General features: G+C 65.2%; 50 protein-coding genes (2 of these 50 running past the window's edge). 16 read left to right on the plus strand and 34 right to left on the minus strand.

The window, feature by feature from the left end:
• On the plus strand, positions 1-348 hold the final stretch of the coding sequence (locus GCT19_RS02830; protein WP_152850972.1) for a DMT family transporter. Its footprint begins 639 nt before the window's first position; only the last 348 of its 987 coding nucleotides appear in the window; the start codon falls outside the window, past its left edge; it ends in the stop codon at positions 346-348.
• Between the two features lie 65 nt (positions 349-413).
• Here the strand turns inward: GCT19_RS02830 and GCT19_RS02835 are convergent, their stop codons facing one another.
• Both GCT19_RS02835 and GCT19_RS02840 read right to left on the minus strand, forming a co-directional pair.
• Positions 414-746 carry an RnfH family protein gene (locus tag GCT19_RS02835; protein ID WP_152850973.1) on the minus strand — a complete coding sequence of 111 codons (333 nt, stop codon included), beginning with the start codon at positions 744-746 and terminating at the stop codon, positions 414-416.
• Positions 743-1,180, minus strand: a complete 438-nt coding sequence (locus GCT19_RS02840; RefSeq protein ID WP_013089685.1) for a type II toxin-antitoxin system RatA family toxin — start codon at positions 1,178-1,180, stop codon at positions 743-745. The genes GCT19_RS02835 and GCT19_RS02840 overlap by 4 nt, the downstream gene beginning before the upstream one ends.
• A 100-nt stretch (positions 1,181-1,280) precedes the next feature.
• Between GCT19_RS02840 and smpB the strand changes: the two genes are divergently transcribed.
• Positions 1,281-1,727, plus strand: coding sequence for an SsrA-binding protein SmpB (smpB, locus tag GCT19_RS02845; RefSeq protein WP_013089686.1), 447 nt, complete (start codon positions 1,281-1,283; stop codon positions 1,725-1,727).
• A 100-nt stretch (positions 1,728-1,827) separates the two neighbouring features.
• Here the strand turns inward: smpB and GCT19_RS02850 are convergent, their stop codons facing one another.
• From GCT19_RS02850 to ppsA, 3 genes are all read right to left on the minus strand, one after another.
• Positions 1,828-2,775 carry an SPFH domain-containing protein gene (locus GCT19_RS02850; RefSeq protein ID WP_018435532.1) on the minus strand — a complete coding sequence of 316 codons (948 nt, stop codon included), beginning with the start codon at positions 2,773-2,775 and terminating at the stop codon, positions 1,828-1,830.
• Between the two features lie 147 nt (positions 2,776-2,922).
• Positions 2,923-3,378 (minus strand): NfeD family protein, encoded by a 456-nt coding sequence (locus GCT19_RS02855; RefSeq protein WP_018435531.1) that lies wholly within the window; start codon positions 3,376-3,378, stop codon positions 2,923-2,925.
• Positions 3,379-3,494: 116 nt separating this feature from the next.
• The gene (gene ppsA / locus GCT19_RS02860; protein WP_013089689.1) at positions 3,495-5,897 is read right to left on the minus strand and encodes a phosphoenolpyruvate synthase; all 2,403 of its coding nucleotides are present in this window, start codon (positions 5,895-5,897) and stop codon (positions 3,495-3,497) included.
• 469 nt (positions 5,898-6,366) lie between these two features.
• Between ppsA and ppsR the strand changes: the two genes are divergently transcribed.
• On the plus strand, positions 6,367-7,182 hold the full coding sequence (gene ppsR / locus GCT19_RS02865; protein WP_013089690.1) for a posphoenolpyruvate synthetase regulatory kinase/phosphorylase PpsR: 816 nt from the start codon (positions 6,367-6,369) through the stop codon (positions 7,180-7,182).
• A gap of 58 nt (positions 7,183-7,240) precedes the next feature.
• Here the strand turns inward: ppsR and GCT19_RS02870 are convergent, their stop codons facing one another.
• The 16 genes from GCT19_RS02870 to rpsB form a co-directional block, all read right to left on the minus strand.
• Positions 7,241-8,029: a TrmH family RNA methyltransferase gene (locus GCT19_RS02870; RefSeq protein ID WP_018435528.1), complete on the minus strand. Its 789-nt coding sequence runs from the start codon at positions 8,027-8,029 to the stop codon at positions 7,241-7,243.
• Positions 8,030-8,123: 94 nt separating this feature from the next.
• On the minus strand, positions 8,124-8,873 hold the full coding sequence (gene rnhB, locus GCT19_RS02875) for a ribonuclease HII (protein ID WP_018435527.1): 750 nt from the start codon (positions 8,871-8,873) through the stop codon (positions 8,124-8,126).
• Positions 8,870-10,039 carry a lipid-A-disaccharide synthase gene (gene lpxB, locus GCT19_RS02880; RefSeq protein WP_152850975.1) on the minus strand — a complete coding sequence of 390 codons (1,170 nt, stop codon included), beginning with the start codon at positions 10,037-10,039 and terminating at the stop codon, positions 8,870-8,872. The genes rnhB and lpxB overlap by 4 nt, the downstream gene beginning before the upstream one ends.
• 3 nt (positions 10,040-10,042) lie before the next feature.
• Positions 10,043-10,831, minus strand: coding sequence for an acyl-ACP--UDP-N-acetylglucosamine O-acyltransferase (gene lpxA, locus GCT19_RS02885; protein WP_018435525.1), 789 nt, complete (start codon positions 10,829-10,831; stop codon positions 10,043-10,045).
• A gap of 100 nt (positions 10,832-10,931) precedes the next feature.
• Positions 10,932-11,396, minus strand: a complete 465-nt coding sequence (gene fabZ / locus GCT19_RS02890; protein ID WP_006048683.1) for a 3-hydroxyacyl-ACP dehydratase FabZ — start codon at positions 11,394-11,396, stop codon at positions 10,932-10,934.
• Positions 11,397-11,581: 185 nt separating this feature from the next.
• Positions 11,582-12,694 (minus strand): UDP-3-O-(3-hydroxymyristoyl)glucosamine N-acyltransferase, encoded by a 1,113-nt coding sequence (gene lpxD, locus GCT19_RS02895; RefSeq protein ID WP_018435524.1) that lies wholly within the window; start codon positions 12,692-12,694, stop codon positions 11,582-11,584.
• Between the two features lie 76 nt (positions 12,695-12,770).
• Entirely contained in the window at positions 12,771-13,292 is a 522-nt protein-coding gene (locus GCT19_RS02900; protein ID WP_026225318.1) for an OmpH family outer membrane protein, read from the minus strand.
• Between the two features lie 118 nt (positions 13,293-13,410).
• Entirely contained in the window at positions 13,411-15,723 is a 2,313-nt protein-coding gene (bamA, locus tag GCT19_RS02905; RefSeq protein WP_152850976.1) for an outer membrane protein assembly factor BamA, read from the minus strand.
• Positions 15,724-15,791: 68 nt separating this feature from the next.
• The gene (rseP, locus tag GCT19_RS02910) at positions 15,792-17,186 is read right to left on the minus strand and encodes an RIP metalloprotease RseP (protein ID WP_152850977.1); all 1,395 of its coding nucleotides are present in this window, start codon (positions 17,184-17,186) and stop codon (positions 15,792-15,794) included.
• 7 nt (positions 17,187-17,193) lie between these two features.
• A complete protein-coding gene (locus GCT19_RS02915) occupies positions 17,194-18,399 on the minus strand; it encodes a 1-deoxy-D-xylulose-5-phosphate reductoisomerase (RefSeq protein ID WP_152850978.1) in 1,206 nt (401 codons plus the stop codon).
• A gap of 10 nt (positions 18,400-18,409) precedes the next feature.
• On the minus strand, positions 18,410-19,231 hold the full coding sequence (locus GCT19_RS02920; protein ID WP_018435520.1) for a phosphatidate cytidylyltransferase: 822 nt from the start codon (positions 19,229-19,231) through the stop codon (positions 18,410-18,412).
• Positions 19,225-20,007, minus strand: a complete 783-nt coding sequence (uppS, locus tag GCT19_RS02925; RefSeq protein ID WP_013089701.1) for a polyprenyl diphosphate synthase — start codon at positions 20,005-20,007, stop codon at positions 19,225-19,227. The genes GCT19_RS02920 and uppS overlap by 7 nt, the downstream gene beginning before the upstream one ends.
• Positions 20,008-20,068: 61 nt before the next feature.
• Positions 20,069-20,629, minus strand: a complete 561-nt coding sequence (gene frr / locus GCT19_RS02930) for a ribosome recycling factor (protein WP_013089702.1) — start codon at positions 20,627-20,629, stop codon at positions 20,069-20,071.
• Between the two features lie 97 nt (positions 20,630-20,726).
• Positions 20,727-21,440, minus strand: coding sequence for a UMP kinase (pyrH, locus tag GCT19_RS02935; RefSeq protein ID WP_013089703.1), 714 nt, complete (start codon positions 21,438-21,440; stop codon positions 20,727-20,729).
• Between the two features lie 222 nt (positions 21,441-21,662).
• Positions 21,663-22,544 (minus strand): translation elongation factor Ts, encoded by an 882-nt coding sequence (gene tsf, locus GCT19_RS02940; RefSeq protein ID WP_152850979.1) that lies wholly within the window; start codon positions 22,542-22,544, stop codon positions 21,663-21,665.
• A gap of 217 nt (positions 22,545-22,761) precedes the next feature.
• On the minus strand, positions 22,762-23,514 hold the full coding sequence (gene rpsB, locus GCT19_RS02945; protein ID WP_013089705.1) for a 30S ribosomal protein S2: 753 nt from the start codon (positions 23,512-23,514) through the stop codon (positions 22,762-22,764).
• A 557-nt stretch (positions 23,515-24,071) separates the two neighbouring features.
• On the opposite strand from rpsB, the gene map reads away from it, so the two are divergent.
• The 3 genes from map to GCT19_RS44780 are packed head-to-tail and all read left to right on the plus strand — an operon-like array spanning position 24,072 to position 29,587.
• Positions 24,072-24,881 carry a type I methionyl aminopeptidase gene (gene map, locus GCT19_RS02950; protein ID WP_152850980.1) on the plus strand — a complete coding sequence of 270 codons (810 nt, stop codon included), beginning with the start codon at positions 24,072-24,074 and terminating at the stop codon, positions 24,879-24,881.
• A gap of 29 nt (positions 24,882-24,910) precedes the next feature.
• Positions 24,911-27,490: a [protein-PII] uridylyltransferase gene (locus tag GCT19_RS02955; RefSeq protein ID WP_152850981.1), complete on the plus strand. Its 2,580-nt coding sequence runs from the start codon at positions 24,911-24,913 to the stop codon at positions 27,488-27,490.
• 6 nt (positions 27,491-27,496) lie between these two features.
• Positions 27,497-29,587, plus strand: a complete 2,091-nt coding sequence (locus GCT19_RS44780) for a pseudouridine synthase (protein WP_152850982.1) — start codon at positions 27,497-27,499, stop codon at positions 29,585-29,587.
• A 96-nt stretch (positions 29,588-29,683) separates the two neighbouring features.
• Here GCT19_RS44780 and def read toward each other — a convergent pair whose 3' ends face one another.
• From def to GCT19_RS02985, 5 genes are all read right to left on the minus strand, one after another.
• Positions 29,684-30,217: a peptide deformylase gene (def, locus tag GCT19_RS02965; protein ID WP_013089708.1), complete on the minus strand. Its 534-nt coding sequence runs from the start codon at positions 30,215-30,217 to the stop codon at positions 29,684-29,686.
• The gene (gene ligA / locus GCT19_RS02970; RefSeq protein WP_152850983.1) at positions 30,217-32,280 is read right to left on the minus strand and encodes an NAD-dependent DNA ligase LigA; all 2,064 of its coding nucleotides are present in this window, start codon (positions 32,278-32,280) and stop codon (positions 30,217-30,219) included. Before ligA ends, def begins: the two co-directional genes overlap by 1 nt.
• Positions 32,281-32,447: 167 nt before the next feature.
• Positions 32,448-33,764 (minus strand): cell division protein ZipA C-terminal FtsZ-binding domain-containing protein, encoded by a 1,317-nt coding sequence (locus GCT19_RS02975; RefSeq protein ID WP_152850984.1) that lies wholly within the window; start codon positions 33,762-33,764, stop codon positions 32,448-32,450.
• Positions 33,765-33,877: 113 nt separating this feature from the next.
• Entirely contained in the window at positions 33,878-37,396 is a 3,519-nt protein-coding gene (gene smc / locus GCT19_RS02980; RefSeq protein WP_321576743.1) for a chromosome segregation protein SMC, read from the minus strand.
• A gap of 180 nt (positions 37,397-37,576) precedes the next feature.
• A complete protein-coding gene (locus tag GCT19_RS02985) occupies positions 37,577-38,626 on the minus strand; it encodes a DMT family transporter (protein ID WP_152850985.1) in 1,050 nt (349 codons plus the stop codon).
• Positions 38,627-38,999: 373 nt separating this feature from the next.
• On the opposite strand from GCT19_RS02985, the gene dapC reads away from it, so the two are divergent.
• From dapC to cls, 6 genes are all read left to right on the plus strand, one after another.
• Entirely contained in the window at positions 39,000-40,220 is a 1,221-nt protein-coding gene (dapC, locus tag GCT19_RS02990) for a succinyldiaminopimelate transaminase (RefSeq protein WP_176136191.1), read from the plus strand.
• A 62-nt stretch (positions 40,221-40,282) separates the two neighbouring features.
• Positions 40,283-41,110 (plus strand): 2,3,4,5-tetrahydropyridine-2,6-dicarboxylate N-succinyltransferase, encoded by an 828-nt coding sequence (gene dapD / locus GCT19_RS02995; RefSeq protein WP_008923562.1) that lies wholly within the window; start codon positions 40,283-40,285, stop codon positions 41,108-41,110.
• Positions 41,110-41,475 carry an ArsC family reductase gene (locus tag GCT19_RS03000; protein ID WP_018435509.1) on the plus strand — a complete coding sequence of 122 codons (366 nt, stop codon included), beginning with the start codon at positions 41,110-41,112 and terminating at the stop codon, positions 41,473-41,475. The genes dapD and GCT19_RS03000 overlap by 1 nt, the downstream gene beginning before the upstream one ends.
• Before the next feature lie 151 nt (positions 41,476-41,626).
• On the plus strand, positions 41,627-42,766 hold the full coding sequence (dapE, locus tag GCT19_RS03005) for a succinyl-diaminopimelate desuccinylase (RefSeq protein WP_018435508.1): 1,140 nt from the start codon (positions 41,627-41,629) through the stop codon (positions 42,764-42,766).
• A 14-nt stretch (positions 42,767-42,780) separates the two neighbouring features.
• Positions 42,781-43,665: a 50S ribosomal protein L3 N(5)-glutamine methyltransferase gene (prmB, locus tag GCT19_RS03010; RefSeq protein WP_018435507.1), complete on the plus strand. Its 885-nt coding sequence runs from the start codon at positions 42,781-42,783 to the stop codon at positions 43,663-43,665.
• A 301-nt stretch (positions 43,666-43,966) separates the two neighbouring features.
• Positions 43,967-45,454, plus strand: coding sequence for a cardiolipin synthase (cls, locus tag GCT19_RS03015; RefSeq protein ID WP_152850986.1), 1,488 nt, complete (start codon positions 43,967-43,969; stop codon positions 45,452-45,454).
• Between the two features lie 12 nt (positions 45,455-45,466).
• Here the strand turns inward: cls and GCT19_RS03020 are convergent, their stop codons facing one another.
• Positions 45,467-45,946 (minus strand): glutathione peroxidase, encoded by a 480-nt coding sequence (locus GCT19_RS03020; RefSeq protein ID WP_013089718.1) that lies wholly within the window; start codon positions 45,944-45,946, stop codon positions 45,467-45,469.
• Positions 45,947-46,112: 166 nt separating this feature from the next.
• Between GCT19_RS03020 and GCT19_RS03025 the strand changes: the two genes are divergently transcribed.
• Positions 46,113-48,068 carry an ATP-binding cassette domain-containing protein gene (locus GCT19_RS03025; RefSeq protein ID WP_176136193.1) on the plus strand — a complete coding sequence of 652 codons (1,956 nt, stop codon included), beginning with the start codon at positions 46,113-46,115 and terminating at the stop codon, positions 48,066-48,068.
• A 124-nt stretch (positions 48,069-48,192) separates the two neighbouring features.
• The gene (locus tag GCT19_RS03030) at positions 48,193-49,248 is read left to right on the plus strand and encodes a CaiB/BaiF CoA transferase family protein (protein ID WP_018435505.1); all 1,056 of its coding nucleotides are present in this window, start codon (positions 48,193-48,195) and stop codon (positions 49,246-49,248) included.
• A 10-nt stretch (positions 49,249-49,258) separates the two neighbouring features.
• Here the strand turns inward: GCT19_RS03030 and GCT19_RS03035 are convergent, their stop codons facing one another.
• The 3 genes from GCT19_RS03035 to alr all read right to left on the minus strand — a co-directional run bounded on the left by GCT19_RS03035 (position 49,259) and on the right by alr (position 52,141).
• Positions 49,259-49,537 (minus strand): DUF2866 domain-containing protein, encoded by a 279-nt coding sequence (locus tag GCT19_RS03035; protein WP_013089721.1) that lies wholly within the window; start codon positions 49,535-49,537, stop codon positions 49,259-49,261.
• 153 nt (positions 49,538-49,690) lie between these two features.
• Complete coding sequence (radA, locus tag GCT19_RS03040; protein WP_013089722.1) at positions 49,691-51,067, minus strand: DNA repair protein RadA; 1,377 nt, start codon at positions 51,065-51,067, stop codon at positions 49,691-49,693.
• A 3-nt stretch (positions 51,068-51,070) separates the two neighbouring features.
• Positions 51,071-52,141: an alanine racemase gene (gene alr, locus GCT19_RS03045; protein WP_018435503.1), complete on the minus strand. Its 1,071-nt coding sequence runs from the start codon at positions 52,139-52,141 to the stop codon at positions 51,071-51,073.
• A gap of 218 nt (positions 52,142-52,359) precedes the next feature.
• On the opposite strand from alr, the gene lplT reads away from it, so the two are divergent.
• Together lplT and thiD are read left to right on the plus strand one after the other, a co-directional pair.
• Positions 52,360-53,667 carry a lysophospholipid transporter LplT gene (gene lplT, locus GCT19_RS03050; RefSeq protein ID WP_018435502.1) on the plus strand — a complete coding sequence of 436 codons (1,308 nt, stop codon included), beginning with the start codon at positions 52,360-52,362 and terminating at the stop codon, positions 53,665-53,667.
• 61 nt (positions 53,668-53,728) lie between these two features.
• Positions 53,729-54,535 (plus strand): bifunctional hydroxymethylpyrimidine kinase/phosphomethylpyrimidine kinase, encoded by an 807-nt coding sequence (gene thiD, locus GCT19_RS03055; protein WP_018435501.1) that lies wholly within the window; start codon positions 53,729-53,731, stop codon positions 54,533-54,535.
• A 6-nt stretch (positions 54,536-54,541) separates the two neighbouring features.
• Here the strand turns inward: thiD and GCT19_RS03060 are convergent, their stop codons facing one another.
• The 4 genes in view from GCT19_RS03060 to tsaB are tightly spaced (each overlapping or abutting the next) and all read right to left on the minus strand, a layout consistent with a single transcriptional unit that may run on beyond the window.
• The gene (locus GCT19_RS03060; RefSeq protein WP_321576744.1) at positions 54,542-55,573 is read right to left on the minus strand and encodes a DUF1853 family protein; all 1,032 of its coding nucleotides are present in this window, start codon (positions 55,571-55,573) and stop codon (positions 54,542-54,544) included.
• Positions 55,570-56,568: a uracil-DNA glycosylase gene (locus tag GCT19_RS03065; protein WP_152850987.1), complete on the minus strand. Its 999-nt coding sequence runs from the start codon at positions 56,566-56,568 to the stop codon at positions 55,570-55,572. The genes GCT19_RS03060 and GCT19_RS03065 overlap by 4 nt, the downstream gene beginning before the upstream one ends.
• Positions 56,555-57,049, minus strand: a complete 495-nt coding sequence (rimI, locus tag GCT19_RS03070; RefSeq protein WP_013089728.1) for a ribosomal protein S18-alanine N-acetyltransferase — start codon at positions 57,047-57,049, stop codon at positions 56,555-56,557. Before rimI ends, GCT19_RS03065 begins: the two co-directional genes overlap by 14 nt.
• On the minus strand, positions 57,046-57,671 hold the 3' portion of the coding sequence (tsaB, locus tag GCT19_RS03075) for a tRNA (adenosine(37)-N6)-threonylcarbamoyltransferase complex dimerization subunit type 1 TsaB (protein ID WP_152850988.1). The gene runs 211 nt beyond the window's last position; 626 of the gene's 837 nt are visible here — the last part of the coding sequence; the start codon falls outside the window, past its right edge; the stop codon is at positions 57,046-57,048. Before tsaB ends, rimI begins: the two co-directional genes overlap by 4 nt.

Genomic DNA, 57,671 nt, shown 5'->3' on the forward strand with positions numbered 1-57,671 from the left:
TCCGGCGGCCCGCAGGGCGAGCTGGCCGACGCGCGCTGGCACACGTTCTGGCTGCTCAACGTGGTGCTCGCGATCGGTGCGTCCTGGCTCGGCAACGGCCTGTGGAATGCCGCGGCAAAACGGCTGCCGCTGACGCTGTCCGGCCAGATGATCGTATTCGAGACGCTGTTCGCGCTGCTTTACGCGTTCATTTACGACGAGCGCCTGCCGCGCCCGCTCGAACTCGCGGCGATCCTGCTGCTGGTGGCGGGGGTCTGGTGGTCGGTGCGCCGGCATTCGGACGACGATTCGTCGGGTGCGGCGCGCATCGAGGGCATGGACGAAAAGGCGCAAACAGCGGCGCCTTGAGGTGACGTGATGATGTGACACGGGCGGCGGCCGAAAAAGTTCACCGCCACACCAGCTCGCGCCGCCTAGCGCGAATCCTTGTTCAACCAGCGCCGCCCCTCGATCGACCCCGCCTTGCGCGTCTTTTCGACGCGGCGTTGGCGCGACACCTTCGGATCGACCAATAAAGGCCGGTTAATCTCGACCCGATCATGGTCGGCCAGCACCGTATCGAGCGGCTTGAGCTTGCCGAACACGCCGACCTTTTGCGTGTTCAGATCGATCGATGGAAAACGCTGCAGAATCCCGCTGGCGTCGATCGCCTGCTGCAGCGTCGCGCCCGCGGGCAACTCGAGCGCGATCAATGCCTGCTCGCCGCCGAGCGCATAGCAGACCTCAACCGTTAGCCGCGCGCTCATGCCTGACCATAGCGCTGATTGGCGCGCTTCACGAAAGATTCGACGAAGGTATTGGCGATGTGATTGAACACCGGCCCGATGATCTTCTCGAGCAGGATGCTGGTGAACTCGTAGTGCAGCGCGAATTCGATCTTGCACGCGTCCGCCCGCAGCGGCGTGAAGCGCCAGAAACCGGTGAACTTGCGAAACGGACCGTCGGCGAATTCCATATCGATGCGCGTGGGGCGCTCCATCGAGTTGCGCGTGGCGAAATGCTGCTTGATGCCCTTGAAGTTGATATCGATCCGCGCCTCCATGCTGGTGTCGTCCCGGTGACGAATTTCGATGCCGCCGCACCATGGCAGGAAGTTGGGGTAATCGTCGACGTCGGTGACGAGGTCGAACATCTGTTCCGCCGAATGGCGAATCAACACGGTTTTCTGGACATCTGCCATAAATTGAACAGCGCGCGGCAAGGGTGGACGAGCGCGGCGGGCTTTCCTTGTCCCGCTTTGCTAAAATCGTAATTTTAAACGAGTTGGGCACTTTCCATTCATGAGCATCATCGACAACAGAAAAGCCTTCTACGACTATTCGGTCGAGGAACGCTATGAGGCAGGCCTCGTGCTCGAAGGATGGGAGGTCAAGGCGTTGCGCGCGGGGCGCGGCCAGATCAAGGAAGGCTACGTGGTGATCCGCAATGGCGAGCTGTTCCTGATCGGCACGCACATCAGCCCGCTGCCCGAAGCGTCGACGCACATCCATCCGGACCCGGTGCGCACGCGCAAGCTGCTGCTGCATAGCGAGGAAATCAGCAAGCTGATCGGCAAGGTCGAGCAGCGCGGCTACACGCTCGTGCCGCTGAATTTTCACTACAAAAACGGTCGCGTCAAATGCGAGATCGGTCTCGCGAAGGGCAAGAAAATGCACGACAAGCGCGAGACCGAGAAGAAGCGCGACTGGGAACGCGAGAAGGCGCGACTGATGCGCTCGCCGACGTAAGCGCGTTTCCTTTCCCACTCATGCAAAAATGGCCCGCACATCGATGTGCGGGCCATTTGCTTTTTGTCACGCGCTCATTGCGCGCTGATTGCCTGGTTCGTCAGCGCAGGTCGCTTCGCGGTGGCTCCGCTGCCGCCCTGCCCTTGTTCACGATCGTCAGCGCCGACGCGATCATCGAACTCATGTTCGACATGTCTCCCGGCACGATCAGCGTCGTGCCCTGCTTCGCGAGATTCGAAAACGCGTTCACGTACTGTTCGGCGACCTTCAGATTCACTGCGTCCATGCCGCCGTTCAGTTGGATCGCCGCGGCGATCTTCTGGATCGCCTGCGCGTTCGCCTCGGCCACCGCCAGAATCGCCGCGGCCTGGCCCTGCGCCTGGTTGATCGCCGCCTGCCGCTCGCCTTCGGACGTCTGGATCGCCGCCTCGCGGCCGCCCGACGCGATATTGATCTGCTCCTGCTTGCGCCCTTCCGAGGCCGCGATCAGCGCGCGCTTCTCGCGCTCGGCGGTAATCTGCGCTTGCATCGCGTGAAGGATTTCCTTCGGTGGCGTCAGGTCCTTGATCTCGTAGCGCAGCACTTTTACGCCCCAGTTCGCGGCCGCCTCGTCGAGTGCGGACACGATGCTGTGATTGATGAAATCGCGCTCCTCGAAGGTCCGGTCGAGCTCCAGCTTGCCGATGACCGAGCGCAGCGTGGTCTGCGACAACTGCGTGATCGCGAACACGAAGTTGCTCGATCCGTACGATGCCTTCATCGGATCGGTGACCTGGAAATACAGCACGCCGTCGACCTGCAGCTGCGTGTTGTCGCGTGTGATACAGACCTGACTCGGCACCTCGAGAGGAATTTCCTTCAGCACATGCTTGTACGCGACCCGGTCGACGAACGGGAACGCGAAGCTCAGACCCGGCGTCAGCGTCGCGTGATAACGGCCGAGGCGCTCGAGCACCCACGCATGCTGTTGCGGCACGATCTTGATGGTCTGCGACGCGAGCACGATCACGACGATCAGCAGCACTGCCCCGACGATGGTTGAATCCATATCGCTACCCTCCGATTCTGCTTCGAATTGTTATGCGCAGGTTGGTCGGGCCTGCGTGTTCAGATTAGGCTCTGGTGCTTCGCTTTGTGAAGGGATATCGATGAGCGCGTATGGCGAACACCGCACCCAACATGCGGGTTCGGATCGTCAGGTCGTGCTCGCGCGCGCCTTCGGCTGCCGGCTCGCGACGACGACGAGACAACTGCCGCGCAGCTCCCTGATCTCGTAGACCTGCGCGTCTTCGGGTTCGCCCGCGGCCAGCTCGACATCCCAAGCCGCGCCACGATAGGTCGCACGCGCTTTGCGCCCCTGCCAGGCCGGCACGTTCAGCGTCTGCCCGATGTCCAGATTGACATCGGGATTGCGCGACGCCTGCTCGCGCCTGCGACGGGCAAAGCGCGAGCGTCTGAGCACCACGACCGCCGCAAGCGCGACCAGCGCCGCCACCACGAACTGCAGATCGGGCCCGGCGCCGGCAATGCGCGCAAGCGCGGCCGCGACGAAGCCGAACGCGATCATCAACAGATAGAAGGTGCCGCTCATCAGTTCCAGCACGACAAGCACACCCGCCCCGATCCACCAGAACAGTCCACCAGGCGCCACGTCGACCTCCACAAAGCAAAACACCCCGGATCTACCGGGGTGTTTATAGCACGAAGCGACGTGCCATTAACGCGTGCTGAATGCCGCCTGCGAAGCGGCATTCGATACCTCGCGAGTTACGCCTTTGCCTTTGCCAGCTGCTGCCACGTATCGATGATCGTGTCGGGGTTCAGCGAAATCGACTTGATGCCTTCGTCCGTCAGCCATTGCGCGAAGTCCGGGTGATCCGACGGCCCCTGGCCGCAGATACCGACGTACTTGTCCAGACGCAGACAGGTTTCGATTGCGCGCTTCAACATGAACTTGACCGCCGGATCGCGCTCGTCGAAATCGACGGCGAGCAGTTCCATGCCGGAGTCGCGGTCGAGGCCGAGCGTGAGCTGCGTCAGGTCGTTCGAGCCGATCGAGAAACCGTCGAAGTACTGCAGGAACTCTTCGGCGAGGATCGCGTTCGACGGCACTTCGCACATCATGATCAGGCGCAGGCCCTTCTCGCCGCGCTTCAGGCCGAACTTCGCGAGCAGCCCGACCACCCGCTCCGCCTGCTTCAGCGTACGCACGAACGGCACCATGATCTCGACGTTGTCGAGGCCCATCTCTTCACGCACCTTCTTCAGCGCGACACATTCCATCTGGAACGCTTCGGCGAAGTCTTCCGCGATATAGCGCGACGCGCCGCGGAAGCCGAGCATCGGGTTTTCCTCGTCCGGCTCGTAGCGCGAACCGCCGATCAGCTTCTTGTACTCGTTCGACTTGAAGTCCGACATACGCACGATGACGGGCTTCGGATAGAACGCCGCCGCGATCGTCGCGATACCTTCGGTCAGCTTGTCGACGTAGAACGCGCGCGGCGACGCGTGACCGCGCGCAACGCTTTCGACCGCCTTCTTCAGGTCCTGATCGACGTTCGGGTACTCGAGGATCGCCTTCGGGTGCACACCGATGTTGTTGTTGATGATGAACTCGAGACGCGCGAGACCCACACCTGCGTTCGGCAGTTGCGAGAAGTCGAACGCGAGCTGCGGATTGCCGACGTTCATCATGATCTTCACCGGAATCGGCGGCAGTTCGCCGCGCTGCACTTCGGTGACTTCGGTTTCGAGCAGGCCGTCGTAGATCTTGCCTTCGTCGCCTTCCGCGCACGACACCGTGACGAGCGCGCCGTCCTTCAGTACGTCGGTCGCGTCGCCGCAGCCGACCACCGCCGGCACGCCCAGCTCACGCGCGATGATCGCCGCGTGGCAGGTGCGCCCGCCGCGGTTCGTGACGATCGCCGACGCACGCTTCATGACCGGCTCCCAGTTCGGGTCGGTCATGTCGGCGACGAGCACGTCGCCCGGCTGCACACGGTCCATCTCCGACGGATCGTGAATCACGCGCACCGGACCCGCGCCGATCTTCTGACCGATCGCGCGGCCGGTGGCCAGCACGTTCGACTGGCCCTTCAGCTTGAAGCGCTGCTCGGCCTTGCCGCCGCCCTGGCTCTTCACCGTTTCCGGGCGCGCCTGCAGGATGAAGATCTTGCCGTCGCGGCCGTCCTTGCCCCACTCGATGTCCATCGGACGCTGGTAGTGCTTCTCGATGATGACCGCGTACTTCGCGAGTTCGATCACGTCTTCGTCGGTGATCGAGAAGCGGTTGCGCTGCTCGTGCGCGACGTCGACGGTCTTCACGCGGCCCGGCTCGCCCGGCTTCGTGAACTCCATCTTGATCAGCTTCGAGCCGATCGAGCGGCGGATGATCGGGTACTTGCCCTGCGCGAGCGTGGTCTTGAAGACGTAGAACTCGTCCGGATTCACCGCGCCCTGCACGACGGTTTCGCCGAGGCCATAGCTCGACGTGATGAAGACGGCGTCCTTGAAGCCCGATTCGGTATCCAGCGTGAACATCACGCCCGCGGCGCCGACGTCCGAGCGCACCATGCGCTGCACGCCCGCCGACAACGCGACTTCAGCATGCGTGAAGCCCTTGTGGACGCGATAGGAGATAGCGCGGTCGTTGTACAGCGACGCGAACACGTGCTTCATGCGATCGAGCACGTCGTCGATGCCGACCACGTTCAGATAGCTTTCCTGCTGACCGGCGAACGATGCGTCGGGCAGGTCTTCCGCGGTCGCGGACGAACGCACGGCAAACGACAGCTCTTCGGGCGAGCTCTTTTGCAGCGTGTCGAACCCTGCGCGAATGTCAGCCTCGAGCTGCGGCTGCAGCGGCGCGTCGACGATCCATTGACGGATCTCCTTGCCCGCTTCGGCGAGCGCCTTCACGTCGTCGACGTCGAGCGTCTCGAGACGTTTGGCGATGCGTTCGGTCAGATTGTTGTGCTGCAGGAAGTCACGGAATGCGAGCGCGGTGGTCGCGAAACCGGTCGGCACGCGCACACCGGCTTCCGCGAGCTGGCTGATCATCTCGCCCAGCGACGCGTTCTTGCCGCCGACGATTTCCACGTCGGTCATCCGCAACTGCTCGAACGGAACTACATACGCCTTGTCCTTTGCGACGGAAACTGCGTTAGTCATACAAGCCCCTAAGTGTGAAAGAAATTCACGACTGTGCAAGTGGGCTTGAACACGGGCAGCCCATTGGAAGCTCGACCCCGTGTCTTGCACAACCTGTTAGATAAGCAATCGCCGTTAAGGCGGAGATGCGTTTGGCATGGAGACGGCGGCGAAGAACGCCAATTGGCGCACTTACCGCTCGATCTCTTGCGTTCAACGCATATTGACGCCAGATGACGTGAGGTTGAACGACCGTTCGCAGTAATTTAGCGGCCAATCGCCTGCAATTGCTTATCCAACAGGTTGCCGCTATTCTACCGTGCCGACTCCCCAAATGTGGCAGTCGGTCGAGAATTGCGTCTCGAATCGCGCCCCGGCCCAGCCAGCGGGCTTTTGCGAGGCCGGCCGCGCCGCTGCGCGGATTGATCCAGACGCGTTTTGGCGCCGCACTTTGCCGGCTCGTTTGCCTTTCACGTTCACAGCTCCACTGATGCCGCCCACCGTATTCATCGTCTCAGACGGTACCGGGATCACTGCCGAAACCTTCGCGCATTCGATCCTCTCCCAGTTCGACCAGAAATTCCGCCTGGTCCGCGTGCCATTCGTCGACTCGACCGAGAAGGCCTACGCAACGCTCGAAAAAATCAACGAAGCGGTCGTGCAGGACGGCCGTCGTCCGATCGTGTTCACCACGCTCGTCGATAGCTCGTCGAATCAGATCGTGAAGGATTCGAACGCACTCGTGCTCGACATGTTCCAGACCTTCGTCGAGCCGCTCGAGCAGGAACTCGAGCTGAAGTCGAGCCACGCGATGGGCCGCGGTCACCAGAACGCGGACACCGAGGAGTACAAGAACCGGATCGAGGCCATCAATTTCTCGCTCGCGCACGACGACGGTCAATCGAACCGCAATCTCGCGGACGCCGACGTGATCCTCGTCGGCGTGTCGCGCAGCGGCAAGACGCCGACGAGCCTTTATCTGGCGATGCAGTACGGCGTGAAAGCAGCGAACTATCCGCTGATTCCCGAAGATTTCGAACGCGGCAAGCTGCCCACGCCGCTGCTCGAGCATCGGCAGAAGATGTTCGGGCTGTCGATCGATCCGCAGCGTCTGTCGGAGATCCGCAACGAGCGGCGGCCGGGCAGCAAGTACGCGGCGCTGGAAAACTGCCGCTATGAGATCAACGAAGCGGAAGCGATGATGCGGCGTGAAGGGATCAAGTGGCTGTCGTCGACGCACAAGTCGATCGAGGAGATCGCGACGACGATCCTGCAGGAGATCAAGCTGGATCGGCCGTCGTATTGACGGACTGCCGAGCAGGCGTTGCGATGCCGGGCCAGCGCCCGCGCAACGCCGCTCACATCTACTTTCTGCGCCCGCGCTGCTGGCGGCATTGCTCGAACACGCAGACCGCCGCCGCGGCCGCCACGTTCAGCGATTCCATGCCGCCAGGCTGCGGAATCGTCACCCGCAACGACACGGCATCTCGCCACACCTGCGACACGCCCGCGCCTTCGTTGCCGAACACCCATGCAAGCGGCCTGCTCAGGTCGCAGTCATAAATCGCTTCGGCGCCGTGCGAATCGGTGATGGCGATCGGGACCGCGAGACGTTCGATCAGTGCACTCGCGTCGACATCCTCATGAATCTGCAACAGGAAGTGGGCGCCCATGCCGGAGCGCAGCACCTTCGACGACCACGCGTACGCGGTGCCCGGCGCGCAGAACACGTGTTCGATACCCGCGGCCGCCGCGCTGCGCAGAATCGAACCGACGTTGCCCGCGTCCTGCACGCCGTCGAGCACCAGACAGTTTTGCTCGACGCGCTCGGGCAGCGGCGCATCGAGCTTCTCGACGAGCAGCAGAATTCCAACCCCATGCACGACGTTCGACAACTGTCCGAATAACGCATCCGGCAGCGTCACGAGCCGATGCTCGTCGATGCGCGACACGATCGCCTGCGCTTCTTCGTGACGCAACGCGCCGTCGGTGACGACGCACAGCTCCGGCTGACCGGCGACGTCGAGATACGCGCTCGCGAGATGGAAGCCCTCGAGCAGCGCATGGCCGCTGCGGCGCTGTTGATGCGTCGAGCCGGCCAGTGCCTTCAGGCGCTTGTAGAGCGGATTGTCCCGCGAGGTGATGGCTTTCACAGACAGCGAAGGCGGTGAGAAATGGAAAAGGAATCAGCGGCGACTCAGTGGCAACTCAGCGGCGCTCGAGCGCGAACCGCGCTGATGGGGTCGGTCACGCGAGCCCGGCGTCGCCGAACGCATCGTCGTCGAGCAGCAGCGCGTCGGCCACGATGACGGCGTCCGCCGATGGCAACGGCACGCCTGTGCCGAACCGCAGATGCGCTTCGCGCACTGGCGCGAACGAGCGCCGATGATGCTCGCACGGCCCATGCTCGCGCAGCGCCGCGAGATGCTGTGGCGTGCCGTAACCCGCATGCGCGTCAAAGCCGTACATCGGATACGCGTGGTGCAGTTCCACCAGCATGCGGTCGCGCGTGACCTTCGCGAGAATCGACGCGGCCGAAATGCTCTTTACGAGCGCGTCGCCGCCGATCACCGCTTCGCTGCGGATGCTGAGCGTCGGGCAACGATTGCCGTCGACCTTCACGAGCGTCGGCACGACCGACAGGCCCTCGACCGCGCGCTTCATCGCGAGCATCGTGGCGTGCAGGATGTTCAGCGAATCGATTTCTTCGACCGTCGCCGATGCGACGCAGTAAGCGAGCGCGCGATCGACGATCTTGTCGTATAGCGCTTCACGCTTGAGTGCGGTGAGCGCCTTCGAATCGTCGAGGCCGCGGATCATCGGTCTGGTGGGATCGAAAATCACCGCCGCCGCGACGACCGGTCCGGCCAGCGGTCCGCGCCCTGCTTCGTCGACGCCGCAGACGATGTCGTCGGCGCTTTCGAAGTTCAGGCCGGCTTGCGCGACCACCCGAACGGCGGCCGCGGTCTTGCGGCGAGGCGCGCGCGGCGGGGTCATGGCCGCCCCGCCCGTTGCTCGACGACGCTCGCCACGACTTCGGCCGCGCGCTGCGCGGTGTTCTGCTTCAGCACGTGGTGCATCTCCGTGAAGATTTCCTTCAGCGTGCGCCGGTTCGCTTCGTCGCGCAACTGTTTCAGCGTCGCCTCGGCGAGCGCCTGCGGCGTCGCGAAGTGCTGCAGGATCTCCGGCACCACGAAACGCCCGGCCAGAATGTTCGGCAGGCCCACGTACGGCAGATAGCCCTGGCGGCGCATGATCTGGCCGGTCAGCCAGGGCACCTTGTACGAAATCACCATCGGCTTTTTCAGCAGCGCGGCCTCGAGCGTGACGGTGCCGCTCTTCACGAGAATTGCGTCGGCGGCGGTCATTGCGAGTTGCGACTGGCCGTCGATGATGGTCAGCGCGAGGCCCGGGTGCGCGTCGACGAGCGGCTGCAGCAGCGCGCGCAACGCGGGCGTCGCCGCCGGCATCACGAAGCGCACGCTGGGCTCCTGGTGCTGCATCATCTCCATCGCCGCGAAGAATGTCGGGCCGATCAGGTCAATCTCGGAGCGCCGGCTGCCCGGCAGCACCGCGATCACCGGCCCGCTTTCCGCCAGACCGAGCGTGCGGCGCGCGCCGAGCGTGTCGGGTTCGAGCGGGATCTGATCGGCCAGCGGATGCCCGACGTACGACGCCGCGACGCCGGCCTTTTCGAGCAGCGCGGTTTCGAACGGGAACACGCACAGCATGTGGTCGACCGCCTTCGCGATCTTCTTGATGCGCCCGCCACGCCACGCCCAGATGGACGGGCAGACGAAGTGCACGGTCGGAATGCCGGCGTCGCGCAGCGCGTGCTCGAGCCCGAAATTGAAATCGGGCGCGTCGACGCCGACGAACACGGACGGCGGCTCGGCAAGCAGTTGACGCTTGAGCTCGTTGCGGATACCGAGGATTTCGGGGATGTGACGAAGCGCTTCGACATAGCCGCGCACCGTCAGCTTTTCCATCGGCCAGTGGGCGTCGAAGCCCGTGGCGATCATGCGCGGACCACCGATGCCGTAGTACTGCGTGGCGGCGGGCAGCCGGCTGGCGAGACCGTCGAGCAGCGACGCGGCGAGCAGGTCGCCGGACGGCTCGCCGGCCACCATTGCGACGCGCAGCGGACTGGGTTGCAACGTCATCGGTTAGCGGATGATGCCGCGCTGCGACGCTTCGACGAACGCGAGCAGCGTCTGCACCGGGGCGTCGCCGTCACCACCCGCCGAACCGAGTTCCTTCAATTGCACCTTCGCTTCTTCGAGCGACAGGCCGTTCTTGTACAGCACGCGATATGCGGAGCGCAGCACCGAGATCGCGTCCGCCGAGAAACCACGGCGGCGCAGCCCTTCGACGTTGATGCCGTGCGGCTCGGCCTTATTGCCCGCGGCGATTACATAGGGCGGCACGTCCTGCACGAGCGCCGACGCGCCGCCGAGCATCGCATGCGCGCCGATACGCACGAACTGATGCACGCCCGACATGCCGCCGATGATCGCGTGGTCGCCGATCGTCACGTGGCCGGCCATCTGCGCGTTGCTCGACAGGATCACGTTGCTGCCGACGTGGCAGTCGTGTCCGATGTGCACGTAGGCCATGATCCAGTTGTCGTCGCCGAGCGTGGTGACGCCCGCGTCCTGCACCGTGCCGGTGTGGATCGTCGTGAATTCGCGGATCGTGTTGCGGTTGCCGATCACGAGCCTGGTCGGCTCGTCCCGGTACTTCATGTCTTGCGGACGGCCGCCGACCGATGCGTAATGGCCGATGCGGTTGTCTTCGCCGATCGTGGTATAGCCTTCGATCACGCTGTGCGAGCCGACCGCGCTGCGCGCACCGATCGTCACGTGTGCGCCGATCACCGCATAGGGCCCGACTTCGACGGATTCGTCGATTTGCGCGCCCGCTTCGATGATCGCGGTGGGATGGATCCTGCTCATGCGTCCTCGCTTCTGATTCTGTTGCGTTGTGTGGATGGCCTTGACGCCGGAGTCGCCGCGCGCGTGCCGTGCCGCGCCGCGACCTGCCGGGACGCCGGCATTACGCGTCTTTGTCCGTGTGGCGCACCGCGCACATCAGATCGGCTTCAGCCGCGACGACGCCATCCACTTCGGCGCGCGCCTTGAACTTCCAGATGCCGCGCATGTGGCGCTCGAACGTGCAGTTCAGGATCAGCTGATCGCCCGGTTCCACCACGCGCTTGAAGCGCGCGTTGTCGATGCCGACGAACAGGTAGAGCGTGTTCGACGGATCGCTCGGCTCTTCCGAGAACGTCAGCAGCGCCGCGGTCTGCGCGAGCGCTTCGAGGATCAGCACGCCTGGCATCACCGGCCGCGTCGGGAAATGTCCCTGGAAATACGGCTCATTGATCGACACGTTCTTCAACGCTTTGATGCTCTTGTGCGGTTCGAGTTCGAGCACCCGGTCGACCAGCAGGATCGGATAACGATGCGGCAGCAGCGTGAGAATCTTATGAATGTCGAGATTGATTTTTTCGGTGCTCATGGTGTTTCTGCTCACGCATTGACTGCGCGATGATGACTGCGGATGCTGGTGCAGGTGGGTTGAAAACGCGCGCGACCGGCGCCTCGGATGACCGGTGGCCGTGCCACCCGGTCACGGCCACCGGCTTTGCTTCACGATGCTCGACCACTATTTTACGCGGTGCCGGTGGGTCGCCGGGATAACTATCAGATCTTGTTGCCTGCGGGTTGACCTGCGGCGCCGTCGGTGGCATTGCCGGCCTTGTCGGCGGCGGCGTTCTCCAGCGCCTTGATGCGATCGCGAAGCTTGTCGATATTGCGCAGCAGCGCGGCGCTCTTGTTCCAGTCCGCGTGGTTCACGGCGGGGAACGCACTCGTGTACATGCCGGGCTTCAGCAGCGACTTCGACACGCCCGACTTCGCGGTGACGATCACGTGATCGGCGAGCGTCACGTGTCCGGCAATGCCGACCGCGCCGCCGATCATGCAGTGACGCCCGATGGTCGTGCTGCCCGCGATGCCCGCGCAGCCCGCGATCACCGTGTAGGCGCCGACCTTGCAGTTGTGGCCGATCTGCACGAGGTTGTCGATCTTCACGCACTCCTCGATGATCGTGTCGGCCATCGCGCCGCGGTCGATCGTAGTGTTCGCACCGATTTCGACGTCGTTCGCGATCGACACGCCGCCGACCTGCGGAATCTTCACCCAGCTGCCGGTGCGCGCATCGCCCTCGCCGACGAAGTCGGGCGCGAAACCGAAGCCGTCCGAGCCGATCACCGCGCCCGCATGCACGGTCACGCGCTCGCCGAGCTTGCAGCCGTGGTACACGGTCACGTTCGGATACAGATGCGTGTGCGCGCCGACACGCGTGCCGCGGCCGATCACGACATTGGCGTCGAGCCGCGCATGTTCGCCGATCACCGCGCCCGCTTCCACGGTGACACGCGGGCCGATCACCGCGCTCGCGGCGACCTGCGCGGAAGGATCGATGGTTGCGCTCGGATGCACGCCGGGGACCGCCTTCGGCGCGGCGAGGTCGATGAAGGTTTGCGCGATGCGCGCAAAGTAAGCGTAGGGATTCGGCGTGACGATGAAGTTTCGACCTTCGCGTGAAGCGAGCTTCTCGAGGTCGCCGGCATTGATGAGCACCGCGCCGGCGCGGGTCGTTTCGACTTGCGACAGATATTTCGGATTGGCGAGGAACGCCAACTGGTCCGGGCCTGCCTGGTCGAGCGGCGCGAGACTGCTCACGCGCTGCGACCCGTTACCGACTACCTCACCGCCGAACCGCTGGACGATGTCCTCGAGCGTAAATGCCATGCCTATCCTGTCTCCAACCTATTCAATCATTGCGAGGGCGCGCGCGGGCGCGACCGTGCGCCGCCCTCGGTTGCCCTTAGTTGCCCGATGCCGCCAGTGCCTTGAGCACCTGGTCGGTGATATCGATGCGCGGGCTCACGTACACCGCTTCCTGCACGATCAGATCGTAGTGCTGCGTTTCGGCGATCTGCTTGATGACCTTGTTCGCACGATCGAGCACCGCCGCGAGTTCCTCGTTGCGGCGCTGGTTCAGGTCTTCGCGGAACTCACGCTGCTTGCGCTGGAAGTCCGAGTCGAGCTGCGACAGGTCGCGCTGCTTCTGCGCGCGATCGGTTGCCGACATTGTCGCGCCATTCTTGTCGAGTGCATCGGACATCGACTTGAGCTTTTGCGCCATGTCGGCGAGATCCTTGTCCCGCTTCGCGAATTCGGCCTCGAGCTTCAGCTGGGCGGCTTTCGCCGCCGCCGATTCGCGCAGGATGCGGTCGGAATTCACCGCGGCGATTCTCGCCTCCTGCGCGTGCGCCATGCCGACCCCGAGGGTCATTGCCAGCGCCAATGCGCACGCTACACGTTTCGAAAACATACCGGTTAGCAAAGTCATCCTCTCGATACTGTAGTTTGGCCGGGCTCGCCGCCGGGAGCATCCGCCGCCGCAGCCGGCCGCCGGGAGCGCCCGCCGCCGCAGCCGGCCGCCGGGAGCGCCCGCCGCCCAATCAGAACGCGGTCCCGATCTGGAACTGGAACTTCTGATACTGGTCGCCCGTGTGCTTCGTGAGCGGGAAGCCAAGGCTCAACTTGAGCGGGCCGATCGGCGAGATCCACGCGAGACCCACACCGTAGCCGTAACGCAGGCCGTTCGCGCCAGTCGCCGTCGCTGCAGTGCTCGCGTCCGCCCAGACGTTACCAGCGTCCAGGAAGGTGAACACACGCAGCGTGCGGTCATAACCGGTGCCTGGCAGCGGGAACGTCAACTCGATATTGCCCACCAGCAGCTTCGAGCCGCCGATCGGGTCGCCGGTCGTTTTGTCACGCGGACCCAGTGAGCTCGGCTCGTAACCACGCACCGAACCGATACCGCCCGCGTAATAGTTCTTGAAGATAGGGTAAGGCTTGCCGGAAAGGCCGTTACCATAGCCGCCCTGGAAGTTGAAGCCCAGCACAAAGCCGCGCGCAAACGAGTAATAGTACTGCGCGTTGATGTCGGCCTTGTAGTACTGGGTGCCGCCGATCGGCGTCCCGTATTCTGCGTTCGCCTGCGCGAAGTAGCCGCGGCTTGGCACCAGCGCGCTGTCGCGCGCATCACGCGACCAGCCAACCGTAAGCGGCACGTTGTTCGAGACCCGGCCGAAGTCATTCACATATTGCCGGTATGAAGCCGGGGTATTTGCGTCGACGTCCAGCTGGTTCTGTTCGAAGCCCGCGCCGAAGTACACGGTATCGACTTCGGAGAACGGAATGCCGAACTTCAGGTCGCCGCCCATCGTGACGATCTTGAAGCTCGAATCGGTCGAGTAGTACAGCGGCTGATACGTACGGTAGTAGACGTCGGTGATCCGCTTGATGCCGTCCACCGTGAAGTACGGGTCGACCTGCGTGACCGTCAGCGTACGATACGTCTTCGCGGTATTGATGTTCACCGCGAGGCTCGTACCTGAGCCGAACACGTTGTCCTGCGAGATACCGGCAGACAGCACCACCTTGTCCGTCGACGAGAAACCCGCACCGAGCGTAATCGCGCCGGTCGGCTTTTCGGCGACCTTCACGTCGATGTCGACCTGGTCGGGCGTGCCTTCGACGGGCACCGTGGTCACGTCGACGTCGGTGAAGTAGCCGAGACGATTGATACGGTCCTTCGACAGCGACAGGCGGTTCGAATCGAACCACGAGCTTTCGAGCTGGCGCATTTCGCGGCGCACCACTTCGTCGCGCGTGCGCGTGTTGCCGACCACGTTGATGCGGCGTACGTAGACGCGACGGCTCGGGTCGACCTGCAGCGTCAGGTCGACGGTGTGGTTGTTCTGGTCGATATTCGGCTGTGCATTGACGGTCGCGAACGCGTAACCGTATTCGCCGAGCTTGTCGACGATCGCCTTCGTGGTGGCCTGCAGCTTTTCGGCCGAGAAGCGGTCGCCCGGCTTGATCTTGATGAGCTTTTTAAGCTCCGCTTCGCGATCGAGCAGATTGCCGGCGAGGCGGATGTTCGAAATCGTGTACGGCTGGCCTTCGTGCAGCGTGATGGTCAGGTACATGTCCTTCTTGTCCGGCGAGATCGACACCTGGGTCGACTCGATGCTGAACTCGAGGAAGCCGCGATTCAGGTAGAACGAGCGAAGGTTCTCGAGGTCGCCGGTGAGCTTGTCTTTCGCGTACAGGTCGTTCTTGGTGTACCACGAGAACCAGTTCGGCGTGGACAACTGCATTTCGTCGCGCAGCGTGCCGGTGCTGAATGTCTTGTTGCCGATGAAGTTGATCTGGCGGATCTTCGCGCTCGGACCTTCGGCCACCGAGAACAGAATACCGACGCGGTTACGGTCGATCGGCGTGATCGTCGTGGTGACTTCGGCCGCGTAAAAACCGCGTGTCAGGTACTGGCGCTTCAGTTCCTGCTCGGCTTTGTCAACCAGCGCCTTGTCGAAGTACCGGCCCTGCGACAGCCCGACCGCGCGCAGCGCCTTGATCAGGTTGTCCTTTTCGAACTCGTGGATGCCGGCGAAGTCGATCGTGCCAATGGCCGGGCGCTCCTGCACCTGCACCACCACCACGTTGCCTTCGGTGGCGATCTTGACGTCGTTGAAGAAGCCCGTCGCGTACAGCGCGCGAATCGCTTCAGAGGCCTTGTCGTCGGAAAAGGTATCGCCTTGTTTGATGGGCAGGTACGCGAACACCGTACCCGGTTCGACGCGTTGCAATCCCTCAATGCGAATGTCTTGCACCACGAAGGGCGTCGTTGCATGAGCAACCAGCCCATGCGCGGCGAACGCCGCGGCTATAACCGTCTTTGGACCAAAGCGATGAGGTTTGAACAACGTGCTTCCCCAGTGTTGTATAGCTGCATCAGGCCAGGCGGCCGCCCTCGAGAACGCCGCCGGACACTTTAAAAATGGATTAAACGAGCCAGATCGTTGAACAGCGCAATCGCCGATAACGCGACGATGCAGGCAAGACCCGCCCTCTGAAAAACGAGTTGCCAGCGATCAGAGACAACTTTACCGGTCACAGCTTCAACCAAATAATATAACAGATGACCCCCGTCCAATACCGGAATTGGTAGCAGGTTCAGCACGCCGAGGCTAATGCTGACAAGGGCCAGGAACGACAAAAACGCGGAAGGACCCAGACGTGCGCTCTTTCCCGCGTAGTCGGCGATCGTCACCGGACCGGACAGGTTCTTCAGCGATGCCTCGCCGACGATCATCCGGCCAAACATCCGCACGGAGTACACCGCGAGGTCCCACGTGCGGCGCGCGCCGAGGCGCAGGCTGTCGAGCGGGCCGTAGCGCACGTCGATCGACGGCACCTGGGTCGCCAGCTCCGCGCCGATGCGGCCGATCTGCTGCCCGCTCGCCGCATCGCGCTGCAGTTGCGGCACGATCGTGATCTCTTCGAGCACGCCCGCCGTATGTCCGCCGCGGCCGCCGCGCTCCACCCGCAGCGTGACCGGCATGCCGGCGTGCGATTTTACATAGGTGATGAAGGCCGCGGCATTGTCGGTCGGCGTACCGTTGATCGCGCGCAGCCGGTCGCCCGCGACGAGCCCCGCCTTCTGCGCGGCGCTGCCCGCCTGCACGCCGGCCACCGTCAGCTTGCCGCCACCTGGCTCGAAGCCGAGGCGCGACATCAGATCGTCGTCGACGTCTTTCTCGCCGATGCCGCGCAGGTCCATCGGAAAATCGGAGGTGCCGTGTGGGTCTTTCGCACTGAGCACGATGCGCTGCTGGTCGAATGCGGCGCCGAGCAGCTTCCAGCGCAGATCCGACCACGAGCGCACCGGCTCGGTCTCGTCGCTATGGCCGGTGCGCACGCCAACGATCGTCTCGCCGCCCTCGAACCCCGCCAGCGCGGCGGGTGTGTTCGGCGCGGGCGTCGCGATCACGGCCGCCGGTTCGGTCACGCCCGTCGCGAACACGAGCGCGAACAGCACGATGGCAAGCAGGAAATTCGCGACTGGACCGGCCGCGACGATCGCGAAGCGCCGCCACACCGACTGGCGATTGAACGCATGCGGCAGATCCGCATCGGGAACCGAGCCGGGGCCGGCTTCGCGCTCGTCGAGCATCTTCACGTAGCCGCCTAGTGGCAGCGCGGCAATCGTCCACTCGGTGCCGGTCTTCTGACTGACCCACTGAACCAGCGGCTTGCCGAAGCCGATCGAAAAACGCAGCACCTTCACGCCGCACAGGCGCGCGACGCTGTAGTGCCCGTACTCGTGAACCACCACGAGTACGCCAATCGCAACCGCGAAGGCGAGCAGTTCGATCAGCAGATTCATAAGCGCCTCACTGGACGGCGCGTTCCGTGCGACGGGCGCCGTCGGGCAGACGCGCGATGAATTCGGTAGCAGCGCGGCGCGCGGCGGCGTCGGCTTCGATGACGTCGTCGAGCGCGTGCGCGCTGCGGTTCGGCAATGCGTTCAGCACCGAGTCGACGACCTGGGCAATCGCCATGAAGCCGATGCGGCGCGCGAGGAACGCCTCCACCGCGATCTCGTTCGCGGCATTCAACGCCGCGCTCGCAACGCCGCCTTCGGCAAGCGCCTTCATCGCGAGGGCGAGGCACGGGAAGCGCGCGTAGTCGGGCTTTTCGAACGACAGCGACGCGATCTCCGCGAGATCGAGCTGTGCGACGCCGGAATCGACACGATCCGGGAACGCGAGCGCGTGCGCGATCGGCGTACGCATGTCGGGGTTGCCGAGCTGCGCGAGCACCGAACCGTCCGCGTACGAGACCAGTGAATGGATCACGCTCTGCGGATGGATCAGCACGTCGATACGTTCGCCGGGCAGGTCGAACAGCCAATGTGCCTCGATCACTTCGAGGCCCTTGTTCATCATCGTCGCCGAGTCGACCGAGATCTTGCGGCCCATTACCCAGTTCGGATGCTTGCAGGCTTCGTCAGGCGTCACGTCGACGAGCGTGGCCGGTTCGCGCGTGCGGAACGGGCCGCCCGACGCGGTCAGGATGATCTTCGACACGCCGCCATGCAGCGATGCTTCGCGCGGCAGACACTGGAAAATCGCGTTGTGTTCGCTGTCGACCGGCAGCAGGACCGCGCCGTTGTCGTGCACCGCGTCCATGAAGATCGCGCCGGACATCACCAGCGCTTCCTTGTTCGCGAGCAGGATGCGTTTGCCGGAGCGGGCCGCGGCAAGGCTCGGCGCGAGACCGGCAGCGCCGACGATCGCCGCGACCACCGTGTCGCAGCCCTCGCTCTTCGCGACGTCGACGAGCGCCTGCGGCCCGTACGTGACCTCGGTCTTGCTGCCCGCATCGCGCAGCTTCGCGGCGACCTTCGCGGCCGTGTCGGCGTCGCCGACCACCGCCACTTCGGGCGCGAAGCGCAGGCATTGCTCGACGAGCTTGTCGCCGTTGCGATGCGCGCTCAGCGCGTAAATGGAAAAACGCTCGGGATGGCGCGCGACCACGTCGAGCGTACTGTCTCCAATCGAGCCCGTGGAACCGAGCAATGTCAGACGTTTTTGCATATCTCTTTCTCTAGCCGAGCAGCAGCATCGCGAGCGGCAGCACCGGCAACAACGCGTCGATGCGATCGAGCACGCCGCCGTGCCCCGGCAACAGGCCGCTCGAGTCTTTGACGCCGGCCTGGCGCTTCATCATCGATTCGAACAGATCACCGACCACGCTGAAAACCACCAGCAAGGTCAGCGCGAGCACCGTGCGTAGCGCGCCCAGTTGCGCCAGCAGCGCAGAATACAGGGTCGGCTCGAACGCGTGCAAAAAGATCGCCGCCGCCGCGACGATCATGACCAGCAACCAGCCTCCGATCGCGCCCTCCCAGGTTTTACCCGGACTGATGGCGGGTGCCAGCTTGTGCTTACCAAACGCCTTCCCCGAGAAGTATGCGCCGATATCGGCGAGCCATACCAACAGCAGCAGCGACAGCACGAACGGCACACCGAGCATGCGCGCGGCGACGAGAGCATGCCAGCACGCGATGAAACCGACGATGCCGGCAAGAAACAGAAAGGCGCGCCAAGCGCCCTGCGCGAGAACGGGCTTGCGCAGAAGCACGAATGGACCGCCGATCACCCAGAAAATCGCCGCAGCCTGGAAGAACGGCCGCGCATGCTCGGTGCCGATGCCGAGCCGCGTGCTGGTGACGAGCCCGAGTGCCGCGACGAGCGCGTACAGCACCGGACCCGCGCCGCCGAGCTTCAGCAGGCGCGCCCACTCCCACGCGGCGAACACGACGACGAACGCGATCAGCGCGCCGAACGCGCCGACCGGCGCGAACAGCGTGACAGGCAGGAACACTGCCAGCAGCACGACCGCCGTGATGACACGGGTTTTTAGCATGGAAGCGAATCGACGTTCTGCGATTGCGGCTCGAGCTGAGCACTGGTGCGGCCGAAGCGGCGTTCCCGCTCAGCGTACGAAGCGATGGCATGACCGAGCGCGTCGGCGTCGAAATCCGGCCAGAACGTGTCGGTGAAATAGAACTCGGTGTAGGCGAGCTGCCAAAGCAGGAAGTTGCTGACGCGGCGCTCGCCGCCGGTGCGGATGAACAGGTCGGGCTCGGGCGCGTAGGCCATCGACAGATGCTCGGCAAACGAGTCTTCGCTGACATCGACCGGCTGGCCCGCGGCTGCCGCTTGCGCGACGAGCTTGCGGGTGGCCTGCATGATGTCCCAGCGGCCGCCGTAGTTCGCGGCGATGGTCAGCGTCAGACGGGTATTGCGCGCGGTCTTGGTTTCCGCGCGCTTGATCAGATCGCGGATCTTGTCGTCGAAACGCTCGAGATCGCCGACCACGCGCAAACGGATGCCGTTCGCGTGCAGCTTGCCGATCTCGCGCTCGAGCGCGGTGACGAACAGGCGCATCAGGAACGACACCTCCTCGTTCGGACGGCGCCAGTTTTCCGAGCTGAACGCGAACAGCGTCAAATATTCGACGCCCCGCCGCGCGCACGCCTCGACGGCCGCCCGTACCGCGTCGACGCCGCGCGTATGGCCCGCCACGCGCGGCAGACGCCGCTGGGTGGCCCAACGGCCGTTGCCATCCATGATGATCGCGATATGTCGCGGCACCGCGGCGACTTCAGGCACGCGCACGGTTGAGCTGGTATAGGTCATGGCCGTCGGGACAGTAATGCCAGTAAAGAAGTGGAAACCAGAAAGGCTGAGCCGAACGGCGTCAGACCGTCATGATCTCGGCTTCTTTCGTCGTGACGAGCTTGTCGATTTCAGCGACGAACTTGTCCGTCAGCTTCTGGACGTCGTCGCCGGCACGACGCTCGTCGTCTTCCGAGATTTCCTTGTCCTTGACGAGCTTCTTCAGTTGCTCGTTGGCGTCGCGACGCAGATTGCGCACGGCCACCTTGGCCGTTTCGGCTTCGCTGCGCACGACCTTGGTCAGCTCGCGGCGGCGCTCTTCTGTCAGCGCGGGCATCGGCACGCGGATCACGTCGCCGTGCGTGGCCGGATTCAGACCGAGGTCCGACTCGCGGATCGCCTTTTCGACAACCTGAACCATCTTCTTTTCCCACGGCTGCACGCCGATCGTGCGAGCGTCGATCAGCGTCAGGTTCGCGACCTGCGAAATCGGCACCGGCGAGCCGTAGTAGTCGCACTGGATATGATCGAGCAGGCCCGTGTGCGCACGGCCCGTGCGGATCTTCGACAGGTCGTTCTTGAACGCGTCGATGGAGCGCTGCATCTTCTGTTCAGCGCCCTTCCTGATATCAGCCACAGACATTTTTAAACCTCCGAACCTTCAAAACGGTGCGAGCCGCCCGGCACGCGCGATGCGGCGGCCCGGGCTCGCGTCAAAGCCCACGTAATGTAAACGAAGTTTACACGTGGACGAGGGTGCCCTCGTCCTCACCTAGCACGATGCGCTTGAGCGCACCGGGTTTGACGATCGAAAACACGCGGATCGGCAGCTTCTGGTCGCGGCACAGCGCAAAAGCCGTCGCGTCCATTACCTGCAGATTGCGGCCGATTGCCTCGTCGAAGCTGATCGTGGTGTAACGGGTCGCGCTCGAGTCCTTCTTCGGGTCGGCCGAATAGACGCCGTCCACCTTGGTTGCCTTCAGGACCACTTCCGCGCCGATTTCCGAGCCGCGCAATGCAGCGGCCGTGTCGGTCGTGAAGAACGGGTTGCCGGTGCCGGCCGCGAAAATCACGACCTTGCCTTCCTCGAGCTGGCGGATCGCGCGGGGCCGGATGTACGGCTCGACGACCTGGTCCATGCGCAGCGCCGATTGCACGCGCGCCTCGATGCCAGCGTGGCGCATCGCGTCCTGCAGCGCCAGCGCGTTCATCATCGTTGCCAGCATACCCATGTAGTCGGCCGTCGCGCGGTCCATACCCGCCGCACCGCCCGCGACGCCGCGAAAAATATTGCCGCCGCCGATCACCACGGCCAGCTGCGTTCCGAGACGGACCACTTCGGCCACGTCCGCCACCATTCGTTCGATGGTCGCGCGATTGATGCCGAAGGCATCGTCGCCCATCAGAGCTTCACCGGAGAGTTTGAGCAGGACGCGTTTATAGGCAGTGGGCATAGAGGTATCCAGATCGCGCAGAACAGGGCAACAACAAGGGACTAATGTAGGGGTGAAATGCTGATTCGGGCAAGCACCGCCAAATTGGCGAGCCCAAGGGTTCGCCAGCGGCGGCCACGCAGCGAGGGTCAACCCGTGCGCGGCCTTGCGGTGCTGCCGACCGCGGCGAGGTCTTGCCTCGCCGCGGGTCCAAACGGTACGGCGGTAAAGCTTAGGTAACGCTTATTGTTGCTTTGCAGCAGCGACCTGGGCGGCCACTTCCGCAGCAAAGTCGTCCTGCTTCTTCTCGATGCCTTCGCCGACCACGAACAGTGCGAACTTCTGCACGCTCGAGCTGGCCGCCTTCAGCATCTGCTCGATCGTCTGCTTGTCGTTCTTCACGAACGTCTGGTTCAGCAGCGACACTTCCTTCAGGTACTTCTGCACGCTGCCGTCGACCATCTTCGCGACGATTTCAGCCGGCTTGCCCGATTCGGCCGCCTTCTGTTCAGCGATGCTGCGTTCCTTGGCGATCAGGTCCGCCGGCACGTCGTCCGACGACAGCGAAACCGGCTTCATCGCGGCAATGTGCATCGCCACGTCCTTGCCCACCTGCTCGTCCGCGCCGGTGTACTCGACCAGCACGCCGATGCGCGTGCCGTGCAGGTACGCGGCGAGCTTGTTGGCGGTTTCGAAGCGCACGAAACGGCGGATAGACATGTTTTCGCCGATCTTGCCGACCAACGCGAGACGGACTGCGTCGACGGTCGAGCCATCGAGCGGCAGTGCCGACAGCGCGGCGACGTCAGCCGGGTTTTGCGTCGCGACGAGTTCGGCGACCTTCTTCGAGAACGCGAGGAAATCGTCGTTCTTCGAGACGAAGTCGGTTTCGCAGTTCAGCTCGACGAGCGAACCAGCGTTGCCGCCGATGAACGATGCGACGACGCCTTCAGCCGTCACGCGCGATGCCGCCTTGCTCGCCTTGTTGCCGAGCTTCACACGCAGCAGCTCTTCAGCGCGCGCCAGATCGCCCTCGGCTTCCGTCAGCGCCTTCTTGCATTCCATCATCGGCGCGTCGGTCTTCGCGCGCAGTTCTGCAACCATGCTTGCGGTAATTGCCGCCATCATTTGCTCCTTGAGTTCTGTCTGTCACACGCCGCCCGCACTTCGATGCCGGCGGCAGGAATTCGTTTCAGCGTTTTCGCGTAATTTTGCGAGCGACGCGCCTCACGCTACCTCGAGCACTCTGCCAGATGCCCGTTACAACATCTGTTACAAGCGTCGCGGCTTAAAAAAAGGGGGCCTGTAGAAAGCCCCCTTTTATGTCGGACACTGGGCAGCCCTACGCTTCCGGGTTGACCTCGACGAACTCGTCGCCGTCGCCGCCACGTGCTGCCTGGACCACTTCGTTGACCGCATTGGCGCGGCCTTCGAGGATCGCATCTGCCACACCGGCCGCGTACAGAGCGACGGCCTTGCTGGCGTCGTCGTTACCCGGGATCACGTAGTCCACACCTTCCGGCGAGTGGTTCGTATCGACCACGGCGATGACCGGAATACCGAGCTTGTTCGCTTCGGTCACGGCAATCTTGTGGTAGCCGACGTCAACGACGAAGATCGCGTCCGGAATGCCGCCCATATCCTTCACGCCGCCGATCGACTTCTGCAGCTTGGCCATTTCGCGTTCGAACAGCAGCGCTTCCTTCTTGCTCATGCGCTCGGTTTCACCGGCTTCCAGCGCCGCTTCCATGTCCTTCAGGCGCTTGATCGATACCTTCAGCGTCTTGAAGTTGGTCAGCATGCCGCCGAGCCAGCGTGCGTTCACGAACGGCATACCAGCGCGTTGCGCTTCCTGGGCGATCGTGTCGCGCGATTGACGCTTCGTACCGACGAACAGGATCGTGCCGCGGTTCGATGCCAGCTGACGCGCGTACTTCAGCGCGTCGTTGTACATCGGCAGCGTCTTTTCGAGGTTGATGATGTGAATCTTGTTGCGATGACCGAAAATGAAGGGAGCCATCTTCGGGTTCCAGAAGCGGGTCTGGTGACCGAAGTGGACACCTGCTTCCAGCATTTGACGCATCGTAACTGCCATGAAATTCTCCACGAGGGTTGGGTCTTAAGCCGGCTGCCGTATCGGCCGCGCCCGCCTGTATTTTGGCTGGAACGCGGTGACACCCTGGGTGCGCCGGCTTGCGAATTGGTTGCCTGACACTGCTTTCTCAAACTCACGACGCCAGGAACCACAGTGCCGCGAGAAGCCGGTTCCGCCCAGCTGCCATGCGCGAATTTGCGTACTCGCGAATAAAAGCGGACTAGGACCGACTTAGCCAAAGAGTATAGCACGCGACTATCGACCGACTCAACCGACCCAACCGCCGGCCGGTAGCCATGGGCACGGGAGCGCGCAGCCGGTCCCGAAGCCCGGCTTGGCGTCCGTTGGCCCACCAATTGGCCGATTTTGGTCGCTTTTAGCCCATTACCACCCGATCCAGCGCAACGACCCCGCGCCCACTGCTGTAAAATGGCTCGATTCCGCCACGCGCGGGGGATCGTCAAGGATCGACCGGCATTCCGCGTCAGGAAAACGCCCCCCCGCCAGGCCACCGCAACACCCAGCAAGCCTTACCCAGCAAGGCTTCCGAGGAAACCATGGCTATCACCATCAAAAACGAAGACGATATCGCGAAGATGCGCGTCGCCTGTCGGCTCGCGAGCGAAGTGCTCGACTACATCACGCCGTTCGTCAAGGCCGGCGTCACCACTGGCGAGCTCGACCGCCTGTGCCACGAATACATGCTGAAGGACCAGGGCACGGTCCCCGCGCCGCTGAATTACCAGCCGCCCGGCTACCCGCCCTACCCGAAAGCCACCTGCATTTCCGTCAACGACGTGATCTGCCACGGCATTCCGGGCGACAAGGCCCTGAAAAACGGCGACGCGCTGAACATCGACATCACCGTGATCAAGGACGGCTACTTCGGCGACACGAGCCGCATGTTCATCGTCGGCGAGGGGTCGATCATGGCGAAGCGCCTCGTGCAGGCTACCTTCGAGTGCATGTGGCTCGGCATCGACCAGGTGCGCCCCGGCGCGCATCTCGGCGACATCGGCTATGCGATCCAGAAGCACGCCGAAGGCCTCGGCTACAGCGTGGTGCGCGAATATTGCGGCCACGGCATCGGCACCGTGTTCCACGAAGACCCGCAAATCCTGCACTACGGCCGCCCCGGCACCGGGCTCGAATTGCAGGCCGGCATGATCTTCACGATCGAACCGATGATCAACGCCGGCCGCCGCGACATCCGCACGATGCCCGACCAGTGGACCGTCAAGACCAAGGACCGCAGCCTGTCCGCGCAGTGGGAGCACACGGTGCTCGTCACAGAAACCGGCTACGACGTGCTGACGGTGTCGGCCGGCACGCCCGCGCGTCCGCCCGTGGTTGCGGCCACCGCCTGACCGATCCCGACCTCACCTTCCGCCTGCCAATGAGTAGCGTTCCAGCCGTCGCCTCCTCCCATGCCTCGTCGCTCAAGGCGGACTACAAAGTGGCCAAAGCCCAGTTGCTGGAACGCTTTCGAACGGCCACCAACGTCGATGCGTTGATGGCCGCCCTCGCGCGCGCCACGGACCATTCACTGCGCGCCGCGTGGGACACCTGCGAGCTGCCCGACGACCTCGCGCTCGTCGCGGTCGGCGGCTATGGGCGCGGCGAACTCGCGCCGCACTCCGACATCGACATCCTGGTGCTGCTGCCCGACACGCGGCTCGAGCATCTGGAGGCGCGCATCGAGCGCTTCATCAGCCTCGCTTGGGATCTCGGGCTGGAACTCGGCAGCAGCGTGCGCAGCGTGTCGCAGTGCCTCGAGGAAGCGGCCAACGACGTCACGGTGCGTACCTCGCTGCTGGAAGCCCGCCGCATCACCGGCAGCACCGCGCTGTTCGACGATTTCGCCCAACGCTACCGTGCGGCGCTCGACCCGAAGGCGTTCTTCCAGGCGAAGGTGCTCGAAATGCGCCAGCGTCACGCGAAGTTTCAGGACACGCCGTACGCGCTCGAGCCGAATATCAAGGAAAGCCCGGGCGGGCTGCGCGATCTGCAGCTGATCCTGTGGATCACGCAGGCGGCCGGCTTCGGCAGCAGTTGGCGCGAGCTCGAAGCGCGCGGACTCATCACCGAGCGTGAAGCGCGCGAGCTGCGCCTCAACGAGGGCTTCCTGAAGTCGCTGCGCGCGCGGCTGCATGTGATCGCCGGGCGCCGTCAGGACATCCTGGTGTTCGACTTGCAGACGCCGGTCGCCGAAAGCTTCGGCTTCCAGCCGACCGCGACCAAGCGCGCGAGCGAGCAACTGATGCGCCGCTACTACTGGGCCGCGAAAGCGGTTACACAGCTCGCGACGATCCTGATCCAGAACATCGAGGCGCAGCTGTTTCCCAGCACGAGCGGCATCACGCGCGTGCTGTCGGATCGCTTCGTCGAAAAGCAGGGCATGCTCGAAATCACGTCCGACGACGTGTTCCAGCGCGAGCCGAACGCGATCCTCGAAGCGTTCCTGCTGTACGAGCGCACGCCCGGCGTGAAGGGTCTGTCGGCGCGCACGCTGCGCGCGATCTACAACGCCCGTGACGTGATGGACCAGCATTGGCGGCGCGACCCGGAAAACCGCCGGCTGTTCATGGAAATCCTGAAACAGCCGGCCGGCATCACGCATGCGTTCCGGCTGATGAACCAAACCAGCGTGCTCGGGCGTTATCTGCTGAATTTCCGGCGCATCGTCGGGCAGATGCAGCACGACCTGTATCACGTGTACACCGTCGATCAGCATATCCTGATGGTGCTGCGCAATCTGCGCCGCTTCGCGATCGCCGAGCATGCGCACGAATACCCGTTCTGCAGCCAATTGATCGCCAACTTCGACCGACCGTGGGTGCTGTACGTGGCCGCGCTGTTTCATGACATCGCGAAGGGGCGCGGCGGCGATCATTCCACGCTCGGCATGGCCGACGCGCGGCGCTTTTGCCGGCAGCACGGCATCGAAGGCGAGGATGGCGAACTGGTCGTGTGGCTCGTGCAGCAGCACCTGACGATGAGCCAGGTCGCGCAGAAGCAGGACACCAGCGACCCCGAAGTGATCAAGCGCTTCGCCGATCTGGTCGGCACCGAGCGGCGTCTAACTGCGCTCTATCTGCTGACCGTCGCCGACATCCGCGGTACCAGCCCGAAGGTCTGGAACACGTGGAAAGGCAAGCTGCTCGAAGACCTCTACCGCACCACGCTCGCCGTGCTGGGCGGCGCTCAACCGGACGAGCATTCGGAGCTGAAGTCGCGCAAGGAGGAAGCGCTCGCGCTGCTGCGTCTCGAAACCGTGCCGGAAGGCGCGCAACGCGCGCTGTGGGACAAACTCGACGTCGGCTACTTCCTGCGCCACGACGCGGCGGACATCGCGTGGCAAACGCGCGTGCTGTACCGCCACGTCGAAACGCCGACGCCGCTCGTGCGCGCGCGGCCGTCGCCGATCGGCGACGCGCTGCAGGTGCTCGTCTACGTGAAGGACCAGCCCGATCTGTTCGCGGGCATCTGCGCGTATTTCGACCGCAACGGCCTGTCGGTGCTCGATGCGCGCGTCAGCACGACGCGCCACGGTTACGCGCTCGACAACTTCCTCGTCACGCACACCGAAGAGGACGTGCACTATCGCGACATCGCCAATCTGGTCGAACAGGAGCTGACCGCACGCCTCGCGGGCCACGGCACCTTGCTGCCGGGACCGTCGAAGGGCCGGCTGTCGCGGCTGTCGCGTACCTTCCCGATTACGCCGCGCGTCGACCTGCGGGCCGATGAGCGCGGCCAATACTACATCCTGTCCGTGTCGGCGAACGACCGGCCGGGCCTTCTTTATTCGATCGCGCGCGTGCTGGCCGAGCACCGGGTCGGCGTCGCCTCGGCGCGGATCAATACGCTCGGCGAACGCGTCGAAGACGTGTTCCTGCTCGAAGGGCACAGCCTGTCGGACAACCGCCTGCAAATTCAGGTCGAGACCGAACTACTGCGCGCGATCGCAGTGTGAGATTTCATGCGAATCAAATTAACAGCGAAGCATCCGCGGCCGGCGTCGTCCGAACGCGCCCCTGTCCGCCCCGGCAGCGCGTCGGCGCGTAAGCCGACCCGTCCAGAGCGGCCGAAGCCCTTCGAGGCCGAGGGCGGCGCGAAGCGCGAAGGCGCGGCATCGACGGGTGGCGGTGCGAAGCGACCGGTCGGCGCAAAGCCGGCGGGCGCCGGTGCACGTGCGCCGCGTGCCGAAGGGCCGGGTGCGCGCGAACGGGGCACGGCTGCCGCCGGCGCACCACGCCGCTTCGAAAGTGCGGCTGAGCGTGGGGAACGCGCACCGCGTCGTTATGAGGGCAGCGCTGAGCGTGGCGAACGTGCTCCTCGACGCGAATTCGGCGAGCGGGCCGAGCGCGCGCCGCGCCGCTTCGAAGGCAGCGCTGAGCGTGGCGAACGCGCCCCTCGGCGCGAATTCGGCGAGCGGACCGAGCGCGCACCCCGTCGTTTCGAAGGCAGCGCTGAGCGTGGCGAACGCGCTCCTCGACGCGAATTCGGCGAGCGGGCCGAGCGCGCGCCGCGCCGCTTCGAAGGCAGCGATGAGCGTGGCGAACGCGCCCCTCGGCGCGAATTCGGCGAGCGGGCCGAGCGCGCGCCCCGCCGTTTCGAAGGCAGCGCTGAGCGTGGCGAACGGGCTCCTCGGCGCGAATTCGGCGAGCGGGCCGAGCGCGCGCCCCGTCGTTTCGAAGGCAGCGCTGAGCGTGGCGAACGTGCTCCTCGACGCGAATTCGGCGAGCGCGGCGAGCGCGCACCGCGCCGCGACGACGGCGAACGCCGTCCGTTCAGCGGTCCGCGCGCAGGCGCAGGCAGGCCGTCGGAAGGCGGCGCGCGTGGCGACCGCCCGGTGCGCCGGGAGCGCGATGCCGCCGACCGTCCGCGCTTCGGCAGCGATCGCGGCGAGCCGCAGCAGCGTCGCGGCGATCGAGGCGCCCGCAGCGACAGCGCCCCGCGCCGCTTCGAAGGCGAGCGTGGCGAGCGCAGCTTCGCGAAGCCGGCAAAAGGCGGCTACGGCGAGCGCACCGAGCGCCCAGCGCGCGGCGAGCATGAGGACCGCGGCGAGCGCGGTGCACGCGGCGACTGGGCGCCCTCGCGCCGCGAGTCGGGCGAGCGCGCCGCACGCGGCGGTGAACGCACCGAGCGTCGCGAGCGCCCTGCGCGCGGCTTCGACGACACGTTGCCCGCCGCGAACCGCCGCTTCAGCGACGATCGGCCAGCCCGCGCCGCCAAGCCGCGAGCCGCGGAATCGGCAACAGCCCAACCCGTCGACGCCCCGCACCCGCCCCGCCGCGATCGCGAAGACGCGCCGGGCATGCTGCGTCTGTCGAAGCTGATGTCCAAGCTCGGGCTGTGCTCGCGCCGCGAGGCCGACGAATGGATCGAGAAAGGCTGGGTCATGGTCGACGGCGAGCGCGTCGACACACTCGGCACGAAGGTGTTCCCGGATCAGCGCATCGACATCGACCCCGCCGCCGAAGCCTTTCAGTCGAGCCAGGTGACGGTGATCGTCCACAAGCCGGTCGGCCTCGTGTCGGGACAGGCGGAGGACGGCTACCAGCCGGCCATCACGCTCGTCACGCCGGAAAATCGCTGGGAAGGCGACCATTCGGGCATCCGCTTCTCGGTGTCGCATCTGCGCCAGCTCGCGCCGGCCGGACGTCTCGACATCGATTCGACGGGCTTGTTGGTGCTGACGCAGGACGGCCGCATCGCGAAGCAACTGATCGGCGGTCACTCGGATGTGGACAAGGAGTATCTGGTGCGCGTCGCCTACGGCGATCACACGGTCGACGTCGAAAGCCACTTCCCGGCCGAAAAACTCGCGCTGCTGCGCCACGGCCTGTCGCTCGACGATGTCGCGCTGAAGCCCGCGCAAGTCAGTTGGCAAAACGGCGAGCAGCTGCGTTTCGTGCTGCGCGAAGGCAAGAAGCGTCAGATTCGCCGCATGTGCGAACTGGTCGGTCTCGAAGTGGTGGGCCTGAAGCGCGTGCGCATGGGCAACGTGATGCTCGGCGCGCTGCCGCCGGGACAGTGGCGCTATCTGTCGGAAGACGAGTCGTTCTGAGGCCAGTCGAATGCGCCTCCTTGCTCAGAGCGGGCGCATCGGCACAATAAAAAACCCACGCACTTAGGCGTGGGTTTTTTATTGACGGCAGCTGCGTCAGTCGTCGCTATTCGGATCGAGATCGGGGAACAGGATCTCGGTGAAGCCGAACTTCGAGAAATCGGTAATCCGCATCGGATACAGCTTGCCGATCAGATGATCGCATTCGTGCTGCACGACCCGTGCATGAAAGCCCTCGGCGACGCGATCGATCGGATTGCCGAACTGATCGAAGCCGTGATATCGGATCATCGAAAAGCGGCTCACCACGCCGCGCAGTCCCGGCACCGACAGGCAGCCCTCCCAGCTCTCTTCCATGTCCTGCGATACCGGTGTAATGGTCGGATTGATCAGCACCGTTTCCGGCACCGGCGGCGCGTCCGGATAGCGCTCGTTCGAACCGAAGCCGAAGATCACCACCTGCAGATTGACGCCGATCTGCGGTGCCGCAAGACCCGCGCCATTCGCCGCGTGCATGGTCTCGAACATGTCTTCGACGAGCCGGTGCAGCTCGGGCGTGTCGAAGTGATCGACCGGCTCGGCGATTCGCAGCAGGCGCGGATCGCCCATCTTCAGAATGTCGTGAATCATCAGTGCCCCTCCAGGAGCTTGCGCATACCATCTTCGTCGAGTACGGGGATGCCGAGTTCCTCGGCCTTCGCGAGTTTGCTGCCCGCGTCGGCGCCCGCCACCACGTAACTGGTTTTCTTCGATACCGACCCCGCCACCTTCGCGCCGGCCGCTTCGAGCATTTCCTTCGCGTCCTCGCGCGACAGGTTCGGCAGCGTGCCGGTCAGCACGACCGTCTGGCCGGCCAGCACGCCCTGCGGCGCCTTCGGCGCGGGCGGCCCCTCGGACCACGTGACTCTGCCCGGCGCGCGCAGCTGCTCGATCACCGTGCGGTTGTGGTCCTCGGCGAAGAACTGGTGGATCGATTCGGCGACGACCGGCCCCACGTCGTTGACTTCGAGCAGTTCTTCCAGCGACGCATCCATGATCGGATCGAGCGAGCCGAAGTGCTTCGCCAGATCCTTCGCGGTAGATTCGCCGACATGGCGAATCCCCAGCGCGTAGATAAAACGCGCGAGCGTCGTGTGCTTGGCCTTTTCGAGCGAGTCGAGCAGGTTCTGCGCCGATTTATCGGCGAAGCGGTCGAGCTCCGCGAGCGTCGCAAAGCCGAGATTGAACAGATCGGCCGGCGTGCGGACCAGGTTCTGCTCGACCAGCTGATCGATGATCTTCTCGCCGAGGCCGTCGATATCGAGCGCGCGGCGCTGCGCGAAGTGCCACAGCGCCTGCTTGCGCTGCGCCGGACAGAAGAGTCCGCCCGTGCAGCGTGCAATCGCCTCGTCGGGCAGCCGCTCGATCGCCGAGCCGCACACCGGACACTGCGTCGGCATCACGAACTCGCGCGCGTCGGCCGGACGCCGGTCGAGCAGCGCGCTGACCACCTCCGGAATCACGTCGCCGGCGCGCCGCACGATCACCGTATCGCCGATGCGGATATCCTTGCGGCGCACTTCGTCTTCGTTGTGCAAGGTCGCGTTCGTGACCGTCGCGCCGCCGACGAACACCGGCTCCAGCCGCGCGACCGGCGTGATCGCACCGGTGCGGCCGACCTGCACGTCGATCGCGACGAGCTTCGTCAGCGCTTCCTGCGCGGGAAATTTGTGCGCGAGCGCGAAGCGCGGCGCGCGCGATACGAAGCCGAGCCTGTCCTGCTCGTCGCGCCGGTTGACCTTATAGACCACGCCGTCGATGTCATACGGCAGCCTGTCGCGCTTCTCGCCGACCGCGTGGAAGAAGCCGAGCAAGCCTTTGGCGCCCTGCACGACCGCGCGCTCGCCATTGACCGGCAAGCCCATCTCCTTGTACCAGTCGAGCAGTTCGCTATGCGTGGGCGGCATCTCGATGCCGTCAAGCACGCCGATCCCATACGCGAAAAACGACAGCGGCCGCTGCGCGGTGATCTTCGAATCGAGCTGGCGCAAGCTGCCGGCCGCCGCGTTGCGCGGGTTCGCGAATTCGCGTTGCCCGGCGGCGCGCTGGCGTTCGTTCAGGCGCTCGAAGTCGCGCTTGAACATCAGCACTTCGCCGCGCACGTCGAGCACGTGCGGTACGCGCTTGCCCTTCAGCTTCAGCGGAATCGAGCGGATCGTGCGGACGTTTTCGGTGACGTTCTCGCCGGTCGTGCCGTCGCCGCGCGTGGACGCCTGCACGAACACGCCGTCGACATAGCGCAGCGAGATAGCGAGACCGTCGAATTTCAGCTCGGCCGCGTAGTCGACGGGCACCGGCGGCTCGCTCGCGTTGTTGCCGAGCGCGTCGCCGATGCGTTTGTCGAACGCGACGATGTCTTCGTCGGCGAAACCGTTGTTCAGCGACAGCATCGGCTGATCGTGGACGACCGGCTCGAAGCCGCTCGCGGCTTCGCCACCGACTCGCTGCGTCGGCGAATCAGGCACGATCAGATCCGGATGCTCGGCCTCGATGCCCTCCAGCTCCTTGAACAGCTTGTCGTACTCGGCATCCGGCAGGTCCGGTTGGTCGAGCACGTAGTACGCGTAGTTCGCGCGTTCGAGTTCCGCGCGCAACCACGCGGCCCGTTCGGCCGGAGCGCTGGTTGCGGAAGAAGGGACGGAGGATCGGGCCATGCTGTCGGAGGCTTCTCGAGATGAAAGTCGGACATCGGATTATCGCAGGAAGCGTGCCCCTTTACATCGGTGAATACCGGGCGCGTCATGCTGCAACGCAAGCCGGAAACGACGACGGCCGCACATCGTGCGGCCGTCGTCAAAACGCGTGGAACGCTGAAACCGGCTTACTGGCTAAACAGGCGCCGAGTGGCCGGCGAACCCGCCGGAATGCCCGCCTGTTCGAGCTTCGCGTACAGCGTCATCAACTGTTTTTCGATCGCGAGCAGCGCGCTTTCGGGCAGCGGCCGGCGGCCGTCGTCGACCACGCGTCCGCCGATGCGCTCGGCCAGCGACTTCGCGTAATCGCACATCAGACGGAACGGCAGGATGTCTTCGTCGGCGACCGGCACGTCGAGCACCAGCGTGATCATCTCGCCGCCTTTGTACGTGAGGTCGTCGCGCAGGAAGTTGGTGTCGCCGAACTGCAGCATGAATACCGGGTTTTGCCGCGCGTCGAGCTTGACGAAGCGCGTGCCGTCACGCGACAGCAGCAGGCCGTCCTGCGACGCGACCGCCTGCACGTAGTTGGCCGACCACGGTGCGCCGTCCGACAGCACGTTGATCGACAGCTGCGCGTCGCACTGGGCGGCAAAGCCGTCGAGCTCGCGCGCCATCGCGACGGTTTCGAGCATGTCGGGGAATTCCGGCGCGGCGTCGAGCGCGTCGGCGAACTGCTGCACGCCGGTCACGAACTCGGAAAATTCGAGCTCGTTGAGCGCGCCGCTGCGGTTCGCGAGCTGCGCGGCCGCGCGCAGTTCTTCATAGCGCGTGCCGTTCTGCAGCAGCTCCCACGCGCCGCCGCCTTCGGGCTTGCCTTCGATATGCACCGGCTTGCTGCCCGCGCGACGCAAGCGCTGCGCGAGCGGCAGCACCTTGTCGCCGGCCACCGGGCCGTTCAGCCGGACCGGCACGATACAGTCGATGCGCCGGTCGACGATGGCCGGAGGCGCCGACGAGATCGTCGTGGCGGCCGGCAGGATCGGTTCGACGCGCTCGTGCTCGGTGGACGCCGGCTGGGCCGCGGGCGCTTCGGCCGCGGGCCGCTCCACGTCCGCGTCCTGCGCCGCCGCGTGCTCGCCTTCGCCGGCGGTATCGGAATCCGCCGACGGATAACCGTTCGGCGACGTCATCTCAGCCTGGATATCGGCCGGTGTATCGAGCGGCGCCGCGCCCGCGCCGAACGTCGGCTCGACGCGCGCGGCGCTCGGGTGCGCGGTCGCCTCGGCGCTCACGCTGGGCTCGCGCCGCGTGGTCGGCCGGGCCGGCTCGATGAACGGGCTCTGCTCCTCGTGCTCGTCCCGCGCGAAGCTCTCGGCGGTGTCGGCCGGCATCGGTCGGGGCATCTTGCGACGCACTTTCGCGCCCTGCCACGCGTTGTACACGACCACGCCCCCCACCACCACGGCACCTGCGCCGATCAAACCGAGTGTCAACTCGTCCATGCATGCTCCATCAGCAATTCTTCTATCCACGCGGGCCTGTCGTCCGCTCCACGTACCGCGCGGCTCTCATCGAGGCCGCTGCGCTGGATGCGGATGCCCGCGCAGGCGTTAACTCAAACGATATTCTGGGCGAAACCCGCCGCCGTTTCCATGTCGACCGCAACGATCCGCGAGACGCCCTGCTCCTGCATCGTCACGCCGATCAGCTGCTGCGCCATCTCCATCGCGATCTTGTTGTGCGAGATGAACAGGAACTGGGTTTTGTCCGACATCGCCCGTACCAGGTTCGCAAACCGCTCGGTGTTGGCGTCGTCGAGCGGCGCGTCCACCTCGTCGAGCAGACAGAATGGCGCCGGATTCAGCTGGAACATCGCGAACACGAGCGCGGTCGCGGTCAGCGCTTTCTCGCCGCCCGACAACAGGTGAATCGTCGAATTCTTCTTGCCCGGCGGCTGCGCCATTACCTGCACACCGGCGTCGAGGATTTCGTCGCCGGTCATGATCAGCTTCGCCTGGCCGCCACCGAAGAGACGCGGGAACAGCTCGCCGAAATGACGGTTCACTTCGTCGAACGTGCTTTGCAGCAGCGTGCGCGTTTCGGCGTCGATCTTGCGGATCGCGTCTTCGAGCGTTTCGATCGCGCTCGTCAGGTCGGCCGACTGCGAATCGAGGAAGCTCTTGCGCTCGGTCGCGGCCTTCAGCTCGTCGAGCGCGGCCATGTTGACCGGCCCGAGCGCGATGATCGCGTTGTTGATGCGCGTGACTTCACCCTGCAGGTACGACGGTTTCATGTCCGGCGTCAGCTTGGCTTGCAGCTCGGCTTCATCGACCCCGGCCGCGCTCAACTGCTCGACGAACTGCTCGCCGTTGATGCGCGCGGCCTGCTCCTTCAGCTGCAATTCGTTGATGCGGTCGCGCAACGGCTGCAGCGCGCGCTCGGCGGTGAGGCGCGTTTCGTCGGCCGAGCGCAGCTTCGCGGTCAGGTCGTCGAGCTCGACGCGCGCGGCGCGCAGCGCCTCTTCCTTGACGGCGCGGATATCGAGCGCGTCCTGCAGACCGGTGTGCGCGGTCTGCTCGTTGATCGTTTCGAGCTCGGCGCGCGCGTCTTCGAGCGAGCCCGCGACGCGCTCACTCTGCTCGTGCGCGACCTGAATGCTGCGCTTCAATTCGTCGATGCGGTTCGCCATGTTGCGCGCGGCGAAGCGCGCGTCGGTGGCGGCGCGATCGAGGTCGCGTGCTTCGCCACGGGCGGTCGTCAGTTCTTCGTCGAGCGCTTCGAAGGCGAGCTGGTGGTCTTCGAAGCGCGCCTGCAGTTCGGCGAGTTCGCCATCGTGACGCTCGAAGTTCGCTTCCGATTCGGCGCGCAGCGCTCGCTGCTCGTCGACCTGCGCGGCGATCTCTTCGAGTTCCTCGCGAATCTGCGTGCTGCGCTGCGTGTAGCGCTCGTGGGCCTGGGTGAGCTTCAGCACGTCCATCTGCAACGCGTGAACACGCTGCGTCGCGCGTTCGGCCTGCTGACGCATTTCGGCGAGCGCCTGCGCGGCTTGCGTGTGCGCGGCTTCGGCGCGGATCGCGGCGGCCTTCGCCTCATCGGCGAGCAAGGCCTGCGCGCGCACCTGGCGGCCGAGGTTTTCGATTTCCTGCTGACGCGCGAGCATGCCGGCCTGTTCGGAATCGGCCGCGTACAACTGCACGCCGACGCGCGTGACCACATGCCCCGCCTTCACGACGAACGCACCGCCCTCGGGCAACTGCGCGCGCATCGAAAGCGCCTGCTGCAGATCGTCGGCGACATAGGCGAGGCCGAGCCAGTCGGTCAGCACCGCGCGGATTCCCGCGTCCTCGATGCGCACGAGCGACAGCAGCGAGCGCAGCGCGCCCGCCACCGGGGCCGGCTGACCGGCCGCGGGCGGTGCGTAGAACGCGAGCTTGGCGGGGGGCGCGTCGGTTGCAAACGCCTTCACCCAGTCGAGATTCGACACTTCGAGCGCGGCGAGGCGCTCGCGCAGCACTGCTTCGAGCGCGGTTTCCCACCCGGCCTCGACATGCAGCTTCTTCCACAGACGCGGCAGGCTGCCCAATTCGTGCTTGTCGAGCCACGGCTGGATCTTGCCTTCGGTCTGCACGTTTTCCTGCAGCTGCTTGAGCGCGGCGAGGCGCGCATCGAGCTGATGAATCTGCGCGCTTTCGGCCTGCACGCGCTCCTGCGCGGCGCGCCGTTCGCCGTCGAGCCGCGGCAGTGTTTCCTGCGCGTCGGCGAGGCGTCCCTGCGCGTCGTGGAGGATTTCCTCGTGCTCGGCGAGCTGCATGCGCAACTCTTCGAGCTGCGCTTCGTCGGGCGCATCGAGCCCGCCTTCTTCCGATTTCAGCCGCTCCTGGCGCTGTTGCAGTTGCTGCAATTGCTGGTCGGCATTGCGCTGATGCGCGGCTTCGAGCTTCAGCGCCTGCTCGGTCTGCGCGATGCCGGCGCGCTCGGTGTTCAGCTCCGTCTGGGCGTCACGCCAGCGCGCTTCGAGCGCGGGCAGCGCGTCGTGCTTAGCGGCGGCGTCCTCTTCAGCGATTACGGCTTTTTCTTCGGCGACCGCCAGTTGCTCTTCGGCGTCGGCGATATCGTCCTGCGCCTTGTCGGCCTGCGATTGCCACTGCTCGCGCTGCGCGGTCAACGCGGCGATCTGCGCCTGCACGCGATTGCGCGATTCGACGATGAAGCGGATCTCGGCTTCCAGCCGGCTCACTTCCGCGTTCGCCTCGTACAGCGCGCCTTGCGCGCCCTGCATCGCGTCGCTCGCCGAATAGTGCGCGACGCGCAGCGTTTCGAGTTCCGCCTCGACTTCGCGCAGCTTCGCGGTTTGCGCCTCGAGGTCGATCTGCGCCTGTTCGATCGCGCGCTGCTGGCGCTGTTGCTCGCCAGCCGCCTCGTTCTTGCGCAACAGCCACAACAGACGCTGCTTTTCCTCGCCGTCGCTCTGCAGCTCGCGATAACGCGTCGCGATGACCGCCTGCCCCTCCAGCTTCTCGAGATTCGCGCCGAGCTCGCGGATGATGTCCTCGACGCGCGTCAGGTTCTCGCGCGTGTCGTGCAGACGGTTCTCGGTCTCGCGACGGCGCTCCTTGTACTTCGACACGCCGGCGGCTTCTTCGAGGAACACGCGCAGCTCTTCGGGCTTCGCCTCGATCAGCCGCGCGATCATGCCTTGCCCGATGATCGCGTACGCGCGCGGCCCGAGGCCGGTGCCGAGGAAGATGTCCTGGATGTCGCGGCGGCGCGCCGGCAGATTGTTGATGTAGTAGCTCGAGGTGCCGTCGCGCGTCAGCACGCGCTTCACGGCGATCTCCGCATACTGGCCCCACTGGCCGGCGGCGCGGCCGTCCGCGTTGTCGAACACGAGTTCGACGCTCGCGCGGCTGCCGGGCTTGCGGGCGGTCGAGCCGTTGAAGATCACGTCCTGCATCGACTCGCCGCGCAATTCAGAGGCGCGCGATTCGCCGAGCACCCAGCGCACGGCGTCGATGATGTTGGATTTGCCGCACCCGTTCGGACCGACCACGCCAACCAGCTGGCCTGGGACCTGAAAATGCGTGGGATCGACGAAGGATTTGAAGCCAGCGAGTTTGATCGAGGTGAGCCGCACGGCGATTTCGCTGTTTGAAAAGAGTGTGTGATAGGTGGCTCGCGAGGTTGCGCCAGTCGTTCACCGCCGCGGCGGGACGGCCCCACGCAACCTCGCGAGCCTTCGCATTTTGGTTGCCGGCTGCATGCGCTCATGCACATCAAAGGCACAGGTGCGCATGCGCCGGCTAATGAGGGGCAATCATACCATCGCGCGTGGACGATTCTTACCGCCCTTTCGGTGGTCGTCGCTGTCGCCGTCACGGCCGCGTTCGTCACCGCGTTGCTCACCGCACGGGCCACCGCGTCCATCGTCGCCGCTCGGCCCGTCCGTGTCGCCGATGGCCGGATCGGGGGGCGCCGTCCTCGTCCGATGCACCCAGCTCGATAACGCCGATGCGAGCACGATGCACGCGCCGCCGGCCCATTCGCGCGGCCCCGGTACTTCGCCGGCGAACAGCCACGCCGAGAGCGCCGTCACGACGAGCTCGAACAGCATGATGATCGATGCGCGATTGGCCGGCACACGCGAAAGCCCGTACTGGACCAGCATGTTGTTCGACGCGAGCAGCAGACCGAGACCGAGCACCAGCAGCGCCGCAGTACCCAGATGCGCGCCGGTGGGCGGCGCGGGCATCGGCTCGATTAGCGACGCGAGTGCGCCGAACAACGCCGCGCCGCCGAAGATCACCGCGGTGCGCATTTCGGGCTTCATGTCCGGCAGCACGCGGCTCGTCTTCAGAATCAGCACATTGCTCATCGCGAAACCCATGCCGCCGGCGAGCCCGGCCCATTCGGCGGGATTGCCGGGCACCGGGATGCCGAGACGCGGCGACCACAGCATCGTCATCGCGCCCGCGAGCGACAGCGCGGCCAGAGCCGCGCCCGGCCAGGTGAGCCGCTCGTGCAGGATGAAATGCGCGAACAGCGCGGTCCACGCGGGCGTCAGATAAAACAGCAGCAGCACCCGCATCACCTGACCGTGGATCGCGCCCCACACGAAGCCGAGATTCGTGACGCCCGCGGCGAGCGCGAGCGCCGGCAGCAGCCAGTGCCACCGCACGGTCTTCAGCGCACGATGCCGCACGAGCAGCACGAACAGGCAGCCCGTGCCGCTCGTCAGCGCGCTCGCTGCCGTGCCGGTTACGCCTAGCGCGGCGAGCATGCGCAGCGGATACCAGACCATCCCCCAGACCGACGCGCCCAGCATGATCGCGAGCGTCGGCCAGCCGTTGCGAAGCCAGTTGGTCATGGGGCGGGACTCCGACGGGCGTCGTGGGCGGGTCGGATGAAGGTCCAGCCGGCCGTCTGCTGATCTACTGCGTACATTGCTGCTCCTGCGTATTCTTTTGCGCGAACCGTGGCGGATTCGCGCCGTTCCCGCCGCGGCGCGCGTTGCGCCGCCTCGCGGATTGCTGCCGCGCCGCGCGGCAAGCTCCCGCTTGGCCGGCGGGCGCGCCACGCTATAATCGTCCGTTCGCCGCCGCTGGTGGCCGGCTCGTCGCTGGTCAGTCCATCGCGCGCAGGGATGCCGATTCATGTTTGATGCGCCGACGCCCGCCGGCGCGCGTGCCCGGTTGTCCCGACTTTCATCCGCGTCCATTCCGATCAGGCCAACTCGTTCCGTGAATCCGCTACTCGCCTCCCTTCAGCCCTATCCGTTCGAAAAGCTGCGCCTGCTTTTCAAGGACGTCACGCCGCCGGCCGGCCTCGCGCATATCAGCTTCGGCATCGGCGAGCCGAAACATCCGACGCCGCCACTCATCCGCGACGCCGTCATCGATTCGCTCGGCGGCCTCGCTGCCTATCCGGCCACACTCGGCTCGGCGCCGCTGCGCGAGTCGATCGCGAAGTGGGTCACACAACGCTACAACCTGCCGCCGCTCGATCCGCTGACCGAGGTGCTGCCGGTGTCCGGTTCGCGCGAGGCGCTGTTCGCGCTCGCGCAGACGGTGCTGAACCCGCGCCGCGATGCCGACGGAGAGCCTGCGATCGTACTCTGTCCGAACCCGTTCTACCAAATCTACGAAGGCGCGGCGCTGCTCGGCGGCGCCCAGCCCTACTTCGTCAACAGCGACCCGGCGCGCAACTTCGCGTGCGACTACTCGGCGGTGCCCGCCGACGTCTGGGCCCGCACGCAACTGCTGTACGTCTGCTCGCCGGGCAACCCGACCGGCGCCGTGCTCACGCTCGACGACTGGCGCGAACTGTTCGCGCTATCGGACCGCTACGGCTTCGTGATCGCGTCGGACGAGTGCTACTCGGAAATCTATTTCGACGAGTCGAAGCCGCCGCTCGGCGGTCTCGAAGCGGCCCACCAGCTCGGCCGCGGCTACGAGCGCCTCGTGATGCTGTCGAGCCTGTCGAAGCGCTCGAACGTGCCGGGCATGCGCTCGGGCTTCGTCGCCGGCGACGCGTCGATTCTGAAGTCGTTCCTGCTGTACCGCACGTACCACGGCGCGGCGCTCTCCACCGTTTACCAGAGCGCGAGCGTGGTCGCGTGGGGCGACGAGACGCACGTGCGCGAGAACCGCGCGAAGTACCTGCAGAAGTTCACGACCGTCACGCCGATGCTCGCCGACGTACTCGACGTGCGCCTGCCCGACGCCGCGTTCTACCTGTGGGCCAACGTCGAGCGCACCGGCCTCACGGACACCGAGTTCGCCCAGCGCCTCTACGCCGACTATAATGTGACGGTTCTGCCGGGCTCGTTCCTCGCGCGCACCGCGCACGGCGTGAACCCCGGCCGCAATTTCGTGCGCCTCGCGCTCGTCGCCGATGTCGACGAATGCACGGCGGGCGCGCAGCGGATCGTCGAATTCTGCCGATCTCTCGCTGCGGCTTGAGCCGCACCCGAGCCGCACCGCATCCCCATCTCCAGACTTCAACCCTTCAGAAAATCACGCATATGTCGCAACAACTTCAGAGCATCATCGATACCGCCTGGGACAACCGCGCCGAGCTGTCGCCGAAAGCCGCGCCGGCCGAAGTGCGCGAAGCCGTCGCCCACGCGATCGAGCAACTCGATAAGGGCGCGCTGCGCGTCGCCGAAAAGAAGGACGGCGACTGGGTCGTCAACCAGTGGCTGAAGAAGGCCGTGCTGCTGTCGTTCCGTCTGGAAGACAACGCGCCGATGCCGGCCGGCGGCTACAGCCAGTTCTACGACAAGGTGCCGTCGAAGTTCGCGAACTACACCGCTGAAGACTTCGCGGCCGGCGGCTTCCGCGTGGTGCCGCCCGCGATCGCGCGCCGCGGCTCGTTCATCGCGAAGAACGTCGTGCTGATGCCGTCGTACACCAACATCGGCGCATACGTCGACGAAGGCACGATGGTCGACACGTGGGCCACCGTCGGCTCGTGCGCGCAGATCGGCAAGAACGTGCACCTGTCGGGCGGCGTCGGTATCGGCGGCGTGCTGGAGCCGCTGCAGGCGAACCCGGTCATCATCGAAGACAACTGCTTCATCGGCGCGCGCTCGGAAGTCGTCGAAGGCGTGATCGTCGAGGAAAACTCGGTGATTTCGATGGGCGTGTACCTCGGCCAGAGCACCAAGATTTACGACCGCGAAACCGGCGAAGTCACGTACGGCCGCATTCCGGCGGGCTCGGTCGTGGTGGCGGGCAACCTGCCGTCGAAGGACGGCACGCACAGCCTGTACTGCGCGGTCATCGTCAAGAAGGTCGACGCCAAGACGCGCGCGAAGGTCGGCCTGAACGAGTTGCTGCGAGGCGACTGATGGCGCGCGGCACCAAAACCGTCGTCTACGGCATTCCGAACTGCGACACCGTGAAGAAGGCCCGTGTGTGGCTCGAAGAGCACGGCGTCGAGTTCGAGTTTCACGACTTCAAGAAGGCCGGCGTGACCGAGCCGCTGGTGCAGGACTGGTTGAAGGACGTCAAGCTCGACGCGCTGCTGAACCGCCGCGGCACGACGTGGCGCGCGCTGTCCGACGACATGAAGGCGGCCGCGGAAACGCAGCCGGGCGCGATCGCGCTGATGATCCACAAGCCGTCGGTGATCAAGCGGCCGGTGCTGGTCGTGAACGGGCGCGTGAAGTCGCTCGGGTTTTCCGCCGACGAGTACGCGGCGCTGTTTGCCTGAGCTTGCCTGGTCCGAACGCTGAAACGCCAGGCTCAGGCACGAGGTAGTCGAGCGCGCGGCCTCGCGCCGCGTCGTCCAAAGGCTGTTGCCGGCTGCGGTGCCTCACCGCGAGCCGGCATTTTTTCATTTCAAAGTGGCTTGTACTGAATCCATGTCCGGCACCCTAGCCCTTACCGAACAACTGATCGCTCGCGCGTCCGTGACGCCCGACGACCAGCATTGCCAGCGTCTGCTGATCGAGCGCCTGGCCGCGCTCGGCTTCGAGCACGAGACGATCGAATCCAACGGCGTGACCAACCTGTGGGCCGTCAAGCGCGGCGCCGACGGCAGCGAGGGCAAGCTGCTCGCGTTCGCCGGCCACACCGACGTGGTGCCGACCGGCCCGCTCGAACAATGGCAGTCGGCGCCGTTCGAGCCGACCCAGCGCGACGGCAAGCTGTACGGCCGCGGCGCGGCGGACATGAAGGCATCGATCGCCGGCTTCGTCGTCGCGAGCGAGGAGTTCGTCGCGGCCAACCCTCAGCACCGCGGCTCGATCGCGTTCCTGATCACGAGCGACGAGGAAGGCCCCGCCACCGACGGCACCGTCAAAGTCGTCGAAGCGTTGCAACAGCGCGGCGAGCGCATGGACTACTGCATCGTCGGCGAACCGACGTCGAGCGAGCGGTTCGGCGACATGGTCAAGAACGGCCGGCGCGGTTCGATGTCGGGCAAGCTGACCGTCAAGGGCGTGCAAGGTCATATCGCTTATCCGCATCTGGCCAAGAATCCGGTGCACCTGCTAGCGCCCGCGCTTGCCGAGCTCGTCGCCGAACGCTGGGACGAAGGCAACGATTATTTCCCGCCGACCACCTGGCAAGTGTCGAACCTCCACAGCGGCGCCGGTGCGACCAACGTGATCCCCGGCCATGCGGACGTGATGTTCAACTTCCGCTTCTCGACCGCGAGCACCGTCGAAGGACTGCAAAAGCGCGTGCACGCGATTCTCGACAAACACGGCCTCGAATACGAACTGCATTGGACAATAAGCGGCCTGCCGTTTCTCACCCCGCGCGGCGAACTGTCGAGCGCGCTCGCAAAGGCGATCAAGGACGAGACCGGCGTGGACACCGAGCTATCGACCACCGGGGGCACGTCGGATGGCCGCTTCATCGCGCGCATCTGCAAGCAGGTGATCGAGTTCGGCCCGCTGAACGCGAGCATCCACAAGATCGACGAACATATCGAAGTCGCCCATATCGAGCCGCTGAAGAACGTGTATCGCCGCGTGCTCGAACAACTGATCGCATAACCAGGAACTCTGCGATGACGCTTCCTTTTTGCACCGTCCGCGACCTGCTGCGTTATGCAGTGTCGCGTTTCAGCGAGGCCAAACTGTCGTTCGGCCACGGGTCGGCCAATGCCTACGACGAAGCCGCCTATCTGATCCTGCACACGCTGCATCTGCCGCTCGACCTGCTCGAGCCGTTTCTCGACGCGCGCCTGACCACGGCCGAAATCGAGGCGGTGCTGAAAGTGATCGAGCGACGCGCCGCCGAACGCGTGCCGGCCGCGTACATCACGCAGGAAGCGTGGATGCACGGCTATCGCTTTTACGTCGACGAGCGCGTGATCGTGCCGCGCTCGTTCATCGGCGAGCTGCTGCAGGACGGCCTGCAGCCGTACGTCGAAGATCCCGAGCAGGTCGGCGCGGTGCTCGAACTGTGCACCGGCTCCGGCTGCCTCGCGATCCTCGCCGCGCATGCGTTCCCGAACGCCGACGTCGACGCGGTCGATCTGTCCGCGCCCGCGCTCGAAGTCGCGACGCGCAATGTGCTGGACTACCACCTCGACGACCGCATCGCGCTGTTCGAAGGCGATCTGTACGCGCCGCTCGCCGAGCGCCGCTATGACGTGATCATCAGCAATCCGCCGTACGTGAACGCGAAGTCGATGCAGGAGCTGCCGGCCGAATACAAGCACGAGCCGGAGATGGCGCTCGCGGGTGGCGCCGACGGCATGGACATCGTGCGGCGGATCATCGCCGACGCGCGCAACTGGCTGACCGAAGACGGCGTGCTCGTCATCGAGATCGGCAACGAACGCGAGCACGTCGAGGCGGCGTTCGGCGGTCTCGACCTCGTGTGGCTGTCGACCAGCGCCGGCGACGACAACGTATTCCTGATCCAGGCCAGCGACTTGCCGGTCTGATGTCTGAGTTCGGCATGCTGTCCGTTTGAGCGCGCGGCGTGCGCGGCGCCGGCTCGCCGCCGCTTGCAGCGGATTTCGCAAGTGACGCGCGCGCCGCGCGTCGTACCACGCACGGTTTATTCGTGCGCGTTTTTGCGCTATTTTTTAGCGCGTGTTTTTTAGGCCGTTTTTTGGCGCTTTCTCAGGCGCCGCAGCCGCAGTCTGAATTCGTTGCCCGACGCGTTCGCCGCAGACCACGAAGCGAGCCTGTGCCCGCCTCCGTTTCCTGAACCACGGCGCTTCGCCAACTGTTCGCGAGCTTATGACATTCGACCTGCTTCACGTCGGCCCGCTGGTTCTCCTTGCCCACATTCTCGGGATCATCGCGGCCGCTCACGCGATTCTCCATACCCGCACCTCGCAAGGGGCGATCGCGTGGGCCGTGTCGCTGGTCGCGATGCCGTATCTGACGCTCGTGCCCTATCTGTTCCTTGGCCGCAGCAAGTTCGCCGGCTACGCCGACGCGCGCCGCGTCGAGAACGAGCTGCTGCGCACGCGCGCGCATCCGCAGGTGTGGGACACGCATGCGTCGTCGGCGGGGCTGCCGACGCAGCAGCTCGGCTCGCGGCTCGTGCAGTCGCTGACGCGCCTCGGTGGCATGCCGTTCCTACCCGGCAATACCGTGCGCACGCTGATCAACGGCACGGCGACTTTCGAGGCCATCTTCGACGCGATCCAGAACGCGCGCCACTATGTGATCGTGCAGTTCTTCATCGTGCGCGACGACGCGCTCGGCGACATGCTGAAGGACGCGCTGATCGCGAAAGCGCAACAGGGCGTGCGCGTGTACTTCCTGTACGACAGCATCGGCAGTTTCGATCTGCCGCACCGCTACGTCGCGACACTGCGCGCGGCCGGCATCGAGATGCAGCCGTTCGCGACGAACCGCCGCTTCGTCAACCGTCTGCAACTGAATTTCCGCAATCACCGCAAGATCGTGGCGGTCGACGGCGAGCGCGCGTTCATTGGCGGTCATAACGTCGGCGTCGAATATCTGGGCGCGAAGCCGCCGCTGTCGCCGTGGCGCGATACGCACATCGAGGTGCGCGGCCCGGCGGTCGCCAGCATCCAGTTCGTCTTCATCGAGGACTGGTACTGGGCCACGCAGCAGTTGCCCGAGTTAGACGTGCCGTCCACCGAAACTGCCGGTCCATCCGTCGAGCAGCGCGACGCCCACGGCGCCGTCGAACACGCCGGGAACAACATGCACTGCATCGTGCTGCCGAGCGGCCCGGCCGACAAACAGGAGACCTGCTCGCTGTTTTTCGTCGAAGCGATCAACGCGGCGCGCGAACGCATCTGGATCACGACGCCCTACCTCGTGCCCGACGAGGCGGTGTTCGCCGCGTTGCGGCTCGCGGCGCTGCGTGGCGTCGACGTACGCATCCTGATTCCGAGCCGGCGCGATCATCGGGTGGTGTTCGAGGCTTCGAAGCTGTATGCATACGACTCGCTGCGCGCGGGCATTCGCATCTTCCGCTATCAGCCGGGTTTCCTGCACCAGAAGGTCGTGCTGATCGACAGCAGCGCGGCCGCGATCGGCAGCGCCAATCTCGACAACCGCTCGTTCCGTCTGAACTTCGAGATCATGGTGCTGACCGTCGACCGCGGTTTCGCGCTCGAAGTCGAAACGATGCTGCTCGACGACTTCGCCGAGTCGCGCGAAATCGACCGCGACGAGTACCGCAAGGCGAACGCGCTGCGACGCATGCTGATGCACGTCGCACGGCTCTTTTCGCCGATCCTGTAGAGGCGCTCGCGCTTACAGCAGCGCTTCGATATCCTCGGTGATCGCCTCCGGCTTGGTCAGCGGCGCGTAGCGCTTGACCACGTTGCCGTCGCGGCCGATCAGAAACTTCGTGAAATTCCACTTGATCGCTTCGAGACCGAGCAGCCCCGGCGCCTCGATCGTCAGATAGCGGAACAGCGGGTGCGCGTTCGGGCCGTTCACGTCGATCTTGTCGAACATCGGGAACGTCACGCCGTAGTTCTTCTCACAAAAGCTGCCGATCTGCGCGGCGTCGCCCGGCTCCTGCTTGCCGAACTGGTTGCACGGAAAACCCAGCACCGCGAGCCCGCGCGCCGCATACGCGTCGTACAGCTTCTGCAAGCCCGCGTACTGCGGCGTGAACCCGCATTCGCTCGCGGTATTGACGATCAGCATCACCTTGCCTTGGTACTTCGCGAGACTCGCTTCCTCGCCGCCGAGCGTGCGTGCCGAAAACGAATAGATCGATGTCATGTGCCCTCCCGTGAAAGCCGTCAGTCTATGCCAAAAGCGCTGCCGATACAGTCGGCCGAATGGCCGATGGCGGCTGCGCTCAATGTGACAGCGGGGCAATCGGCGCCGCGCGCCCGGCAACCCGCCGGGCAGTCTAAAATAGCGGTTTTCTTCAGCCGGCCACGTCGTGATCCGCTTCAATCAGTTCAGCCTCGCGCGCGGCACCAAGCCGCTTTTCGACAACACCACGTTCACGTTGAACCCCGGTGAAAAAGCCGGCCTCGTCGGGGCGAACGGCGCGGGCAAGTCGACGCTGTTCGCCGTGCTGCTCGGCGAGCTGCATGCGGACGGCGGCGATTTCTCGATTCCGCCGACCTGGCGCATCGCCCACGTCGCGCAGGAAACGCCCGCCGTCGACAAAACCGCCCTCGCCTACACGCTCGACGGCGACGCCGCGCTGCGCGACATCGAAGCGCGCATCGCTTCGGCCTCCGCGGCGCACGACGGCGCGGCCGAAGCCGAAGCCCACGCCGCGTTCGCCGACGCCGACGGCTACACCGCGCCGGCTCGCGCCGAAGCGTTGCTGCTCGGCCTCGGCTTCACGCTCGACCAGACCCGCGAGCCGGTCAGCAGCTTCTCAGGCGGCTGGCGCATGCGGCTGAATCTCGCGCAGGCGCTGATGTGCCGCTCCGACCTGCTGCTGCTCGACGAACCGACCAATCACCTCGACCTCGATGCGATCGTCTGGCTCGAAGACTGGCTCAATCGCTATGCGGGCACGCTGATCGTGATCTCGCACGACCGCGAGTTTCTCGATTCCGTCTGCAATGTCACGCTGCATCTCGAGAACCAGCAGATCAAGCGCTACGGCGGCAACTACTCGCAATTCGAAGTGCTGCGCGCGCAGCAGATCGCGCTGCAACAGAGCGCGTACGAAAAGCAGCAGCGCACGGTCGCGCATCTGCAGAGCTACATCAACCGCTTCAAGGCGCAGGCCACCAAGGCGCGTCAGGCGCAAAGCCGGGTGAAGGCGCTCGAGAAGATGGAGCTGATCGCACCCGCGCACGTCGCGTCGCCGTTTACGTTCGAGTTCCGTACGCCCGACTCCGCGCCGAATCCGATGATGGTGATGGAAGACGTGCGCTGCGGCTATCACGCCGAAGACGGCAGCGAGATTCCGATTGTCGAGCGCGTGATGCTGTCGATCCAGAACGGTCAGCGCATCGGCCTGCTCGGCGCGAACGGCCAGGGCAAGTCGACGCTGATCAAGACGCTCGCGGGCACGCTCGAACCGTTGAGCGGCCACGTGCGCGAGGGCAAGGGTCTGCGCATCGGCTACTTCGCGCAGCATCAGCTCGAAACGCTGCGCCCGGACGACACGCCGTTGCAGCACCTCGCGCGCCTTGCGCCCGACACGCGCGAGCAGGAACTGCGCGACTTCCTCGGCAGCTTCAACTTTTCCGGCGACATGGCGACCGCGAAGATCGCGCCGTTCTCGGGGGGCGAGAAAGCACGCCTCGCGCTCGCGCTGATCATCTGGCAGAAGCCGAACCTGCTGCTGCTCGACGAACCGACCAACCACCTGGACCTCGAAACGCGCCACGCGCTGACGATGGCGCTCGCGCAATTCGAAGGCACGCTGATTCTGGTGTCGCACGACCGGCATCTGCTGCGTGCGACGACCGATCAGTTCATGCTGGTCGCGAAGCATCGTCTGCAGGAATTCGACGGCGATCTCGACGACTATCGCGACTGGCTGCTGCAGCATGCGGCCGAGCAGCGCGCCGCGCTGAAGGCGAATGCGTCCGGCGCGTCAGACGCAGCATCCAACGGCGCGGCAAATGGCGACAGCAACGTCAATCGCAAGGAGCAGCGCCGCCTCGAAGCGGAAACGCGGCAGAAGCTCGCGCATCTGAAGAAGCCGCTGCAAAGCCGCATCGCGAAGATCGAAAAGGAAATGGACGCGCTCAACGCGGAGAAGACGACGCTCGATACGTTCGTTGCCGATCCCGCGAGTTACGAGCCGGAGCAGAAGAGCAAACTGACGGAGGCGATCCGCCGTCAGGCAGACGTGAACGCGCGCCTCGACACGCTCGAAGCCGAATGGCTCGAGACGCACGAGGAACTCGAACAGATCGGCTAGCGGCACGCAACGGCCGGGCCGCGCCGGCATCCACGGGAGCTTGGCTTTGTCATTTGCGAACTCGTCGTCCGCGTCATCGGTGTCTGGACCCGCGGCTGCAACGGCAACCGAAGTGCCGCCACCGTTGCAAGGACTGCGCGTGCTCGATCTCACGCGCCTCTTGCCGGGTCCGGTGGCCGCGCTGCGCCTCGCCGAGCTCGGCGCCGATGTGCTGAAGATCGAAGCGCCCGGCACGGGCGACCCGACACGCACGATGATGCAGTCGTCGAGCGATCGTGTCGCCGGCCGGCCCGGTGCGTTCTACCGGATGGTCAATCGCGGCAAGCGCGAGACGCGCCTCGACCTCAAGTCCGAAGCGGGACGCAACGTGCTGCGCGCGCTCGCGGCCGAAGCCGACGTGCTGATCGAGAGCTTCCGACCCGGCGTGATGGAGCGGCTGGGCCTGGGTTACGCGACGCTCAGCGCCGCTAATCCGCGCCTCGTCTATTGCGCGATCAGCGGATATGGCGCAAACGGTCCGTTCGCTGAGCACGCCGGCCACGATCTGAACTACATCGGCTATGCGGGTGTGCTCGATCAACTGGCGAGCCGCGACGGTGCGCCGATCCTGCCGAACTTCCAGATCGCCGATCTGCTCGGCGGCGCCTTGAGCGCGGTCACGCAGATTCTCGCCGCGCTCTGGCATGTCGCGCGTGGCGGCGCTGGACGCTTCGTCGATGTGTCGATGACGCACACGAGCTATGCGCACAACTTCGTCGCACAAGTCTCGCTGCTCAACGAAGGGGCGGCGCCTGCCGCGGGCAGTGGTCTGTTGAACGGCGGCGTGCCCTGCTACAACCTGTACCGCACGAGCGACGAGCGCTGGCTCGCGGTCGGCGCGCTCGAATTGAAGTTCTGGGAAACGCTGTGCATGGCGCTCGATCGGCCCGAATGGGCGACGCGTCACTGGAGCCTGGGGCAGGCGATCGGCGGTCCCGATGCGCTGGCGCTCATTCAGGAAGTCGCCAAATTGATTGCGACGCGCACGCTCGGCGAATGGGTGGAATCGTTGGAATCGCTCGATTGCTGCGTGTCGCCGGTGCTCACGCCCGCTGAAGCGGCGCAGCATCCGCTGTTCAATCCGCACGCGTATGCGGCGGTGGCCGCGAGCGCCGCCAATTCAGACGACGACGGAGCCTAACCCGCCGCCGTCAACGCCGCGTCGCCGTCTGCCTCGGCAGCGTTTGACGCGGCGACTTCTCGTCGTCGTACAGCAAGTGCTTGCGACCTTCCACATGGCGGCTGATCGTGGCGCGCACTTCGGCGGCTGTCACGTCTTCGGCGACCACTCGCCGCGAGATCTGCCCCGCGGTGTCGATCCACTCGACGATCCGGCAAGCGCCGCCCCAAGGCTGATGAATCGGTGCGGAGACCCGGCAGCCGCGCACCTGGATGTGCTGGCCGGCAGCGGTTTCATCTGACTGTTTCAAAGCGCGATCCTTTTTCGAGCATCAGAAGGGATGCATATCGTTACAGCTTAGGAAAAAGGTATGGCGGCCAGGTTACAGCCAATATAGCGATATTTACAGGGCATTACCGGACCGCGAGCGAATAAGGTACCCGCGAGCCGTCCCGGCCCCCGTCTATTCGAGCGTGCGGACGCGGTCGATGGCCTGTTCGATCCGTTCGACGGCAACGACCTGTAAGCCTTCGATCGGCTGTTTCGGCGCATTGGCCTTCGGAATCACCGCCACCGAGAAGCCGAGCTTGGCCGCTTCCTTCAGTCGTTCCTGACCGCGCGGCGACGGCCGGATTTCGCCGGCGAGGCCGACTTCGCCGAACACGACGAGCCCTTTCGGCAGCGGCTTGTTGCGCATCGACGAATGAATCGCGAGCAGTACCGAGAGGTCTGCGGCGGGCTCGGAGATCTTCACGCCGCCCACCGCGTTCAGGAACACGTCCTGATCGAAACAGGCGATGCCCGCATGCCGATGCAGCACCGCGAGCAGCATCGCGAGCCGGTTCTGTTCGAGGCCGACCGCGAGGCGGCGCGGATTCGGCGCGTTGGCCGAATCGACGAGCGCCTGCACTTCGACGAGCAACGGCCGCGTGCCCTCCTGCGTGACGAGCACGCACGAACCCGGCACCGACTGCTCGTGCTGCGACAAAAACAATGCCGACGGATTCGCGACGCCGCGCAAACCACGCTCGGTCATCGCGAACACGCCGAGCTCGTTGACCGCGCCGAAGCGGTTCTTGATCGCCCGCACGAGACGGTACGACGAGTGGGTATCCCCCTCGAAGTACAGCACCGTATCGACGATATGTTCGAGCACGCGCGGCCCGGCGAGCGCGCCCTCTTTCGTCACGTGCCCGACCATGATGATCGTCGTGCCCGACTGCTTGGCGATGCGCGTGAGTTGCGCGGCGCACTCGCGCACTTGCGCGACCGAGCCCGGCGCCGATGTCAAAGCATCCGAATAGACGGTCTGGATCGAATCGATCACGGCGACTTCGGGCCGTTGCTCGGTGATCGTCGCCTGAATTTTTTCGAGCTGGATTTCCGCGAGCAATTGCAGTTCGCTCGCCTTCGAGCCGGGTTCGAGCAGCGCGAGCCGTTGCGCGCGCAACGCGATCTGCGCGCCCGATTCTTCGCCACTGATATAGAGCGCGCGCTTATCCGCGGCGATCTCCGCGAGCGACTGCAACAGCAGCGTCGATTTACCGATGCCCGGATCGCCGCCGATCAGCACCACGCCGCCCGGCACGAGGCCGCCGCCGAGCACGCGGTCGAATTCGCTGACGCCGGTGGAAAAGCGCGGCACGTCCGATGCATCGATGTCGGCAAGGCGCCGCACTGGTGTGCTCTTCGCGAGCGACTGGAAACGGTGACCGGACGGCGCCTCGGCGACCGATTCGACAAGCGTGTTCCACGCCTGGCAGGACGGGCATTGACCGGACCACTTCGGCGACTGTCCGCCGCATTCCCCGCAGATGTACAACGTCTTCGCTTTCGCCACGCGTTACTCCGCCCGAACCGGCACACGCGGCGCGACCGCGCACATCAGCTCGTAGCCGATCGTGCCGCAGGCCTGCGCGACGTCGTCGATGGGCAGCGCGGTGCCCCACAGTTCCACGCGCGAGCCGACGTTGGCGGTCGGCACGGGGGTCAGGTCGACGGTCAGCATGTCCATCGACACACGTCCAACGATCCGCGTGCGCACGCCATCGACGATCACCGGCGTGCCTTCGGGCGCGACGCGCGGATAGCCGTCCGCGTAGCCGCACGCAACCACGCCGATGCGCATCGGCGCGCGCGCGGTGAACGTCGACCCATAGCCGACCGAACTGCCTTCGCCGAGCGTCTGCACGGCGATCAGTTCCGATGCGAGCGTCATCGCGGGCTGCAGGCCGGTGCCGTCGATCGCGGCCGTCACGCCGGACGGCGACGCGCCGTACAGGATGATGCCGGGACGCACCCAGTCGAAATGCGCTTCCGGATGCCACAGCGTCGCGGCCGAATTCGACAGACTGCGCGCACCGGCGATTCCCTGCGCGCCGCGCTCGAACGCCTCCATCTGATGCGCGATGCCGCGCTCGGCATCGGCATCGGAAAAATGCGTCATCAGCGTGATCTGGCCGACGCCCTGGCAGGCGCGCGCGCGCTCCCATGCGGCACGGAATTTTTCGACCGTGTAGCCGAGCCGGTTCATGCCGGTGTTCATCTTCAGCTGGATATTGACCGGTTTCGACAGACGCGCCATTTCGAGCATGCGCAGCTGCTCGTCCGAATGCAGCGCCGTGGTCAAGCTGTAGCGGTCGATTACGTCGATATCGGTCGGCCGAAAAAAACCTTCCAGCAGAAGAATTGGGCCCGCCCAGCCCAATTCACGCAACTTCACCGCTTCTTCGAGGTCCAGCAACCCAAAGCCGTCCGTCGCGCGCAATCCGGGAAACACGCGCGCGAGGCCATGCCCGTAGGCATTAGCCTTGACGACGGCCCAGATTTTCGATTTCGGCGCATGGCGCCGCGCGACAGCGAGGTTATTGGCGAGAGCAGCGGTATGAATCGTGGCGGAAAGGGGGCGCGGCATGGGATTTTTTCGAAAAGACACTTGCGAATCAGCGGCTTACAAGGCGTTTTCAGCGCTCTGCGGCCCGCTGGGCGGTGCGATCAAGGATTCTGCTAGTCTGAATCCACCTATTTTCATGATATAAAGCCGTGCGCACAACCCATTTCGATCGGCATAAGCCCGGACGCATAACAAACGGCCGGGGCGGACAGACCGCAGCGAGGACAGCATCGCATCAGATGAAAAAAGGCTTTTACACCATCATGGCCGCGCAGTTTTTTTCGTCGCTGGCCGACAATGCGCTTCTGATCGCTGCTATCGCACTGCTGAAAGATCTTCACGCTCCGAACTGGATGACGCCGCTGCTCAAGCTGTTTTTTGTGCTGTCGTACGTCGTTCTTGCCGCCTTCGTCGGCGCATTCGCCGACTCCCGTCCGAAAGGACGCGTGATGTTCATCACCAATACGATCAAGGTGGTCGGCTGCATCACGATGCTGGTCGGCGCGCATCCGCTGATTGCGTACGGCATCGTCGGCTTCGGCGCGGCGGCCTACTCGCCCGCCAAATACGGCATTCTCACCGAACTGTTGCCGCCTGACCGGCTCGTCGCCGCGAACGGCTGGATCGAAGGCACCACGGTCGGCTCCATCATTCTCGGCACGGTGCTCGGCGGCGCGCTGATCAGTCCGCATATCGCCGCGCCGATCCTCAAATGGCACGTTCCCACCGTGAATACGCCCGCGGAAGCCGCGATGCTCGTGATCATGGGCATCTACGTGGTCGCCGCGCTGTTCAATCTGCGCATTCCCGACACCGGCGCGCGCTATCCGCGCCAGGAACACGGGCCGATCCGCCTGATCACCGATTTCGCCGACTGCTTTCTCGTATTGTGGCGTGACAAGCTCGGACAAATTTCTCTCGCTGTGACCACGCTGTTCTGGGGTGCGGGCGCGACGCTGCAATTCATCGTGCTGAAATGGGCCGAGGTGTCGCTGGGCATGTCGCTGTCCGAGGCGGCGATCCTGCAGGCGGTCGTCGCGGTCGGCGTCGCGGGCGGCGCGATTTTTGCGGCCTCGCGTGTGCCGTTGAAGAAGTCGCTGTCGGTCTTGCCGGTCGGCATCGTTATGGGTATCTCCGTGATGCTGATGGCGTTCTACACGCGTGATCTGTTCCCCCCGCACTGGGGCATTTATTTTGGCCGCATGCACGTGTCGGGCTATCTGATCTTCGCGTATATCTTCCTGATGTTCGTGGGCGGCCTGTCGGGCTTTTTCGTCGTGCCGATGAATGCGCTGCTGCAGCATCGCGGGCACGTGCTGCTATCGGCGGGCCATTCGATCGCCGTGCAGAACTTCAACGAGAACCTGTCCGTGCTCGTGATGCTGTGCCTGTACGCGGTGCTCGTTTGGCTCGACGTGCCGGTTACCGTCGTGATCGTGCTGTTCGGCACCTTCGTGTGCGTGATGATGTGGCTCGTGATGCGCCGCCATCAGGCGAACCAGCGCGCGTTCGATTCGGTCGCGCTGATCGGCGAAGCCAAGCACTGATCAACCGCGCCGGGCCGGCCGCGACACGCACGAGCGCGCCCTTCTTCTTCCTCGCTCGACCATGACTCAATCGATTCCCAATGTGCTGACGATCGCCGGTTCCGATTCCGGCGGCGGCGCCGGCATCCAGGCCGATCTGAAGGCCTTCTCCGCGCTCGGCGCCTATGGCGCGAGCGTGATCACCGCGCTGACCGCACAGAACACGCGCGGCGTCACCGCGATTCACGCGCCGGACCCGGGCTTCATCACCGCGCAGCTCGACGCGGTGTTCGACGACATCCGCATCGACGCGGTAAAGATCGGCATGCTCGCGAATGCGCCGATCGCGCGCGCGGTCGCCGACGCGCTGCGCCGCCACCGGCCCAAACACATCGTGCTCGACACGGTGATGATCTCGAAGAGCAACCACGCGCTATTGCTGCCCGATGCGGTCGCGGTGGTACGCGACGAACTTCTGCCGCTCGCCGATCTGCTGACGCCGAATCTGCCGGAAGCGGCCGCGTTGCTCGGCATGCAGCCCGCCACCGACGAAGCCGGCATGGTCGAGCAGGGCGAAGCGTTGCGCGGGCTCGGCGCGCGCGCGGTGCTGATGAAGGGCGGCCATCTGAGCGCGACCGATAGCCCCGACTGGCTCGTGCAGGAAAGCGGCACGCTGCGTCTCGGCGGTCCGCGCGTGCCGGTGAAGAACACGCATGGAACGGGTTGCACGTTGTCGTCGGCGATCGCGGCGTTGATTCCGCAGCGCGGCGATCTCGCTAGCGCCGTGGCCGATGCGAAGGTTTATCTAACCGGCGCGTTGCAGGCGAGCGAGCGGCTCGAGGTCGGCCACGGCGTGGGGCCGGTGCATCACTTTCATCGGTGGTGGTGAGCGGCGTTATTGCTTCGCGTAACGCCGCGCGTGCTCGGGCCAGTCGTCGGGCACGATAAAGCCGCGCGAGCGTTCAAGCAGATGTCCCGTGTCGTCTTCAAGGAATCCGGCGACCATCGTCGGGCCGTGTTGCGGTGAGCTTTGCGCGGCAAGCGTGTTTGCGTCGACATAGCTCGAGTCGTCCGCGCCGGCTTGCATTCGATACTGCGGCGCGAGCCATTCGAGTCGCGGCAACACCCGCCACTTGTCCGTGTGCGCGCACGCGAAAGCCGGCCAGTCGCGCTGCGTAATCCACCAGCCGCGACCATGCGCGGGATCGAGTTCGGCAGGATCGGTGGGCGTGACGCCATGCCGGTAAAACAGCCAGCCTTTGACGAACATCTGCGGCGTCCACGCGCCTGTATAGCCCGTCGACGCAAATTCGTCGCGTGCGCTGAGCGGCAACTGATGATCGAGCAGATGCGCGAGCTTCAGATCGAAACGGTCCTTCAGATTAGGGCCGACATAATCGGCGAGACGGGCCGCCTCTGCCCCATTCGAATCGCCCGCATGCAGATAGCACTTCACCGCGAGTTCCCAATGCAATCGCGCGCCCTCGCGCGTGCGCACGAGGAAATCGCATTCGCCGAGCGTGCGGCCCGCGTGTCGTAGCGGCACACCCGCTGCGATCAGTTGCGTCGCCGGCCCATGACACAGGAAAAAGCCCAGCAGGCGTTCGGCGTAGCGGCCAAGACGCGTAATACGCGTTGCCGCGAGATCCTGATGCAGAAGTTCCGGAGTAGCGTCGAGCGCGTGCAGCCAGTCGAGCGTGGCCTGCAATTCCTGCGGTGTATCGAAGGGATCTGCGAGCGCCCCCGCGGGAGGATGGGGGCGCAACAGATCGGGACTCAGCAGCAGCCAGGCGAGATCGCGGACGGCGGGTTCGCGCAGCGCATCGACTGAAGCATCGTCGCCCAAACCCAGCAACGTATCGAGGAGCGCCGCGCGGCTGACAGACGCGGCGGGCATGCGCGCCGCCGGTCCCTCGGCGATCGTCACTTTGACTCGTTCGACGGCGCGCCGCCGTTCGCGAGCCACGTGGCACGCGCGAGGCACAGGTCCGTCCACGCCTTGGCCTTGTCGGGCAGGCTACGCAGCAGATAGGCCGGGTGATAGGTGACGATCACCGGCACGCCCTCGTACGTATGCACGCGGCCGCGCAGCGACGAAATGCTCGCGTCGGTCTTCAGCAGACTTTGCGCGGCGAAACGGCCGAGCGCGACGATCAGCTTCGGCTTCACGAGCGATACCTGACGCTGCAGATAAGGTTCGCAACGCGCGACCTCGTCCGGCTGCGGATTGCGGTTGCCGGGCGGCCGGCACTTGATCACGTTCGCGATATACACGTTGGTGCCGCGCGCGAGCGCGAGCGAATGCAGCATGTTGTCGAGCAGCTTGCCGGCTTGGCCAACGAAAGGTTCGCCTTGACGGTCCTCGTTCTCGCCGGGCGCTTCACCGATCAGCATCCAGTCGGCCTCGCGATCGCCGACGCCGAACACCGTGTTGGTGCGCTTCTCGCACAGCCGGCAGGCCTCGCATCCGGAGACGCGCTCAGCGAGCGCGTCCCAGTCGAGCGTGTGGACAGCCGGCAGTGCGGGCGCGTCGCGGCGCGCTTCTGCGGGTGCGGGGGTCGATGCGGTTGGATCGTCGAACCACGCGAAGTCGTCGTCGGGTGGGGCGTCGAAAGTCGGCGGGGCTGAAAAGTCCGGTTGCGGTTGTGATGTCTCGCGGCGCGCGGCGGTTTCGTCGAAGCGCGGGGCAGATTCACGCGGCGCTTGCGGCGGTTGCACGTCGGCGGATGCGCGCAGAGGTTCGCGCGTGGTCTGAGGCGCAGGCTCCGCGCGACGCTCGTCGTCTGCGTCTGCGTCCGCGTCTGCCCGCAGCGTCTGCGATGCATTGCCCTGCCCGGCCTCCGCCTGCCGCGCCGCGAGTCCGCGACGCACCCACAACGGCGCAAGTCCGAATTCTTCGAGCACCGATTCATGCAGCGCCATCTTCGCCCTCCGTGGCAAACGACAGACGCATCACGATTGCGTCCTCCCGGCCGCGATGCCGCGCCGGATAATAATTTTTGCGCCGGCCGATCGACGCGAAGCCGAAGCGCTCGTACAACCGGATCGCCCGATGATTCGACGGCCGCACTTCGAGCAGCAGCCCCTCGAGCTTCTCCGCGTGCGTGATGCGCACCGCCTCGCGCAGCAGCGCGAGGCCAGCACCGGCGCCTTGCGCTTGCGGCGCGACGCACAGATTCAGCAGATGCATTTCATCGACGACCGGCATCAGCACGCAATAGCCGATCAAAGTGCCCGTCACGTGACGCAGACAAACGCCGAAATAGCCGTTGCGCAGCGAGTCGCCGAAGTTGCCGCGGCTCCACGGAAACTCATACGCGAGCTTCTCGATCGCGGCGACTTCGTCCAGGTCGCTTTCGGTCATCGGCGACATATAGCGGTCCGTGAGCAGCACGCCGCTCATGGGCGCGCCTCGTCGCGAGCCGGTTGGCCGGACGCGCCGTCGGGCGCAGGCTGGGCGGACGGCTCGGCGCCATGCGCCGCCTTGGCTGATTTGGCCGCTTTGTCGGCCATGCGCTCGGCGGTCGTCTGCGCGACCTTGTCACGCACGTACTCGGGCGCGGCCTGATCGGCGGGAACCGTGCGACCCGCATGAAACGCGCGCAGCGCCGCGTACGCGAGCGGCAACGCATGCGGCAACGCTTCGCCATCGACGCTCCGCGCGGCCGCGACCGCCGGCAATCGCTCGCCGAACGCGGCTGCGGCGTTGCCCGCCAGCGTGAATGGCACGTCGGGCAGCACGAGCCGCTCGGGTGCATCGAGCGACGCGGTCTGCACGGTGCGCCATTCGTGTTGCGCGTCGTCCCACGCGTAGTCCGCCCAGTAGATTTCGTCCATGCGCGCGTCGAGCGCGGCGAGCACGCGCGTCGTCGACGGATCGCGCAGGCGGGCGCTCTCCGCGCACGCGAGCAGCGTGCCGATCGGTACGACCGGCAGGTTCAGGCCGAACGCGAGGCCTTGGGCGACACCGGTCGCCGTACGCAGTCCGGTGAACGAACCCGGACCCGAGCCGAACGCGATCGCAT

The sequence above is a fragment of the Paraburkholderia atlantica genome (assembly GCF_009362785.1).
Lineage (GTDB): Bacteria > Pseudomonadota > Gammaproteobacteria > Burkholderiales > Burkholderiaceae > Paraburkholderia > Paraburkholderia atlantica.

What these genes read in the sequence shown, in the direction of transcription:
- GCT19_RS02955 (WP_152850981.1), top strand. Translation starts at nt 24,911, where the DNA reads ATGAGTAGCGTTCCAGCCGTCGCCTCCTCCCATGCCTCGTCGCTCAAG.
- pyrH (WP_013089703.1), bottom strand. Translation starts at nt 21,440, where the DNA reads ATGCCCACTGCCTATAAACGCGTCCTGCTCAAACTCTCCGGTGAAGCT.
- ppsR (WP_013089690.1), top strand. Translation starts at nt 6,367, where the DNA reads ATGCCGCCCACCGTATTCATCGTCTCAGACGGTACCGGGATCACTGCC.
- GCT19_RS02850 (WP_018435532.1), bottom strand. Translation starts at nt 2,775, where the DNA reads ATGGATTCAACCATCGTCGGGGCAGTGCTGCTGATCGTCGTGATCGTG.
- ppsA (WP_013089689.1), bottom strand. Translation starts at nt 5,897, where the DNA reads ATGACTAACGCAGTTTCCGTCGCAAAGGACAAGGCGTATGTAGTTCCG.
- thiD (WP_018435501.1), top strand. Translation starts at nt 53,729, where the DNA reads ATGACTCAATCGATTCCCAATGTGCTGACGATCGCCGGTTCCGATTCC.
- GCT19_RS44780 (WP_152850982.1), top strand. Translation starts at nt 27,497, where the DNA reads ATGCGAATCAAATTAACAGCGAAGCATCCGCGGCCGGCGTCGTCCGAA.
- rnhB (WP_018435527.1), bottom strand. Translation starts at nt 8,873, where the DNA reads ATGACCCCGCCGCGCGCGCCTCGCCGCAAGACCGCGGCCGCCGTTCGG.
- dapD (WP_008923562.1), top strand. Translation starts at nt 40,283, where the DNA reads ATGTCGCAACAACTTCAGAGCATCATCGATACCGCCTGGGACAACCGC.
- GCT19_RS02835 (WP_152850973.1), bottom strand. Translation starts at nt 746, where the DNA reads ATGAGCGCGCGGCTAACGGTTGAGGTCTGCTATGCGCTCGGCGGCGAG.
- lpxA (WP_018435525.1), bottom strand. Translation starts at nt 10,831, where the DNA reads ATGAGCAGGATCCATCCCACCGCGATCATCGAAGCGGGCGCGCAAATC.
- dapE (WP_018435508.1), top strand. Translation starts at nt 41,627, where the DNA reads ATGTCCGGCACCCTAGCCCTTACCGAACAACTGATCGCTCGCGCGTCC.
- GCT19_RS03065 (WP_152850987.1), bottom strand. Translation starts at nt 56,568, where the DNA reads ATGGCGCTGCATGAATCGGTGCTCGAAGAATTCGGACTTGCGCCGTTG.
- map (WP_152850980.1), top strand. Translation starts at nt 24,072, where the DNA reads ATGGCTATCACCATCAAAAACGAAGACGATATCGCGAAGATGCGCGTC.
- lpxB (WP_152850975.1), bottom strand. Translation starts at nt 10,039, where the DNA reads ATGACGTTGCAACCCAGTCCGCTGCGCGTCGCAATGGTGGCCGGCGAG.
- GCT19_RS02915 (WP_152850978.1), bottom strand. Translation starts at nt 18,399, where the DNA reads ATGCAAAAACGTCTGACATTGCTCGGTTCCACGGGCTCGATTGGAGAC.
- cls (WP_152850986.1), top strand. Translation starts at nt 43,967, where the DNA reads ATGACATTCGACCTGCTTCACGTCGGCCCGCTGGTTCTCCTTGCCCAC.
- rseP (WP_152850977.1), bottom strand. Translation starts at nt 17,186, where the DNA reads ATGAATCTGCTGATCGAACTGCTCGCCTTCGCGGTTGCGATTGGCGTA.
- tsf (WP_152850979.1), bottom strand. Translation starts at nt 22,544, where the DNA reads ATGGCGGCAATTACCGCAAGCATGGTTGCAGAACTGCGCGCGAAGACC.
- lpxD (WP_018435524.1), bottom strand. Translation starts at nt 12,694, where the DNA reads ATGGCATTTACGCTCGAGGACATCGTCCAGCGGTTCGGCGGTGAGGTA.
- GCT19_RS02920 (WP_018435520.1), bottom strand. Translation starts at nt 19,231, where the DNA reads ATGCTAAAAACCCGTGTCATCACGGCGGTCGTGCTGCTGGCAGTGTTC.
- GCT19_RS03020 (WP_013089718.1), bottom strand. Translation starts at nt 45,946, where the DNA reads ATGACATCGATCTATTCGTTTTCGGCACGCACGCTCGGCGGCGAGGAA.
- def (WP_013089708.1), bottom strand. Translation starts at nt 30,217, where the DNA reads ATGATTCACGACATTCTGAAGATGGGCGATCCGCGCCTGCTGCGAATC.
- fabZ (WP_006048683.1), bottom strand. Translation starts at nt 11,396, where the DNA reads ATGAGCACCGAAAAAATCAATCTCGACATTCATAAGATTCTCACGCTG.
- GCT19_RS02985 (WP_152850985.1), bottom strand. Translation starts at nt 38,626, where the DNA reads ATGACCAACTGGCTTCGCAACGGCTGGCCGACGCTCGCGATCATGCTG.
- rpsB (WP_013089705.1), bottom strand. Translation starts at nt 23,514, where the DNA reads ATGGCAGTTACGATGCGTCAAATGCTGGAAGCAGGTGTCCACTTCGGT.
- frr (WP_013089702.1), bottom strand. Translation starts at nt 20,629, where the DNA reads ATGTCTGTGGCTGATATCAGGAAGGGCGCTGAACAGAAGATGCAGCGC.
- smpB (WP_013089686.1), top strand. Translation starts at nt 1,281, where the DNA reads ATGAGCATCATCGACAACAGAAAAGCCTTCTACGACTATTCGGTCGAG.
- GCT19_RS03000 (WP_018435509.1), top strand. Translation starts at nt 41,110, where the DNA reads ATGGCGCGCGGCACCAAAACCGTCGTCTACGGCATTCCGAACTGCGAC.
- rimI (WP_013089728.1), bottom strand. Translation starts at nt 57,049, where the DNA reads ATGAGCGGCGTGCTGCTCACGGACCGCTATATGTCGCCGATGACCGAA.
- uppS (WP_013089701.1), bottom strand. Translation starts at nt 20,007, where the DNA reads ATGACCTATACCAGCTCAACCGTGCGCGTGCCTGAAGTCGCCGCGGTG.
- ligA (WP_152850983.1), bottom strand. Translation starts at nt 32,280, where the DNA reads ATGGCCCGATCCTCCGTCCCTTCTTCCGCAACCAGCGCTCCGGCCGAA.
- GCT19_RS02840 (WP_013089685.1), bottom strand. Translation starts at nt 1,180, where the DNA reads ATGGCAGATGTCCAGAAAACCGTGTTGATTCGCCATTCGGCGGAACAG.
- lplT (WP_018435502.1), top strand. Translation starts at nt 52,360, where the DNA reads ATGAAAAAAGGCTTTTACACCATCATGGCCGCGCAGTTTTTTTCGTCG.
- alr (WP_018435503.1), bottom strand. Translation starts at nt 52,141, where the DNA reads ATGCCGCGCCCCCTTTCCGCCACGATTCATACCGCTGCTCTCGCCAAT.
- GCT19_RS02975 (WP_152850984.1), bottom strand. Translation starts at nt 33,764, where the DNA reads ATGGACGAGTTGACACTCGGTTTGATCGGCGCAGGTGCCGTGGTGGTG.
- prmB (WP_018435507.1), top strand. Translation starts at nt 42,781, where the DNA reads ATGACGCTTCCTTTTTGCACCGTCCGCGACCTGCTGCGTTATGCAGTG.